Origin of the sequence: Legionella clemsonensis, from assembly GCF_002240035.1 — a bacterium.
GTDB classification, from domain to species: Bacteria; Pseudomonadota; Gammaproteobacteria; order Legionellales; family Legionellaceae; genus Tatlockia; species Tatlockia clemsonensis.
Genome location: NZ_CP016397.1, coordinates 1,347,400 through 1,405,070 on the forward strand (window position 1 = coordinate 1,347,400; position 57,671 = coordinate 1,405,070).

Here is a 57,671-nt window from a genome sequence, read left to right on the forward strand (position 1 = left end):
GATAAATAACTCGCCCGGTCAAAATTTGGCGTAGGGCGGTCATAAGGATGCTGTTTGGTAAACAACTGCGTTTGCTCGTTTGCCTCTTCCGATAAATGAGAAAGAAGTGTACTTCTTAAGCGTGGGTTTTTTAGTTGCTCTATTGCCTTTTTAGTTTCACTGACAATGCTCATAAAAATAATCCTTATTATTAGGCAGCCTTTCAATCCTTTAGGCAAAGATCATTTTATCTAAACCATGGGTACAGACAAGATAAAACTAAAAAGATTACAGGCGCATACGTTAAATGCCTATTATACCTAATGCTATGGTCTTTTCAGCGGGGAAAAAGGATGGTCTGATTCCTCAGGGTGAAATTCAGGTTTATTTTGCCATAGAGCGTTATAACTGTTCTGTAATGGATTAGGAGATGGAGAAGGTGGGAGTGATTGCTCGATTTCCAGAGAGTTTGTGAGCAGCTGATAACTGTCTGACTCAGACCTGAATTCTCTACCGAGTGTATAATCCAGCCAACAGTAGAGCGATAATGAACCCAGACTTATTCCTAATGTGGTAGAGATTATAAAGGTAAAAAGGGCTGCGGGAGGGAAGAAAAGCGAAATAGTGGCGCCTATTGCAGGAACCAGCGTCATTACTGTACTTAGGACGGTATACTGCATATAAGCTGTTTCAGCATGTGAGGTATTTTGGGTAATATTGTGTTTATGGTATTCGGCGATGCACCAAACCAAATTGCTGGCAAAGAACAGCCAGCTTGCCGGTACCAGCATAGCGGGCATAAAAATACCTGCAACACAACAAATAATGGCTATTGCACCAAGTATGGCAGCAATTCGGTGTTGATTTTTGACCTCAACAAATCCATACCAGTGCGTTTTTTGCCGTGGATAATCAGGATAGAGTTGGCAGGCTGCCAACCATAATGCATAGCCTATTGAGTAAAAAAACAAAGCACCCAGGTTCGACAATGCAGCTAAAAATACAAAAGGTGAGTGTTGTAGTTGAGAAACTACAAAACCTAAGAAGAAAAAAACACCACTTGCAGTATCAAGTCTTTCCGCAATCCTCACCAGAGCACCTTTTTTGCTTAATGCCTGGTATATTAATGAATTGAACGGAAAAACTAAAGTCTAAGCGGTTGTTTTTAGAACATTGACTTACATGCATGTTCGCAAATGGTTATGTTCAAGAATCGGAGGCAGGTGTGTAAAACTAGGGTGGTTGATTTGCTGCGATCGGAAGACTTATCCTGACTAAAAGCCCTCCATCCTTGCGATTCATCGCATGAATACTCCCTTGATGCAATTTTATAGCTTGTTGTGCTATTGATAAGCCTAGTCCATAACCGCCCGTTTTCTTTTCTCTTGAAGTATCTACACGATAAAAAGGATTAAAGATTCGCTGCAATTGTTCTTCAGGAACGCCAGGGCCATTGTCAGCTATATCAATATAAACCTGCGAATGGTTTTCATCATAATGCAAAGCCACATCTACCTTGGGATTGGGTGCTGAATAGCGTAATGCATTGCGAATAATGTTTTCAATGGCGCGGTGAATTAGTCGTCCATCCAAGAATAATTGGCAATCTTGAGTTTCTTGTAAAAAAACGCCAGGTTGATTGGCTCCCAACTCGAAATTAGCGTCGGCAATAATTTGTTTGAGCAACACGGGTACATCAATAATAGTTCGGTTAAGAGGAGTAGAAGATTTCTCAAGTCTTGCAAATTCCAAAATTTCACCAATTAAGGTATTCAGGCGTGAGCATTCCACTTCCATGCGGGCAAATTCAACATCAGCCAAATTAGTTGCTTTTTTTCTGCCTAATTCAATGGCAATTTGTAAGCGGGCAAGAGGGGAACGTAATTCATGAGAGATATCTTGTAGCAAGCGTTCTTTTGAATTCATAATTGCTTCGAGTTGTTCTGCCATCCTGTCGAATTCACCGCTTAACTCAGCGATTTCATCACGATGATGCCCCTTGATGCGACCCACACGTGTGCTTAATCGACCTGTGGCAATGGATTTGGCGGCCATTCTTAAAGAGCGTAAAGGTTGTGTTAAGTAGATAGACAACAAATAACAAATAAGTCCGCTTATAAAAATAGCGATCATTAAGCGAATCGTGAGTCCTGCCCAGGGGATTTCCACAAAATGCGCCAAAGGTTTCTCACTGACCGCGACAAGACGATAAGCTCTGCCTGAAGTAGATAGTATTTCATGGCTGACGATGATGTCACCAAATTTTAGTAAACCATCATCAAGTTCTTCATCAACTAAATTATTAGAGATATGCTTAACAACTTCCGGAGGAATTTGATTCCCAATAATTTCACCTGTACTACTGAGTAAATAAAGCGTCATTTTTCTGGACATGCCAATTTGATTAAGCCATTTTTTTAAAGCACTATGTTGTCCTGATTCAAACGTGGCGACTGCTGCATTGGCATAACTATCCATAAAAACGCGTTCACGCGCAGGAATTGAGGATTTTTGGGCTATTTCACTCGTCACCCAGGCTGTGGTGATGATAATAAGGATAGTGGCTAACCAAAACGATAGAAAAATTTTCCAATACAAACTACGCATTAAACATATATCCGAAACCACGTACGGTTTTAACCAGAGGTTCTCCTTCAGGATTATCGCCCAATTTATTGCGTAGATTACTAATGTGAACATCAATACTGCGATCATAAGCAGTATATTTTCTACCTAAGGCATATTCTGTTAACTCTTCTTTAGAAAAAGCCTGACCTGGTGATTTAATGAGCATTTCAAGAATATTAAATTCTGCATTGGTTAACTCCATAGGCTGACCATGGTGCGTTGCCAGACGTTTAGAGCAATCCACTACAATGTCATGATGTTCTATAATTGGGCGTTGAGTGGGTATTTTTTGAGTGCGTCTTAAAATAGCGCGTAATCTGGCCACTAATTCACGTGGATTGCAAGGTTTGGGTAAATAATCATCAGCCCCAATTTCCAAACCTACAATACGGTCAATATCATCCCCACGGGCAGTTAACATTAATACCGGTGTTTCCAGGTGTTCACGAATAGCTTTTAGTACTTCAAAGCCATTTAATTTGGGAAGCATGACATCTAAAATGATGGCATCAAATACTTGGTTAAGTGCTTTTTTAACGGCACTTTCACCATCATGAACACAGACGACATTAAAGCCTTCTGGTTCCAGATATTGCACCAGAAGGTCCGTAAGTTCAGTATCGTCATCTACAATCAAGATGCTATTATTCATTTCTCAATTGCCCTCGATTTTATCAGTTGGTTGAATGATCTCTATCATTAAAGAAAGACGCATTAAGTAGCTATCAGTTTATCTTTTGCAGGCCGCTTATCAAGACAACCTAATAATTTAATGCGTCGAGCATCAGCATTGATAACCTTGAATTCAAACTGATCAATTGTAATTGTTTCTCCACGCTGTGGTAAATGTCCAAAATTTGTCATCACAATTCCACCGATGGTGTCATAGCTTTCATCACTAAAATTAGCATGCAGTTGCTCATTGAATTCTTCTATTGGTGTATGGGCTTTAACGATGTAATAAAAATCCCCATGTGCTTTTATGTAAGCTTCCTCATCAATATCAAATTCATCTTCGATATCACCAATTATTTGCTCAATAATATCCTCTATGGTTACAAAACCACTCACTGCGCCATATTCATCAACAACAATTGCCATATGATTTCGATTATTACGAAACTCACTTAATAATAAATCAAGGCGTTTACTTTCAGGTACAAAGGTGGCTTGACGAATAATATCGTGCAAGTCAAATTCCTTTTTTTTCTCAAGTTGAAAACCTAATAAATCTTTAGCATGCAAAATGCCAATTATTTCATCTTTATGATCGCCTGTAACCGGAAAGCGAGAGTGTCCCGAACTACTAACAATATCAATTATTTTTTCCAGTTCAAGGTCCTGGGCAATAGAAGTCATTTGCTTTTTGGGAAGCATAATGTCACGAACGCGCATCTGGGAAAATTGAATAACACCTTCCATCATATTGAGGGTTTCAGAGTCTATCAATGCGCGAATATGAGCATCACGCAATAAGTTAATTAATTCCTCTTTATTTTGCGGTTCAACTTGTAAAAACTGCCTTATCCTCATTAATAAAGAACCGTTATCATCCTCTCTGCTCAAAGTATTTATCCTCTGTAGTATGATAGGGATTAAAAAAACCTAGTTTTGCCAGGAATTTTATTTCTTGTTCCTGCATAACTTTCGCATCGCTCTCTTCAATATGATCATAGCCTAACAAATGCAAGACTCCATGGATGACGATGTGTGCCCAATGTGCTACTAGCGGTTTACCAAGTTTAATACTTTCAGTCTGTAAAACGGCAGGACAAATGATTACATCTCCTAGTAAGGGATATTCAAGTGCAATATTATCAGGAATAGCACTGGGAAAAGCGAGCACATTCGTTGCCTTATCCTGTTTTCTGTAGACTCTATTGAGTTCCCTGATTTCTTCTTTGTCCACTACACGTAATGTTAACTCAGCGGAGTCCATCGATTCAATCAAGGGCAATTGTGCCCAGGTAACAAGCGAATTTTCATCGACTGGGAGTTTATCATTGCTGACGAGTTGTAAGTCTATATGGTAGCTCATTCTTTATTATCCTTGTTTACACGTTCATAAGAATCAATAATACGTGAAACCAAAGGATGGCGTACTACTTCTCGGCTTGTAAAGTAATGAATGCTAATCTCGGAAATATCACGCAGAACTTTAACGGCATGACTTAATCCTGATTCTGTTCCTTTAGGCAAATCCATCTGAGTAATATCTCCAGTAATCACTGTTTTTGAACCAAATCCCATACGTGTAAGAAACATTTTCATTTGAGATACGGTGGTATTTTGTGCTTCGTCAAGAATGATAAACGCTTCGTTCAATGTTCGACCGCGCATGAATGCCAAAGGTAGCACTTCAATTACATCCGTTTGAATGAGTTTTTGTGCTTCTTTGAAGCCAATCATTTCATACAGAGCATCATAAATAGGCCGTAAATAAGGAAGAACTTTTTCAACCAAATCTCCGGGTAAAAATCCTAATTTTTCACCTGCTTCAACGGCAGGCCTTACAAATACCAGCCGTTGGACCTCCCCTTTTTCAAACGCTTCTATTGCCTTCGATACAGCCAGATAAGTTTTTCCTGTACCTGCAGGACCAACAGCAAAAGTAATATCGTACTTGCTAATGCTGTTCAAATAATCCGCTTGCTTGGCATTACGAGGCAAAATGGTTTTGCGGCTTAATTTAATAGATTGAGACATCACAGTTTTTGGATCCTTATTTTTAAGAAATGAATTAACAGTTTCTGCCTGAATGGGTTTGTCAGCTAATTGATGTAGTTGTTTTATCACTTGTTTTGCTTTTAGTAATCCTGGATGAGAATAACCAAATAATCTCACTTCATCATGGCCAACCTTGATGTTAATGTCAAAAAATAGCTCAATCAATTTAATATTTTCGTGAAAAACTCCACACAGATTTGCCAGTTGCTGTGAATTTAGATGAGGGTAATTCAGCGTTTCGTTTTGTAGTTTACTGCTCAATGTCAATTAAAAATAAGTTAGTAAGTTCTATGTAAAGAATAGTTCATAATTCTGTGACTACGCAAGATTTGTTATAGTGTAAAGGCTCTTGCTCTGGGTGAACTTTCAAGGTTATTTGAAGTGGTGGCAAAGGAAGCTAATACCTCTTTAATATTTAAAAAGGTAGGCGGTTTTTTTAGCGTAGGCAGAATCCCTTTTTCATATAAATCAAACACTTTCTGAAAGCGGTTTAGCATTTCAGTATCATCTGTCCAGGCAATGATCGGGATATTTCTATTAATCCGCAAAAGCTCTTTAGCAATATCGGGTCCATTTTTGGGTGCTTTATCAGCTGACAAAAAGAACGTTGGTGCCAAATTGCCATCCAAAATCACAAGATCATAAGAAGATGTCTCCTCTTTAAAATAAGCCAGTGCATCGTCGGCTGCACTAAATGCTTTGACTGAATAAGATAATTTAGTGAGCATCATCTGCATGGTCTTCTGAAGTGATGGATTATCCTCTACTAAAACAATTTTCATAAATTTTGCGCACTAAAAGTAAATATAGTGCCTACGATAAGTTTAACTAAATAAAAAATCAACCAATAATTTTCCCTGGCTCTTTTTGGTATTGTTAAGTTAAATGCTTGCCTGGTTCAGGGCAATATCATACTATTTAAATTAATTTTCTGGTTAATTTTTAATACAATTCTATAAAGTAATCGAGTATACTATACACAAAGCGTTATTGTGTTTAATTGCTGTTCTTAACTGTTCCTGCCTATGATTGATCTACATTGTCACAGTAATTTTTCTGATGGTTTATTAAGTCCTGCTGAACTATTAGATAAAGCCATTCAGTCTAATATTAAAATTCTTGCCTTAACCGACCACGATACGACAGCAGGTCTTAAAACACTTCACGATAGAGCCAAAGCACTCCCTATTCAAATTATTAGTGGAATTGAATTGAGTGTGAGCTGGAAAAAATATGATATTCATGTTCTTGGTTTGAATATCAATATTGACAATCAGGTGCTTCAGTCATTAATAGAGCGCCAAAGCCAAAACAGGATCAATCGTGCCTTGCAAATTGGGGAGCGAATGCAAGCTTGTGGGATAAGTGATGCTTATGCGAAAGCGTGTGAAATTGCTGGACATCATCAAATTGGAAGGCCACATTTTGCGCAATTAGTTGTTAAGGAGGGCTTGGCGACCGATTTGCAAGCTGCGTTTAAGCGATTTTTAGGCAGGGGGAAACCCGCTTATGTACGCACATCCTGGTTGATGCTTAAAGAGGCAGTTGAGGGAATTAGACAAGCAGGTGGGCATGCCGTTTTAGCGCATCCTTTAAAATATTCATTAACACGTACGCGATTGCAGGAATTAATTAGCGCTTTTAAAGACGCCGGTGGAAATGCACTTGAGGTTGTTTCCGGTGATATTAACCCCGCACAAATTCAAGAGATGGCCGGCCTATGTCAACGTTATCAACTTTTAGCCTCAACCGGTTCTGATTATCATGGTGCTCCACTGTCGCGTATTTCTCTTGGAAGACAGCAGCAACTCCCGGTAAACTGTAGGCCAATATGGCATCAATGGAACATTAACAGGGGACTTTTATGAGTCAGTTCTTCGCAATTCATCCAGACAATCCTCAGGCAAGACTGTTAAGAAAAGCCGCTACTATTATTCAAGAAGGTGGATTGATAGTTTATCCTACGGATTCAGGCTATGCGTTGGGGTGTAAATTAGGTAATAAACCGGCTCTTGAACGAATCAGGCGCTTACGTCAATTGGATAAAAATCATAATATGACGTTGGTTTGCCGTGATTTATCGCAACTAGGTACCTATGCTCGCGTTACAAATTCAATTTTTCGTTTGTTAAAGGCATTTACACCCGGTTCCTATACTTTTATCTTAACTGCTACTCATGAAGTTCCACGATTGATGCTCCATCCACGGCGAAAGACGCTTGGCTTAAGGGTTCCTGACAATAGCATTACCTTAGCCTTACTGGATTGTCTGGACGAACCTTTAATGAGTACGACATTAATTTTACCAGGGGCAACAGCGCCTTTGAGTGAACCTGAGGCAATTAAAGATTTATTAGGTAATCAAATTGATTTAATTATTGATGGTGGAAACTGCAGTCATGAACCGACGACTGTCGTTGATTTAACAGGTGATTATCCTGTGATTCTCCGTGAAGGTAAGGGAGATCCCGACCCTTTTAAATAGAATACTATCAAAGCATGTAATAGACTATGTCCTGCGGCATGCAAGGTTTTAAATTATAATCCATGGGTTTTCCTGGAATATGAAAAAGTACAAGTAAAGTTTTAACAACGGGTAAGGATTTTGATGTCAGCGATATTTAGTGCAAGTAAACGTGTCGTATCAGGAATGCGGGCCAGTGGTCGCTTGCATTTAGGCCACTACCATGGTGTGCTTAAAAACTGGCTTAAATTACAGCATCAGTATGATTGCTACTTTTTTGTGGCCGATTGGCATGGCTTAACCACTCGCTATGATGAGCCAGGTTTCATCGAAAAAATTTTGTGGGATATGGTGATTGATTGGCTTGCTTGCGGGATTAATCCTAGTTTGTCTAAGGTATTCATTCAGTCCTGGGTGCCTGAGCATGCAGAATTACATCTTTTGCTGTCCATGATAACTCCTTTAGGTTGGTTAGAACGTGTACCCACTTATAAAGATCAACAGGATAAGTTACACGATAAAGATTTATCCACTTATGGATTTTTAGGATATCCACTCTTGCAAAGTGCTGATGTTTTACTTTACAAAGCAGATTATGTTCCGGTGGGGGAAGATCAAGTTCCGCACATTGAATTAACGCGTGAAATAGCGCGCCGATTTAATTTTATTTATGGGCGTGAGCCTAATTTTGAATTATTGGCGCATGAAGCGATTAAAAAAATGGGTAAGAAAAATGGCAAATTGTACAGTGAGTTACGTCGTCAGTTCCAACAGGATGGCTGTCATGAATCATTAAATACAGCCAAGGCTTTACTGGCTAATCAGCACAATCTTTCCATCGGAGATAAAGAACGATTATTAGGGTTTCTTGATGGTTCCGGAAAAATAATACTCCCTGAACCTCAACCTTTGTTAACAGAAACATCTAAAATGCCAGGTATTGATGGACAAAAGATGTCGAAATCTTACAATAATACCATCAGCCTTAGAGAAGAGCCTGAGCAAATAGAAAAGAAGATTTTGACAATGCCCACCGATCCTGCAAGAGTAAAACGAACTGATCCAGGTGAGCCGGAAAAATGTCCTGTATGGCAATTGCATAAAATTTATTCCTCTGAATCGGTTAAAGAGTGGGTGCAGACAGGTTGTCGTAGTGCAGGTATTGGTTGTATTGATTGTAAACGTCCTGTTGTTGATGCAATTCAACAGGAATTAAAGCCAATACAGGCTGCTATTAAAGAGTATGAAGCAGATCTTGGCTCAGTAAAACGTATCGTGGCGGAAGGAAGTGAAGCGGCGCGAGAAGAAGCAAATAAAACATTAGGCGATGTTCGCGAAGTCATGGGCCTGGACTACTAATGAATGTTGAGGTCTCCGACTCTTCGGCATCCGTAATAGCAATTGTTGCCGGGCAACCATTAGCTGAGATGCCTGGTGATTTGTTTATTCCTCCCGATGCACTTGAGGTCTTACTTGACTCTTTCTCAGGTCCGCTTGATTTGCTGCTTTATCTGATTCGTCGTCAGAATATTGATATTCTGGATATCCCCATTGCGCTTATTACCAGACAGTACATGCAATATATTCAGCTTATGGAACAACATCGTCTGGAGTTGGCTGCTGAATATTTGGTAATGGCTGCAATGCTTGCTGAGATAAAATCTCGCCTGTTATTACCACCTGCACCGCAATCCAAAGAAGACATGGAAGAAGATCCACGTGCAGTGTTAGTAAGAAAATTACAAGCTTATGAACAAATGAAGCATGCCGCAGTCTCATTAGATTCTTTGCCTCGTTGTGAACGAGATGTATTCTGGTTCTCTATTACTGCAGCAAAAATAGAACGAACAGTACTTTATCCTGATGTTGATTTGATGGTGTTAACAACAGCAATGCGTGATTTGATAAAGCGTCAGAGTCATTTAACCAATCATCAAATTACTCGTGAACCCTTATCAGTTAGAGAACGTATGGCGACTGTGCTGGAGCGTTTGAACCAAGAAAAAACAATTGTTTTTGATCAGTTGTTTAAACGTGAAGAAGGGCGTATGGGATTGGCTGTTACTCTGCTGGCAATTTTGGAGTTAGCCAGACAGTCTCTATTACTGATTACTCAGGCCGGTGCTTTTACAGCAATTCATTTACAGGTTGCAAACCATGAATAACAATGAGCTCAAACGAATTGTGGAAGCTTTACTCATGCATGCCAATGACCCCTTAAGTGTTGAGAAACTGCAAGCCGTTTTTGAGGAATGGGAAAGGCCAAGTACTGAGCAACTAAAAATAGTACTTTCAGAGTTGGCAAATGAGTATGAAAATAGTGCTATCGAATTAAAACTGTTGGCAAGTGGCTATTGTCTTCAAACAAAGGCTAAATACTGTACGTGGGTTAGTCGTTTATATACCGAAAAACCGGCTAAATATTCTCGTGCTTTATTAGAAACCTTGGCAATCATTGCTTACAGACAGCCTGTTACTCGTGCTGATATTGAGGATATTCGAGGGGTCGCTGTTAGCAGCTCAATTTTGAAAACGCTACTTGAAAGAGAATGGATTCGAGTTGCTGGATATCGTGATGTTCCGGGTAAGCCAGCAGTTTATGTGACTACTAAAACGTTTTTAGATTATTTTAATTTGCAAAGCCTTAATGAATTGCCGCCATTGCGAGAAATTAGTGATTCTTTAATAGTGCCGAAGGAAAGGGCGCCTGCTGAGCAACATACAGAAGAGTGCATAGAAGAATGAAAGAACGCTTACAAAAACTATTAAGTCAAGCAGGATTCGGTTCCCGCCGGGAAATGGAACGTTGGATAGAGCAAGGATTTGTGCAAGTTAACGGATTTGTCGCTAAATTGGGTGACGTAGCAGGCCCTGATGATAAAATTAGCGTCAAAGGACGATTAATACAAAATCCATTAAAATTACCCGGGAAAACCCGAATTTTAATGTATCACAAACCAATCGGCGAAATCTCCAGCAGACAGGATCCAAAACATAGCAAAACGGTATTTGATAATTTACCCTATATCAAACATGGACGATGGATTCAGGTTGGCCGACTTGATATCAACACTTCAGGCTTATTAATTTTCACCAATAATGGCGAACTGGCGAATCGTTTAATGCATCCAAGATTTGGCTTGGAGAGGGAGTATGCAGTGCGAGTTCATGGACAAGTTTCCCCGGAAGCCATTAATGCGATGTTAAAAGGTGTTGAATTAGATGATGGCCTCGCTCAATTTAAAAAAATTGAATTTCGAGGTGGGGAGGGTGCTAATTCCTGGTATCATGTTACCCTAACAGAGGGAAGAAATAGAGAAGTAAGACGTTTATGGCAATCTCAGGGAGTCGAAGTGAGTCGTTTAATTCGTATTCGCTATGGTAATCTTACCATGCCTCGTTCTTTGGCAAGAGGTCAGTATATGGAATTATCTTCTAAAGAAGTTGAACAATTTCTGAATTCGCCAGGTGTTTCAAATCAAGCAGGGAAACAAGCAAAATTTGACCGTTGAACCCAATTTCCCAAACTAAAAAGTTGTTCTCGATTTATTAAGTTAGTGTATTCTGAAAGCAGCGCTTGCACAGTGCCGCTGTCTTTCAGCTAAGGAATAGATTAATGATAGGAATTATTGCACTAATATTTCTAATGTCTCTTTTGTCACCCTTTATAATTCGTATGTTTTCATTTCGTGGTGCTTGGGTATTGCCCTTGCCGCCCTTGGCGGGATTTCTCTATTTTCTTTATTGTACCTATTGGACAACAGAACTTCCTGTGACCTTAAGCATCCCCTGGTTTGATGCGTTTGGTGTTGCACTGACCTTTTATTTAGATGGATTAAGTCTGCTGTTTGCCTATCTTATTACTGGTATTGGCTCAATAGTTGTATTTTACAGTGTAACCTATCTTAGAAATCACCCGCTCTTTAATCGCTTTTATGCTTATTTATTTCTTTTTATGGGCTCCATGCTTGGGTTGGTTTTAGCCAGTAATTTAATAACTCTTTTTATTTTTTGGGAATTAACCTCTGTAAGCTCATACCTGTTAATCGGCTTTGATAACAAGCGTCAGGCAGCTCGAGAAGCAGCTTTGAACGCCTTATTAGTGACAAGTGCTGGAGGATTGGCATTGCTGACAGGGTTTTTATTAATAGGTTCAGTTACTCATACTTTTGAGTTAACTGAGCTATTACAGCACCCTGCGATTCTACGTCAAAATTCATTGTATGGATGGATTCTTGTTTTAATTCTAATTGGTGCATTCACCAAGTCTGCACAATTCCCTTTTCACTTCTGGTTGCCTGGGGCGATGAAAGCGCCAACACCGGTTAGCGCCTATCTCCATTCCGCTACCATGGTTCAGGCAGGAGTATATTTATTGGCACGCTTTTATACATTATTAAGCGGTACCCCACTCTGGTTTGGGTTTCTCACTGCATTTGGTGGTATTACAATGATAGGTGGACTACTTTTGGCATTGCGTGAGAAGGATATAAAATTAGTACTTGCTTATACTACTGTCTCTGCTTTAGGTTCGCTAATTTATATGCTGGCCTCTGATCAAGAGGAGGTCATTATAGCCTGCGTTGCTTTTATTTTCGCTCATGCATTATACAAGGCTTCCTTATTTTTGGCGGCTGGAAATATTCAGTATCAAACAGGAACACGTCAATTATCTCGGATGCATGGTTTATTACATGCTATGCCTGCCACTTATGCCACAGTTTTAATCGCAGCCTCTTCGATGGCTGGTTTGCCCCCCTTATTAGGATTTTACGTTAAAGAATTAATTTATGAAGCAGAACAGGTCATCCCATTTTTTTCACAGATCCTTATAACCATTGTTATATTAACAAATATGGGGCTAGTGATGCTGGCATGCGTTTTTGTCATTAAACCTGCTCTAGGCAGGAAGCCAAGAAAAAACTCGAGCGAGTCGTATTTTAGTATGTGGTTTAGTGGGTTAACTCTGGCTTTAATGACGCTTTTTTTTAGCGTATTCCCTTCTTTTATCGATCAAAGTCTCTTAGCACCAGCGGCAAGTTCAATACTGCATCATCCCATTCATCTCAAATTGGAACTGTGGCATGGAGTAACCCCTTCTTTTGTGTTGAGCCTTATTACTTTACTTGGCGGATTCCTGCTTTATCTGCAAAGATCTAAGGTGTTGAAATGGATTGGTTATTTCAAATTTATGGTATACTATGGACCTGAGTTTGCCTATTCCCGCATTATAAACTTTATTCTATGGTTTTCTAACTATCAAACCAGGTTAATTCAAAATGGCCGCCTCACAATTTATTTAATGATTACTCTCCTCACCGTTGCTATTATATTAGGAAGTGCCTTGATGAGCACAAGGATAAATTTCTCATTGGCAATTATTTCGGTGCCGTGGTTTTCAGTGTTTCTGCTTTTCTGGGTCTTAGTTTCTGCAATAGCTGTTGCCGTAGCAACTCAATTAATCATTGCTGTCATTTTTTTAGGCGCATTTGGAATGGGTGTCGCTTTATTTTTCCTTGTGAATGCGGCTCCGGATGTAGCAATGACACAAGTATTGGTGGAAACCTTGTTTGTGATTATATTTGCATTAACATTATACAAATCTCAGAAAATACCTTCATTAGAAACACAAACGGAGAGTCAATTATTTAAGATTTTAAGATTGGGTATTGCTATCAGTATGGGGTTAATCTTCACTATTTTACTAATGGCTGTTATAAGTAGCCCAATAAATAATAAATTAAACCAGTATTTTATTAATAATAGTGTTACGCTAGGGCATGGTCGCAATATCGTCAATGTAATACTTATTGATTTTCGTGCTTTGGATACCATGGGCGAAGTGATTGTACTGGTCATCGCCGCATTGGGAATACATGGATTGTTAAAACGTAAGTTGTTGGGAATATGGTTATGAATTCTCTAATCCTGCAAACGGCTGCACGCTTTTTATTAATACTGATGTTACTGTTTTCATTTTGGGTATTACTGCGCGGCCATAACTCTCCTGGTGGTGGTTTTATTGGGGGATTAATCGCAGCAAGTGCTTTTGCTCTTTATCTAATCGCTTACGGGGTTAGACAATTTAAAATACTACTGATTATTGAGCTACCAATTATTTTAGGTCTTGGATTAATGTGCATTTTAGTGAGCGGATTAATTCCTCTATTGCATGGCAAACTTTTTTTAACGGGTATCTGGTATTCCTTTCTGTCAGTGAATATTGGCAGTCCTTTGCTGTTTGACCTTGGGATTTATTTTGTGGTAGTAAGTAGTATCTTAATTATCCTGTACGCACTAGAGAAGGAGTCATGACGGCTACATTTTTTTGCTCCGTTATCGGGATTTTGTTTGCAATTAGTATTTACTTATTACTAAGCAGAAATTTATTACGGTGGCTGCTGGGCATTGCGATTTTAAGTTCCAGTGCAAATTTAATAATATTAATTGCAGGCCGTCTGACGTCAGACATTCCGCCATTTATAGAGAAGAATCAACTTAAACCCTTACTGAAAGTGGCGAATCCTCTTCCTCAAGCACTAATATTAACGGCAATTGTTATTGGTTTTGGACTTCTGGTATTTACCTTGGTATTGATTCGAAAAATTTGGCAACAGACAGGTTGTGTCGATTCTGCGATGTTGCAGTTTGCTGAACCCAGGCATCACAAACCTGTAAAGCGTCATGAATAATGCCTGGATAGCACTTTATCCTGTGTTGATCTGCTTGGTCATCGCGATTCTTTGCTGTATTACCTGGCCGTGGCAAATTTTACAAAAAATAGTTCATATCGTTGGTGCATTACTGCTAATTGTTGTAACGAGCATCGTATTTTATGCCGTTAGAGATAGTAATTTTCTTGTTGTACAAGTGGGCAATTATCCTGCTCCTTTTGGCATCTCTATTGTTATTGATCATCTTAGTGCCATTATGCTGCTCCTTACTGGGATTATTGGCTTTTCAGTCGCCATTTATGCAATCGCTGACATTACTCGTTACAAGCAAATTTATGGTTTTTTCCCTATGTTTTGGCTTCTTATGACAGGAATTTGTGGCGCATTTTCCACGGGGGATTTATTTAATCTTTATGTATGGTTTGAAGTGATGTTAATTGCTTCATTCGTATTAATGGTGATTGGCAGCAGTAAAGCACAACTTGAAGGAACCATAAAATATGTGGCGCTTAATTTGGTCGCCACTGTTTTATTGTTAGTCGCTATTGCAATGCTATATGGAATAACCGGAGCTCTTAACATGGCAGCCATAGGAAATGGAATAAGTCAATTGCAGAAGGCCCATTTTGTTTGGGTTATAGTGCTTATGCTTGCATTAGCGTTTGCCATTAAATCGGCTCTTTTTCCGTTGTTTTTTTGGCTACCCGCTTCTTATCATACAACGAGTGTTTCTGCATCGGCTGTTTTTGCAGGGATGTTAACTAAAGTAGGTGTTTATGCGTTAATACGACTTTTTACATTAATTTATATTCCTGAAGACAACAGTGGACTTTTATATTTGCTACTTGCCTGTGCTGGAATGACAATGTTGACAGGTGTTTTGGGGGCTGCAGCGCAATTTAATTTTCGTCGGATTCTTTCCTTCCATATTATTAGTCAGGTCGGATATATGGTCGCAGGTCTTGCAATTTATAAACCTTCCGCTCTGATAGCATCAATTTTTTATATTGTTCATCATGTCATTGTAAAAACGAACTTATTTTTAGTCAGTGGTGTTGTAAAAAAAATACAGGGAAGCTTTAATCTTAGAAGACTGGGAAATTTTTATGAAATGAATCCTTTTCTAGCTATTCTATTTCTTATTCCTGCATTTTCATTGGCGGGAATCCCTCCTTTATCGGGATTTTGGGCGAAATTGCTGATTTTACATTCCGCTTTGATAAATCATCATCTGATTCTACTGGTAGTAGCTCTAATAGTAAGTTTTTTAACCCTCTATTCCATGCTAAAAATCTGGACTTATGTGTTTTGGAGCGATAGAAAAGAAGAGGGGCCCAGACAGTATCTTTCTTTTTCTGAGAAATGCTGGTTAATGATACCTATTTTATTTTTAGTTAGTCTTACTTTACTAATTAGTATTTTTCCAGGCTTTCTCTACCAGGAGGCCAGACTTACTATAACCCAGCTGGTTAATCCGCAGTATTATATTCGTGCCGTATTATGGGGTAGCTGATGAATTATTTTCTTAAGCCTTTATTCAAACCAATTAAGCTGACACGTTTCATTTTTTATGTTTTATGGGAAATTCTAATTGCTAACTTGCGCGTGGCTTATCATGTGATTACACCTGGTTTATCGGCCAGACCAGGAGTTATTGCTATTCCGCTTGATTGTAAAACTGCTTTGGAAATTACCTGGTTTGCTAACATTATTTCTTTAACACCAGGAACATTAGTGTTAGACATTTCTGCCGAAAAGAAAGAAATCTATGTGCATGCCATGTTTGTTGATGATAGAGATTATTTGAAAAAATCAATTAAGTATCGATTTGAACAACCAATATTGGAGCTATTTCAATGAGGGCAAATATTTTTAGTATTTTAACTCAAATTCCATTTTTGCTGTTGTCCGCAGCAATGATTACCTGCTTTTTTAGATTAATTTTAGGACCTACACTGCCTGATAGAGTTGTAGCACTGGATTTGTTGGCTAATTTATTAATATCTGCTACTGTGCTTTATAGCATTATAACTAACCAGGCTGTGTATATCGATGTGGTAATCGCATTAGCATTAATCATTTTTCTGGGAACGGTCGCTTTTGCTAAACTTATTGGCTGGAGAAAAGATAAGCCACCTTTGTAGGGAATAGTATGAATCAAATAATTGCCTTGTTTGCTGTTTCTATAGGGAGTTTTTTTATTTTTATTGCTGCTGTTGGTATTTTAAAAATGCCAGATATATTCATACGCATGCATGCTGCAACTAAAGCAGGGACATTAGGCTGCGGTCTTATTTTAATTGGTGCTACAATTTACTTCCTGCAGATACAGGTTGCTATTGAATCATTTCTTACTCTAATTTTTATTTATATAACTGCGCCAATCGCATCACATTTAATTGCGCGCTCTGCTTATGCGCAGAATGTAAAACTTAGTCCATCAACCACTATTGATGAACTAAGCCATTATTATCAATTAGCCTCAAAAAACGATAACGATAATAAATCCCGTTAACGTATAAAAAAACTTAAATTTAAGGGGTCACCTAGGGCTTTCTATAATGAGACTACCTTAAATCAAGCCCTATGACGGGAATTACATCTTGGAATTTGTTTAATGTTCTTGCTTATCGTTAACCCCTCCAATAATCACACGCGTCCCTTTTATACCACCACCGGGAATATCTACAAATTCTTCATTGAGCCAGCGTGCGTCTTCAGTAAAAAGCCGTATGCAGCCATGGCTGGCACGATAGCCTGGTACTTCTTCACTGCCATGAAGTGCATAACCCCGGAAAAAATGCATACAAAATGGCATTTCAGCACCACCATGATTGCCATCAGAACGTCTGGGAAAAGCAGTAGATACACAATCTATATCTTGTTTACGAATAATTCGATAGGAACCGGTGGGAGTAGAACAGCCTCCTACGACGCGGCATTTATCAATTCCTGAGGAAATTGGTCCCCACCATAGCAGTTCTCCATCTTCATCATAGGCTCCCCAAGCCAGTTTCTCCTGGCTAACATAAATTGTTTTTTCACCATCGGACTCAATGTAGCGCGGAAAAGGGGAAACATCATAAATGGTAATCCGATCCAGATTCTTGGGAACTGCTATAATCATTCCCGAGCGAAGGCGAACATTCATGCGGTTGATACGTTTTACAATATCTCTGGCTTCACTATTAGGGAACAGATTTCCCCAGGTTTGGCCAGATTTAATCTGAATACAGAAAAAATCGGGATGATTGCATAAGGTTTCTCCATATCGTGTATAAGACCAGGCAGTTATAACTGTCGTCATCATTATTATTAGAATTAAGCTTCTCATGATGATTCCAATTTTATTACTGGTGATCTTTTTAACGGCACATTAAGGAAAAACTTTATTTCTTTTAATTGTGTAGTCATGAAAAAACTTGTATTGCATTGTAGATTTAGTTTTAGATAGAAAGATAGACTCTATACAAAAATGCATAGAGTCTGGTTAGAAATTAAATTAAACTGGAGGAGGTGGTCCTCTGCCCACTAATCCCATTATCAACAGAACAACGAAGATAATTAAGAATATGAAAAACAACACTTTTGCTATACCGGCTGCTGCTGAAGCTATGCCACCAAATCCAAAAGCAGCTGCAATGAGTGCAATAATTAAGAAAGTTAATGCCCATCCTAACATGCTACCCTCCTTACGCTATCCCTAAACGATTAATGTATCCATACTTTCTTTGAGTAAAATTACTCAAATACCAAGAGCGTTTAATCTCCTTCTACTTTAAAAGCTTTAAAAATGAACCCTTCTTTTTTTAATTTTAGACCTTTGAACAGTTTTTTGACAAATAAAGGCATGCTTGATTTGCATTTATACTGGAAAAAATGAAAGAGAAAATATTTTATTTTCAACGGGATAATTAAGCCATCAATAGAATTACCTGGGGTTATAAATTATCCTGATTTACCTTTTCTTTTATGTCCTGCCATGCTTGATGAATTTCAGCCAATAAAGTATTGGCCTGAGTTAGTAAATTGAGGTCATTATCAAGATTGGCTTTGAGTAAAATTCTTTGAATATATTCATAAAGCCTATCAAGGTTTGCAGCAATTTCGCCACCATTTTTATGATCCAGACTACTTCGAAGACCTTCGATAATACTGATGGATTTACTGATATGCTCACCTTTTTCACTAATCTGGTTACGTTGAATATTGCCTTGTGCGGTTGCAATATGAGAACGGGCACCCTGAAGCAATAAGTGAATCAATTCGTGCGGATTTGCCGTATCAATGCGAGTTTGGAGTTCTATGGACTTATATTGCTCAAGTGCTTGTTGGTAAGGTATTTTCATCGTGATTTCCTATTTAATTGGGGTAAATTAGCAAGTTGCTGGCTTAAAAAGTCACTGGCGCCTTGCATTTTTACTAAAAGCACGTCCAGCGCTACGAATTGTTTGGTATAACGTTTAGTGAGTATTTCTGCTCTGACTTCCAGTTGCTCACGCTCTTTTGCAATTTCCTCGACTCGCTTATCCAGTTGCGTGGTACGAGTAGCAAATTCACCATTCTTCTCATCGAGATAGATTTTCAATAAGTCATTAAATTTTGCTGCTAAACCGTCGGTGACAGTAATCTTTCCTCGAGAACCTGTGCCTCCGGCAAGAATATCCACTGAAAGACCTTTAAAATCCCCTGTTCCTGATAAGGTTAGACCATCGCTTGATGAAGCATGTACCCCTCCAATTGTTCCCAGCAATTCCACGCCTGGAGTAAAACTGTCTACGATTAAATCATAATTGCCTGCTTTAACGGTGGTACCTACTGACTTTATGCGAACATTACTATCAGTTACTGTGGCAGTTTTGGCAAAAAGAGTTCCAATCTCCATATAGTGATTATCAAGCGCTTCGGTAAACTTGGTTTCATCCATGACAAGAAGCCCTTTTTCATTTGTTTTGATGCCGGTGTCTTTCAGGGTGCGAATGGGGTTATTGAGATCTCCTACAGGTTCACTAACCAACTTGCTAAGGTTTAATTTCAAATTGCGAATACCCGCATCACTTTGCATCGGGCCGCCTTTCTTGGTTGTTGAATTATAAGAAGTTAATGAATTAATAGTGGTCATCGTATCGTTATATTGTTTAATAAATTCATTGACCATTGCTTTTAATTGATTTTTATCATTTTCAATTTTTAAATCAACCAGTGTCCCTGGTTGAGCTTTTTTCAGATTAAGAGTGATGCCTGCAATTGCATCTTTAAGCTGATTACTACTCTGAGTTAATAAAAGTCCATTGACCATAACCTCACTGTTTTTGGCCTCTACTGTTTGTGTTAATGAATTAACGCCTGTAGTGGGGTCATAAGCCAGGGCAGAGAGTCCTGCTGTATCACTATGGGTGCCATCATCATCAACAACAGTAATTTTCATTGCCGTTGCCTGACCTGTTTCTGGGCTTAATAAGGTCAAACGTGCACCTTGACTGTCTTGAATAATACTTGCTTGTACACCTGAATTCCTATTATTTATTGCATCTCTAATCCCTGCTAAAGTAGTGGCACCCGGAGCGATGTTAATTGTTACGGATGCTTTGTCAGGATTAGCTGTAAAGCTGCTGTAATCTGCACTGTAGGTCCCAAAGTCAATTGTAATACTGCCACTGCCTATCACTGTGGACGAGTTGACAAAGGCAGCTGACGCTAAATTTTGTTTCGTAGCAAGTTGCTTTACTTCAATTTGATAAGTGCCGGAGGATGCTTCTCCATTCACGGTGGCAGAAATGATGCTTTCATCACTGATTGTGCTTTTCAAGGAATAGGCTTGAGAGAGATCAGTTAATTTGGCCATGGTTGTTTGCATTTTGGCAAGACTGCTTTTTATTAGACCCAATGCTGAGAGTTGCGTGGAAAAATTAACTTCTCTTTGATTTAATCTATTTTGTGCAGGGGTTAGATCGGCCTTTACTAGCGCATCCACAATGGCTTTAATATCAAGGCCTGAACCGACTGAAGAAACTGGCACGATAATTTCCTTATTCTGTTGTACCGTAAGGATGTATCCAACTCCTTTGGGGAGTTACTGTTCCATCCATTCCTAACTAGACTCCGGGCAATAATTTGCTGGAGTGATTTTAAACATGTTTATCAATAGAACCACTAATCATTTCATCAATCAATGACAATAATTGCAAGTACTCGTCTGCCGGGATTTTACGAATTATTTCATCAGATAATTTATCGGTAATAATTGCTTGCAAAATACCAGTCACTTCATCAACTGAATATTTAGTATCAGCAGCTGTTGTTGTGGTAGAGGTAGCTTCTTTACTGAACTCAAGTTTTTCGCTGCTTACTTTATTAGATTCAAACGAGATTGCGTTTGGCTTCTGTAGTTCAATATTCATAACAACAAACCTCCTCTATGCCACGGAAATTTTTTGAGGCATCAGTATAAAGATACACCATGCAGGTGTAGCCTGCATGGTGTTATTTGCTATCCTAGCAAAGACAACACTGATTGTGGCAAGCTATTCGCCTGAGCAAGCATTGCAGTTCCAGCTTGTTGCAGAATTTGCCCCTTAGTCAGATTGGCTGTTTCTGCTGCAAAGTCAGCATCCTGAATCCGGCTTCGCGCAGCAGAAAGGTTTTCTGATACGTTTTGCAGGTTTGCAATCGTGGACTCAAAGCGGTTTTGCAGAGCACCCATTGCGGCACGGTTAGAGCTTACTGAGCTTAAAGCAGAGTCCAGACGTAGAATAGCTTCGTTAGCACCACCAACAGTGCTGACATCCAGTGTATCAATACCACTGGTATCTTTGGCAATTGAAGCAGATAAACCTAAGGTTGCCACAGTACCACCAATACTGATGCTATTAGTAGCACTGATTGATAGGACGCCGCGCAACACGCCGTCAAAATCACCACCAGTAACTGTTAAACCGTCTGTACCAGCAGTAAAACCAGTACCACTTTCAGAAATGTCAATATTACGACCATCACTTGCTGTTAAAGTTAGATCACCGCCGTTTAAACTGGCAATGACACCTGTCTGATTACTGACAGAGTTAATAGCATCTCGAAGTTGAGTATTGGTTAAAGCAGTAGCGACGTCTTCGTTGGTGAAGATAGCTACGCCATTAATTGATAAGTTATAAGTATCACCTGCAGTACCACCGATAGGCCCTACAGTTTGTGTACCGGAAGTAGAGGCCGTTACTGAAAGTCCTGCAATACCAGCATCGTTGATAGCAGCTGCTTTTGCATAAGCAGAGCTAGCATCCTGATAAGCATTGCCTGTAAATCCCGCACTGGAATTAATTGTGGTAGCAGCACCACCACCTACGGCGATTGTGATATCAGTTGCCGCAGCAGCAGATACTTCAGTTCCGGTTTCCTGAGCAATTCCCCCGATAGAAGACGCTTTAATACTGCCAACCGAGAAAGTAATGGTTTGGTTAGCATTAGCTCCCACCTGGAAACTGGCACTTGAGAAAGAACCGTCCAGGATACGTTGGCCGTTAAACTCTGTATTTAAAGCAATTCTATCAAGCTCGCTCTTTAATTGGTCAATCTCCTCCTGAATTGCTTGTCGATCGCCTGAGTTGTTCGTTGAGTTGGCTGATTGCAAGGCCAATTCACGCATACGTTGCAGGATATTTGTCGTTTCCTGCATAGCACCTTCAGCAGTTTGCGACAATGAAATACCATCATTGGCATTACGGATGGCCTGATTCATACCGCGAACTTGTGCAGTCATGCGTTCAGAAATAGAGAGACCGGCTGCATCGTCCTTTGCACTATTAATGCGCAATCCTGATGAAAGACGTTGGATCGCTAATTGCATGGTTTTTTGTGAGCCGTTTAAATTACGTTGAGCATTAAGCGACATCACGTTTGTATTAATTACTTGAGCCATGACTAAAATCTCCTCGAACCTGAATCCCTGGATGTGGGATTTACCGTATTATCGATAAATTGTGTGTAAGCATTTATCGAACCCATCGTTTTTATCGGAAATAAAGAAAAAAACTTTAGTGTTTAAATCGATTTTTTACGCAAAAAAAGAGAGAAAAAGTGAGATAAATTAAGGTGTTAATAAAATAATCATTTTTGCATTATTTTGAAGACAGTGCTCATGCGCAAATTACCATCATACTGAGCAAAGCGAGGGATTCCGGCAGATAACATCCTGCTCTTTCAACGAGATCCTTCAAGCGACGATATCGCTTTCAGGATGAGGTGGGCCGGAGCATTTTTGTTTATATTTACATTTCGTCATCCAGGATGCGGCAAAGCCGCATGAAGAATCCTTCTGCAAATAGAACCCATTTCATATTGAGAAGTTCCTTCGCTTTCTTCAAGATGATGCTTTGTTTTTTATACAGAATAATAAAAAACAAGCGCTTAAAGTAAATTCAGGTTATACTATTGCGCTTAAAAACCGGGTGGATTTCTGTTATGAGTTGGCTAAAAAAATTATTACCTTCGAAAATTAGAACTGAAACCTCTCAAAAAAAGGGTGTTCCTGAGGGGCTTTGGGTTAAATGTTTGGGTTGTAACTCAGTACTTTATCGCAGTGAGCTAGTAAAAAATCTTTCTGTTTGTCCTAATTGCAATCATCACCATCGTCTAACAGCACGTGAACGCATCGCCCAGTTTCTCGACGAGGCAGGTCAGGAGGAGATTGCTGCTCATTTAGAACCTGTCGATCGTTTGAAATTCAAAGATTCTAAAAAATATAAAGATAGAATCAGTCAGGCTCAAAAGACAACAGGTGAAAAAGAGGCTTTGATAGTAGTAAAAGGCGCTTTAAAGCAACAGCCTGTTGTAGTAAGTGCGTTTGAATTTAATTTTATGGGTGGTTCCATGGGGGCTACTGTGGGTGAAAAATTTGTCAGGGCGGTTGATGCTGCTACAGCTGAAAGATGTCCTTATATCTGTTTCACGGCAAGCGGCGGTGCGCGTATGCAAGAGGGCCTCTTCTCATTAATGCAGATGGCCAAGAGTTCGGCTGCTCTTGCGCGATTCCAGGACACAAGGTTACCGTTTATTGTCGTTTTGACAGATCCCACAATGGGTGGTGTTTCTGCCAGTTTTGCCAGTCTTGGTGATATTATTATTGCCGAACCCAATGCGCTTATTGGCTTTGCCGGCCCTAGAGTGATTGAACAAACGGTAAGACAAACTCTGCCGGAAGGGTTTCAGCGCAGTGAATTTTTACTGGAACATGGCCACATTGATATGATTGTAGAGCGTAAAAATTTACGCGACACAGTTGCTGAGTTGGTGGCAAAACTTTCTCATCGAGATTCAGTTAATACTTTAGATGAAGCACTATAAGCATTTTACCATTGCAGAATGGTTACATTATCTTGAGACGCGTCATCAGCAAGAAATTCAGCTGGGATTGACGCGTATTAAGCAGGTTGCTGAATCTCTTGATTTGCTTCGATTACCAAGCAAAGTAGTGTCAATCGCAGGTACTAATGGTAAAGGCTCTGTTGTTGCTGCCCTTGAAGCGATTTACAGCGCTGCTGGTTTTCAGGTTGCCAGTTATACGTCTCCTCATTTAGTTTCATTTAATGAGCGTATAAAGATCAATCAAAAACCTATTGCGGATACTGACTTAAAAGAAGCCTTTTGTGCCATAGAAGAAGGACGGGGTTCAGTCTTTTTAACCTACTTTGAGATGGCGACGCTTGCGGCATTGTGGTATTTCAAAAAACATTCCATCGATATTTTGCTCTTAGAGGTAGGTCTTGGAGGGCGCCTTGACGCTACCAATATTATCGATGCTGATTTAGCAATTATTACAACGATTGATTTGGATCATGAGGAATATTTAGGTAACAACAAAGAATCTATAGGTTATGAAAAAGCTGGCATTTTGCGGTATGGGAAACCAGCTATTTACGCCGACAAAGATCCCCCCCATAGTATCGTTGAAGCAGTTTCCTCTATGAGTTGCCCTTTATACAGGTTAGGTATTGCTTATGATTACAAGCTGAATGATACGACTCTTGAAGTCAGTGCTTGCGAGCATGTAATTACGTTAGAGCGTCCTGTACTTCATGCAAATTCAATCGCAGCGGCAGTGATGGCTACTCTCTGCCTGCAAACGGTATTGCCGGTCAGTTTCTCCTGTATTGCGGAAGGTTTGCGTAATTTAGTTTTACCAGGGCGATTGCAGCATATAAAGGGCAAAATGACTACGTTGCTCGACGTTTCCCATAATCCGCAAGCAGTAAATTATCTGGCAAGCTATATTAAAAATTTACATTGGAAAGGTTCTATTCATGCTGTCTTTTCGGCATTAAAAGACAAAGATATCCCGGCTTTGATAAAACCTTTAATAGAAATAGTTGATCATTGGTATCCTGCTCTTTTATCAGGAAAACGGGCAGCTAGTGAGGAACAATTTGGCGCAGCCTTTCGTATTTATGGTATAGTACCTTTTTGCTATGCTGATCCTTTGTTGGCTTATCAGGCTGCTTGCAATGTAGCTAGCACAGGTGATTTAATCGTAGTTTATGGTTCATTTGTTACTGTAGGGCAAGTACTGCCTGCTGTATGTAATACCAACCGGAGCTGAGGAGAGATGATGAAACTAGTGATGGATGAGCGTGTAAAGCATCGGCTTATAGGCCTTGCTGTTATTTTATCTATAGCTGCTATTTTTGCTCCCGCAATCATTAAAAAATCCAATCAACGAATTGATGATAATGTCAGCATTTCTGTGAAATTGCCACCTAAACCAATTCCGCCAAAGGTTGCAATGCCTGATGAACAGGAAATGTTTAAAACAGTTAAAGTCGCCCATGTAGAACTTCCGGATGTTCCTAGAGAGTCAGCGGGACCTGCACTTGCAAAAGCAGAGTCTCTTAGTCAGTTAAATGATATTAAAGAAGCAGTTGGACCTATGGTAGCGAAAGCAAAAGTAGAGCCGACCAGGGTGGCAAAACATAAACCCACTATTGTTGTGGCAGCGACCAATAAACTGACAACTTCAACTGCTGCGCCTAAACCGACTTCTGTCGTTGCAAAAAATAAAGCTGCTGCCAAACCTGTTCAAATGGCCAAAATAAAACCACAGACCTCTACAGCAAAAGGTTTATATGCTGTTCAACTGGCTACTTTTTCCAAACAAAAAAATGCAGATGCACTGGTTTCAAGATTAAGGGCCAAAGGATATAAAGCGAGCTATAACAGAGTCAATATGCCTCAAGGAACAGTGTATAAAGTGATTGTTGGACAAGGTCGTCCTAAAGAACAAGCCAAAATATTACAGCAACAACTCGCCAGTGTGATGCAAATTAAAGGATTTATTGTGACCACAGGGGTTAGCTAAGTATGCAATGGTATTGGATTGATTTGCTAATTGTTGCAGTTATTGGCTTATCGGTTTTAACCGGCCTCATTCGTGGTTTTATTAAAGAGTTAATTGCGCTTGCTGTGTGGGTTTTGGCAATTTGGCTGGCTTTTAGTTACTCACAAACCCTGGATCCTTGGTTGCAACAATATATTCAGGATAAGACAGCAAGAACAGTTACCGCATTTATTTTAATATTAATAGCTACATTAATAGCTGGTGGTATAGTGAATGCAATTTTAAGTTTTATTTTAAAGCGCTCGGGATTGAGCGGCACCGACCGAATCCTTGGTATGGGATTCGGATTTGTTCGAGGTATTTTTATTATTGCGTTGATCATGTTGGTTGTTAGAATGACATCCTTGCCTTACCAACAATATGCGAGTAATTCAACCTTTTATGCGAAGTTTGAACCTGTCGTTAACTGGCTATATGACTTAATGCCAGAATTTATAAAACAGATCAAGGTTTTTGACCATCCGCTACAGTTACCTTCAACGGGTTCAGGCATCCAATTACCTGCTAACACAACACCTCAACCTGGTGGACAAATTTATTTACAGCAGGGGCAACCAAATAAAGAGGGTCTACTCACAAATTCTGATGCCTTTGAGCTCTCTGATGCTTAAATTTATCACTCAGCTAGCTTCAGGCATTGATGAGGTAAAAGATTTATTAGAGGTTACCAGAACCCTGATGGCAGGGCTCACGCGATATTCGAAGGTGCAAAGCCAAGAGTTAGTCTGCTCATGAATGCAGAAGTACGTACAGATTGAGCACTACTTGCTTTATCTTAAGCTATCAGTGCCAGACTTATATAAATTATTTTTTTGAATGTAATTTAAAACACTTTCAGGAATATAATCAGAGACATCTTCATTTCTCTCTAATTGCTGTCTCAACCAGGTTGAAGAAATATTAAAATCTCCTGCATCATAGCGATAAATCAAGCCATAAGGATGGGTTTTAATCGCGTTATTGTGAGGTACTTCATGAGTAAGTAACAGTTGGATTAATTCTTCTGAAAGGTTAATGTCACTGAGTCCGGGACGTTTTACAATCAATAAGTTAGCAAGCGATAGCAATTTTTCCCATTGATACCATTGAGGAAGTTGCCGAAAGGTATCGAGTCCCATCAGCAGTGTTATTGCTACATTTTCTCCGAATCTTCGGCGAAAATGTGTTAAAGTCGATACCATGTAAGAGGGAGAGCCTCGATTGATTTCTGATAAATCGAGGGTAAAGCTTTTGTTATGATTTTTTAGGGCGAGCGTTAACATTTCAACGCGTTGAGTGGCAGTTGCCATTGCTTTGTCTTTGAGTACTGGAGTTTTACAAGGTAAAAATATAAATTGATCAAAATGAAAATGATGCTGAATATTTTCTGCAATATTTAAATGTCCTTTATGAACAGGATCAAAAGTGCCACCATAAATAATCAAATTATCCAAAATAACCTACCTGCTTACCTAAACAGAGAGAAAGGGCTACGTTTTCTAAACCAGGCCAAATTTGGTTCCTTTGGTTTGATTTTATCTGCTCATCAAGCATCTTACAAAATTGTAATAGCTGGACAAGAATATTTTTTGGCAAACGCTTCAAAGCAGACTGATATAATTTTCCTTTTTGTGCCCAGATTTTTAACTGGGTGCAGGCTGTTGAAAAAGAGATGGATTGCTGAGTCATTTCTAGCAATTGCAATAAATTGCGTATGTCTTGTGCTAATAACCATAAGATAAGGGTGGGTTCTACATCACTATTATTCGCATAACGAAGATGCTGAATGACTTTATGAGCATCTTGTAATAAACAGGCGTCACTTAACTCATATAACTGATAATTACACTGATCAACAAGTTGTTCCTTGGCCTTGGCAAGCGTGAACACAGAGTCATCTGCAACGAGCTGAATTTTATCTAGAGCCTGCGCACAGGCCAACATATTGCCTTGAGTATATTGAGAAATAACTGCCGGAAGCTCGGCCTCAAAGTTTATTCCTCGTTTTACCAATTGTTCTTTAATCCACTGTTGCATAGCAATGCTATCTAGAGGATAAACTTGGACAATATGAATAGCTTTATTATTAGTGAAACTTTGTAATTGTTTGCTTGTTAAATTGGGGGAGCGAATAAGAAGCAAACATGAGTGGTTAATGTGTTGAAGATAGTTGGAGATAAAATTTTTACCTGTTGCGTCCAAGGTTTGCTTTTCGTAACGAATATCCAGCAATATAAAGGGAGAAAATAGTGAATAGCTAGTTGCTTTTTCCTCGACAAAAGCCCAATCTGACGAGCCATTGATGGAAATAATTGATTCTTCAGTTTCTGGGCTTTGCTGTTGCCAGCGCTGTTTAATTGCTGTAGCAGCTTCAGTTAATAAAAAATGATCCTGTCCTAAAAGAACATAAACCGCAGCGAGTGGATGGCGAGTAAGATAAGCATCTAAAGCCTGATGTTTAATAAGCATAATAATTAGCTATTTTTGCTTTCCTTAATAGAATAATTGTTTTTTGCCTGACTTAAGCGATTAACAATTTGCATAGCGGCATCGGCTCGCATTTCATTTTTCAATAATGCTTCTTCTGCGTCAGAACCTAAGATTCTGTCATTATTAATGGTGATTTGTCGAGTTACAAAAACACGCTTTGAGGAAATTATAGGTTTACCTTTTACCTGCACCAAGGAAAATTGTGCCTCATAAGTTAATAGATACTGCCGGGGTGCAGTGCTCGCACTGACGTTGGTAATTTCCTGTCTATAGCTATCTTTTTCAATGATCAGTAGATAATTTGCTTGTGCTGGGTCATCAACTACAGAAATATTATATCCCTCCAATTGATTTTTAATTAAAGTTTGCAGATCTTCATGGGCATCTTTAATAACAATTGCAATATTGTTAAGCCAGGCCGGTAAATCTGCCATTCCCCGCAGATGAAAACCACAACTGGCTAAAAAGCTAATGAATAAAAAGAGGAAAAAACGCTTCATCATCGCTAGATAACCAAATTAATTAATTGACGATGAGCGACTACTACTGCTTTTTTTATTGGTTTTCCGTCCAGAAAATTATTAACATGCTCTTTAGCCAGGTCGATCAATTCATTTTCACTCGTATCACTGCCTGCCGTAAATTGTGCACGTAATTTTCCATTAACCTGAACTACAAAATCCAGCTCATCAGTTTTTAAGGCACTTTTATCTACTTTGGGCCATGGAGCATCAATAATAGCTTTCTCGAAGCCAAGTTGCTGCCATAAATGGTGGCAAATATGGGGAGTAATGGGGGCCAGTAAACGAAGCAATATACTCATTCCTGAATGTAAAAAATATTTATCTTCTTCAGTTTCAATCTCATAAGAAGAGAGCTCATTAAAAAGTTTCATACATCCAGAAACGACCGTGTTAAATTGATGGCGTTCATAATCCATGCTGGCTTGTGCCAAAATTTGGTGAGCCGCCAGACGTGATTTCTTAAGACGTGAGGAGGTTTGTTGCCAATCAATATGGCCATTACCGCATAAAATTGTATCATTAATCTCTATGAATAGTTGTTGGTGTTGGTAAGCAAATGCCCAAATGCGTTTAAGAAAACGGTGGGCCCCCTCAACTGCTGTATCAGACCATTCCAGCGATTGTTCAGGTGGTGCTGCGAACATCACAAACAGGCGGGCAGTATCAGCACCATAAGTGTCAATCAAATGGTTAGGATCAACCACATTCCCTAAAGATTTCGACATCTTATGACCATCTTTAAGAACCATACCTTGAGTTAATAAGGCTTTAAAGGGTTCATCTGAGTTTACCAGACCTTCATCACGCATAAGTTTGTGAAAAAAGCGGGCATAAAGCAGGTGCATCACAGCATGTTCAATACCACCAATATATTGATCAACAGGTGTCCAATATTTGGCTCGGTCATCCAGCATGGCATTCTCCTGACCTTTGCAGGCGAAGCGAGCATAGTACCAGGAAGATTCTACAAATGTATCGAAAGTATCTGTTTCACGAGTTGCATCCTGTCCGCATTTTGGACAAGTTGTTTGAACAAACTCACTGCATTGAGCAAGAGGAGAGCCACTGCCGGTTAATTGGACGTCGTAAGGTAGTGTAACGGGTAAATCCTCTTCAGGAACAGGCACTATCCCGCACTCTTCACAAATAATCATTGGAATAGGCGTTCCCCAATAGCGTTGACGAGAGACTCCCCAGTCGCGCAAACGGTAGTTAATGGTCATTTTACCTGCATCGTGATGCTCGAGGTAATGGGCTATTTCTTTCGTTGCTTCAGCAGAAGTAAGGCCATCAAATTGATCTGAATGAATTAATCTTCCTTCCTGGGTAAAGGCTGATTGGGTATAATCATGTTTACTGCCATCTATGGGGGTAATTACTTCTTTAAGAGGCAAATTGTATTTTTGAGCAAATTCCCAATCACGTTGGTCATGAGCGGGAACTGCCATAACAGCTCCAGAACCGTATTGCATCAACACGAAATTGGCGATCCACACAGGTACTTCTTCTCCTGTTACTGGATGAATTGCTGACATTCCTGTTGCAATGCCTCGTTTTTCCATCGTTGCAATGTCTGCTTCAGCCATACGAACGCCCTGACAGCTGGCAATAAAGGCTTGAACATCAGCATTGTGTACAGCGACTTCCTTGGCAATAGGATGATCAGGAGCTACGGCAAGGTAAGTGACACCCATTAAGGTATCGGGGCGAGTGGTATAAATTTTGAGGCGCTTGGGGAAGTTAACTACTTTAAAGCTAATTTCACAGCCTTCAGAACGCCCAATCCAGTTTCTTTGCATTTGCTTAACTTGAGTAGGCCACTCATCGAGGGTGTCAAGATCATTTAACAATTCATCAGCATAGGCGGTAATTTTAATAAACCATTGAGAGATTTCACGTCGCTCAACCAAAGCACCCGAACGCCAACCGCGACCATCGACAACCTGTTCATTAGCTAGAACTGTTTTATCAACTGGATCCCAGTTCACGACAGCATTTTTCTTGTAAACGAGCCCTTTTTCAAATAGCTGAATAAAAAACCATTGTTCCCAACGATAATAATCAGGATCACAGGTAGCAATTTCACGTTTCCAATCATAGGCATTTCCCAAACGTAGAAACTGTTCTTTCATTGATGCGATATTTTTTTGAGTCCATTCTGCAGGATGTATTCCGTGTTTAATGGCTGCATTTTCAGCGGGCAGACCAAACGCATCCCAGCCAATGGGCTGCAGAACATTTTTTCCTAAAGCGCGTTGATAGCGAGCTATCACATCGCCCAGGGTATAGTTTCTAACATGCCCCATATGCAATGTACCACTAGGGTAGGGGAACATGGATAAGCAGTAAAATTTTTCCTTATTTAAGTCTTCAGAAACATTAAATGATTGTTTTTTTTGCCAATATTGCTGGGCTTGTTCTTCAACTTTACGCGGTTTATAGCTGTTATCCATAGTTACTTAATTAATCTTACAGTAGGGCTGGTAAGGATAGCGCCTCTTGTGCTCTGCAGCAATAGTTAATGTTTTAGTTTAGGTTTAAATATACCATAAAGCCCAAAAGATAGGACAATTATTAAGCAAAAAAGAAGCGTGGGCTTATCGCCAAAGGCAACCCAAAAGGTAGTTCCACTCATCGGTGTTAAAGTAGCTTTAAGAGTACCCGCGCTAAAGGCAGGTAAAGAAGCAATTAATTCCCCTTGATTATCAATGATTGAGGATAGTCCATCATTATTGGCCACGACCTGATAACGTCCTGTTTCAAGCGAGCGTACTTGAGCCATTTGTAATTGCTGGTACATGGCTAATGAATGCCCAAACCAGCCATCATCACTTATAGAAACAATCCATTCTGCTTTAGGTAACTGTTGACGAAGTAAATCGCCGTAGGCAAGTTCGTAGCAAATTAAAGTGGCAATGGGATGTTTCTGCACTTTTACCAGGGGTTGATTTTTCTTACCCGGCACCAGATTGGCATCAGGTATAGCTAACCATTCACTGATAGTTTGTAGTGCTGAAGGAATATACTCACCAAAGGGTACAAGGTGTTGCTTGAGATAAGAACCTTTTGCTCTACCTAAACTGATTAAAGCATTGTAATAAGAATGCTCATCCACCATGGTGGGTTTAGGGATACCTAACAAAATGGCGCTTCCAGCATCCCTGGTTTTCTGATGCAGGCTTTCAAGAAAATCTTCCACATAGCTTGGCGGGAGTGGAATGGCTGATTCTGGCATAACAATTAATGGTGTGCCTAACAATGTCTCAGTTTCAGTTTGGTATCGTTGCAGCAATTGCCAAAATAAATTCTCATCCCATTTGTCGCGCATGGACAAATTGGCTTGAATAACGCTAACTGAAAGAGGGGGGGAGATTGGTGAAGACCAGTTTATAAATTTAAACAGATAAGGGAAGAGAAGCAATCCTACAAAAATGCCTTGTAGAAGATACCGCTTGACTCCCTTAAATTGCATACTTACGACAAGTAAAGACGCAGCAAGACAGGTTAAAAATCCGACACCCAATACGCCCAAAACAGGAAGAAGAAATTTGCTTGGGGCATCAAATTGGCCAAAACCTAACAGAAGCCATGGAAACCCACTGAAGAGTGTGGCGCGGAAATATTCAAATAAAATCCACAATGCACTAAATAAAAAGCAAGAATAAACAGGCAAATGTGGATTGGCTAATTTCTTAAAAGCACCCACCATAAGCGCGGGAAACAGGGACAGATAAAGTAGAAAAAATAGGGTAATCAGTGCTGATATCAGACTGTTAAGGTGGCCGTATTCATGAATGCTGATATAAATCCAGGAAATACCCAGACCAAAATAACCCAAACCATAGAAAAGCCCATTTAGAAGAGGGTGAGGCGTTTGAGGATTGATAAGTTGTGCATAAAAAAAAGCGATACTTAAAATAGCTGCTCCAGGGATATGGAAGGGTGCAAATCCCAGGGGAAGCATTAAACCAAATAAAAAGGCGCGCAAAAGATAGGCATAATTAATTGTTTTTGCCGAAATTAACGACAGTTTTTGAACTGAAGCAATTTGATTCATAAATTTCATGCGCTCTAACCTAAACGAAGCGACGATAGAACACTAATGGGTAAAGGTCAAGATTTCTACAAGTAATTCATCCCATTAAATCAACAGCATATTGCCTATATCCAAGTACCATTTTTTTAGTGTACGATGACGACTCGTTTTACAAAGGAGAAGGATGTAATATGTACAACGTTATGATTACCGGCGCTGGAAAAATAGGAAGTTTAATCACTTGTTTGTTAGCAGATAGCGGTGATTATCAAATTCATTTAGCCGATTTGGAATTTTCCGGTACAGATGTTAATCGTTTATTGCAGGCGATGCCGGAAATAAAAACAGTTGCTCTGGATGTTAAAGATCAAGAGGCAATGCAAAGTTACCTGGAAAAAAATAACATTATCGCAGTTATTTCAAGCCTTCCTTATTTCCTGAATACTTATGTAGCAAAAGCTGCGAAAGCTGCGAAAGCACATTATTTCGACCTTACCGAAGATACTTCTGTCACTGAGGCAGTGAAAGCTATAGCTGAAGGAGCCAATACAGCATTTGTTCCTCAATGTGGCTTAGCCCCTGGATTTATCAGTATTGCAGCAAATAGTTTGATGAAAGAATTTGAACAGTGTCATCATGCAAAATTGCGTGTTGGTGCTTTACCCCAACGCGCCAGCAATGCGCTACACTATTCTTTAACATGGTCTACGGATGGGGTTATCAACGAATATGGTAATCCTTGTTATGGAATCGAAGCAGGTAAGCCTATTGTCCTAAAACCTTTAGAAGGTCTTGAGTCCATTCAGATTGATGGTTGTGAATATGAAGCCTTCAACACGTCAGGTGGTTTGGGAAGTTTGGCTGAGCTTTATGAGGATAAAATACAAAGCTTGAATTACAAAACAATGCGTTATCCTGGCCATTGCGAAAAAATGCGTTTATTGATGAATGATCTGAAGCTTAATGAAGATCGAGGAACACTAAAGCGTATTTTAGAAAGGGCTATCCCCAAAACTTATCAAGATATCGTTATCGTTTATGTTACGGTCGAAGGTATAAAGCAAGGTGAGCTCACTGAAAAAAGTTATGTAAAAAAAGTTTATCCTCAGGAAATTCATGGCTTGGAGTGGTCAGCCATTCAAGTTAGTACTGCATCCGGTGTCTGCGCTGTGGTTGATTTAGTCTTAGGCCAGGCCAATGAATACCGTGGCTTGGTGCTCCAGGAAAATTTCCGATTAACCGATGTATTGGCTAACCGCTTTGGTCAGCATTACGCTTAGGAGGAATCAATGGATTTATTGAAACGTCTGAATATTGATGAAGTTAACCCTGGTGCTTTTAGCGGCCAGGGATGGCAAAGCGAAATTGGCTCAAGCCGCTTACCCTCGTTTAATCCAGCGACGGGTAGTGCGCTTGCTGAAGTGGCGACTTGTTCTATGCAGGATTATGAACAAGTCATGGTGCGTGCCCAAAAAGCTGCCTTGGCATGGCGTGAAGTGCCTGCTCCCCAACGAGGGGAAATTATACGGCAAATAGGGCAGGCCTTGCGGGAGCATAAAGATGCACTAGGTAGTCTCGTTTCGCTGGAAATGGGTAAATCAAAACAAGAAGGGGATGGAGAAGTACAGGAAATGATTGATATCGCTGACTTTGCAGTGGGTCAATCCAGAATGTTATACGGTAAAACCATGCATTCAGAGCGTCCACAACATCGAATGTATGAGCAATGGCATCCTTATGGTATTGTGGGTGTAATTTCAGCATTTAACTTCCCTGTTGCAGTCTGGTCTTGGAATGCCTTTATAGCGGCAATTTGTGGTAACGTGACACTGTGGAAACCTTCTGCAAAAACCCCTCTTTGTGCCATTGCTGTCCATCACATTTGCAATAAAGTGCTGCAGAAAAATAATTGCCCTGAAATTTTTGGATTAATTATTCCAGAGTCTCATGATGTGGCAGAGGCTATGGTCAATGATACACGCATACCTTTAGTCTCATTTACGGGTTCAACTGCTGTTGGCAGACAGGTTGCAGCCAATGTGGCCAAACGCCTCGGTAAAACTATTTTGGAATTAGGCGGTAATAATGCCATTATTCTTGATGAGTCAGCCGACTTAAATCTGGCAATTCCTGCCATTGTCTTTGGAGCCGTTGGTACTGCCGGGCAACGCTGTACTTCCACTCGTCGTTTATTTGTGCATCAATCGATGTTTAGTGAAGTCGTTAAACGCCTACAGCATGCTTATGAGCAAATTACCATTGGTGATCCATTGGATAGTAAAAATTTAATGGGGCCTTTGATTGATGAGCAGGCGGTAAAACAGTTCAAGCAAGCAATTGCTCGTATTACCGCTTCAGGCGGACAAATTATTTTTGGTGGAGAAGCACTCAATAGACCAGGTTCTTTCGTGCAACCTACATTAGTTACTGACGTTGAAAATCAGTGGGATATTGTTCAGGAAGAAACGTTTGCACCTATTCTTTATGTAATGCCTTACAGGACCATCGAGGAAGCAATTGCATTACAAAATGGTGTTCCTCAGGGGCTATCGTCAGCAATGTTTACTCAGAATTTAAAACATGCTGAAGTTTTTCTTAGTGCTTTGGGTAGTGATTGTGGCATTGCCAATATTAATATTGGTACCTCGGGGGCTGAAATTGGTGGCGCCTTTGGTGGTGAAAAAGATACTGGTGGAGGTAGGGAGTCAGGTTCTGATGCCTGGAAAGCTTACATGCGTCGCCAAACCAATACAATTAACTGGGGAGATGCATTGCCTTTGGCACAAGGTATTCGCTTTAATATTTAGCAGTTGAACCTTAGAGAAGGATGGTAAATGTTGGTGACGCTCCTTTATTTGTCATTTTGACCTTTGTCGTCATTTTGACCTTTATCGTCATTTTGACCTTTATCGTCATCTTGACCTTTATCGTCATCTTGAGCGAAGCGAAAGATCTCCTGGAGATAACTTCGACGTTTAAGCGAAGAGATTCTTCGCTTCGCTCAGAATGACGGAGGTTCGCTCAGAATGACGGGGCTTCGCTCAGAATGACGGAGGTTCGCTTTGAATGACGGAGGTTCGCTTTGAATGATGAAACTTATTTAGGATACCAAGGTCCGTAGGTGTGCTAATACGGACTCGGTTGAATACCTTTTAGCATTAATTTTAAGGTTTAGGATTAGAAACTACTGCACTTGTTACAAGTGCTCACATTAATAGAGGACAGGATCATGCAAGAACCTTTTTTCATTAAGAAAGTCGCGGTTCTCGGTGCCGGCGTTATGGGTGCTCAAATTGCAGCCCACTGTGTGAATGCAGGAATTGAAACATTATTATTTGATTTGGCAACCAAAGAGGGAAATAGTAATGCTTTAGTGGATAAAGCAATTACTAATTTAAGCAAGTTGAAACCTTCACCATTGGCCACAAATCAGACAGCAGCCTTACTGCAAGCTCGAAATTATCAAGATGATGTAAAAGAGTTAAACGATTGTGATCTAATTGTTGAAGCTATTGCAGAGCGACTAGACTGGAAGGAAGAGCTGTACCGTAAAATTGCCCCTTATGTAAGTAAACAGGCTATCTTGGTTAGTAATACTTCAGGTTTAAGTATTAACACCCTTTGTAATGTATTGCCTGAGGCACTGCGTCAGCGTTTTTGCGGTGTTCATTTTTTTAATCCTCCTCGCTATATGCATCTTGCTGAATTAATTCCAGCTGATTCGACTGATCCTAAATTATTAGATCAACTTGAAACCTGGTTGACCAGCCGTCTTGGCAAAGGCGTAATTCGTGCGAAGGATACTCCTAATTTCATTGCTAATCGGATTGGGGTTTTTTCTCTGTTAGCGACTTTACATCATGCCGAAGCAATGAATCTTGGCTTGGATGAAGTGGATGCACTTACTGGAGCCTTATTGGGTCGACCAAAATCCGCGACCTTCAGAACGATGGATGTCGTGGGTTTGGACACTATGGCTCATGTAGTCAATACCATGAAAGAGCAGTTAACTAATGATCCATGGCATGCACATTTTAAACTGCCTGAATGGTTAATGACTCTAATAAAGCAGGGCCATTTGGGTCAGAAAACTGGACAAGGAATTTATAGAAAAAATGGTAAAATCATTGAAGTATTTGATCCGCCTTCTCAGTCATATCGCCCCGCTAAAGGAGAAGTCAGCGAAGAATTAAAAGCCATTATGAAAACACCTGATGCGTCAAAACGGATGCAACATTTAATCGCATCCAGTGACAAGCAAGCACAATTTATCATTGCCTGTTATCGTGATTTATTTCACTACTGTGCTTACCATCTGGAAGAAATTGCTAACAGTGTTCGAGATGTTGATTTGGCCATTCGCTGGGGCTTTGGCTGGCAGCAAGGCCCATTTGAGACTTGGCAAGCAGCTGGTTTGGCTGCGATGGCAGATAGTATTGAAGAAGCGAAAGCAGCCAATGAAGCATTAAGTCAGGCTAAACTACCCGATTGGCTTAAGAAAATTAATGAATTCTATAAGGAAGAGGGTGCTTATTCACCACAACAAGGAGACTATGTTCCCCGCAGTGAACTTCCTGTTTACCAGCGTCAGTTTTTCCCTGACAGGGTTCTAAAGGAAAAGAGTATTTATGCACCTACACTATTTGAAAATGATGGTGTGCGGTTATGGCTTCTTAAAGAGGATGTTGTTGTACTTAATTTTAAGAGTAAAGCCAATACCATAGGTCAGGCCGTGCTCGATGGCATGGAGCAAGCGCTAGATAAAGCTGAAAAAGAATATCAAGGCTTAATTATTTACCAATCCGATGCCAGTAATTTTAGCTCAGGCGCGGACTTAAAAGGGGTGGCATCACTTATTCAAGCCAATAAATTAGATGCTCTGGAAGCCATGATAACGCAATTTCAGCATGTGGCAATGCGTTTAAAGTATTCGATAATTCCCACTATTGCAGCATTGCGTGGTCGCGCCTTAGGCGGTGGTTGCGAATTAATGATGCATTGCAGTGCAGTTGTTGCGGCTTTTGAATCTTACCCTGGTTTGGTTGAAGCGGGTGTCGGTTTAATTCCGGCTGGCGGTGGCTGTAAAGAAATGGCCATGCGAGCAGCCTGTAAGGCAGGTGATGCTGATTTATTGTTGTTTTTACAACCTTATTTCCAGCAAATTGCTACGGCCTTCGTGGCGGGTAGTGCACCTGAGGCGCGTCAAAAAGGTTATTTACGTAACAAAGACTATTGGGTGATGCACCCTAATGAAGTGCTGTATGCAGCGTTAGCTCAAGTTAAACAAATGCAGGCGATGAATTATCAGCCTCCACTTAAAACTCGTTTTAAAGTGGCTGGTCGTGAGGGTCATGCCCGCTTGCAGGCGGGGCTCGTTAATTGGCTTGAGGGTGGATTTATTTCTCAGCATGATTATTTTTTAGCGAATGAATTAGCTGCTGTGCTGTGTGGTGGTGAGGTTAATCAGGGTGAACTGGTGGATGAAAGATGGTTGCTCCATCTCGAGAAAAAAGCCTTTATGACACTGGCAGAAACCTCATTATCACAAGCTCGTATCAGCCATTTATTAGAAACTGGCAAGCCGTTGCGCAATTAAGGAGGCTTAACAATGACAAATGTATATGTAGTTGATGTATTGCGTACTCCTGTTGGAAAAGCACCCAGAGGGGTTTTCAGGCATACGCTGCCGGATGATTTGCTGGCACATACTATGCGCGCTTTGAAAAAGCGTAATCAATCCGTGGATTGGCAAGCTATTGGTGATGTAGTGATTGGTTGTGCAATGCCTGAAGCTGAACAAGGAATGAATGTGGCTCGTATTGCTTCATTACTGGCAGATTTGCCTCAATGTGTGCCTGCGATGACAATTAACCGCTTTTGTTCTTCTGGCGTACAAAGTATCGTTACTGCCGCTGCCTCCATCAGTAATGGCGATATTTCTCTCGCCCTGGCAGGTGGTGTGGAAAGTATGTCAATGGTTCCATTGGGAGGTAATAAGTACACGGCAAACCCAGCCATTTTCAACGATGAGCATGTAGCTATTGCCTATGGTATGGGAATTACCGCAGAAAATGTAGCCAAACGCTGGGAAATCACGCGTGAACAGCAAGATGAATTCGCCGCAGAAAGCCATCGTCGAGCAGTCGCTGCACAACAGCGGGGTGATTTTAAAGACGAGATCACGCCGATGGAAATTACTATGCGCCATGCTGATCTGGCAACTTCTGAAGTAATATGTAAAAAGAAAGTAATTAGCGATGATGAAGGGCCTCGCGCTGATACCTCCTATGAAGCAATTTCTCGTCTTAAGCCAGTATTCGCGGCAAAAGGAACTGTAACGGCAGGTAATAGCTCGCAAACAAGTGATGGCGCTGGTATCGCCTTATTGGCCAGTGAAGAAGCATTAAAACGATATGACTTACAACCCATGGGACGTTTACGTGGTTATGCTGTGGCAGGTGTTGCTCCGGAGGTTATGGGAATCGGTCCTATTAATGCTGTGCCTCTGGCACTGAAACGAGCAGGATTAACCCTGGAGCAAATGGATTGGATTGAACTCAATGAGGCATTTGCTGCCCAGGCGCTCGCAGTGATTAACACACTCGATCTGCCTCGTGATAAGGTGAATCCCTTAGGTGGTGCTATTGCATTAGGTCATCCTTTAGGTGCAACAGGAACAGTTCGTACAGCAACGTTATTGCATGGCCTGCGTCGTACAAAAGGAAAATATGGGATGGTAACCATGTGTATAGGTACAGGTATGGGTGCTGCAGCTGTATTTGAGGCCATCTAAATCAATATTTATCCTCCTAAGGCATCTGGCTCTTAGTCAGATGTTTTATATATAAATTTGTATGACAAGGAACTGTCATGAATGTCATGCTGCTGGAGAAGTTAGGTACACAGTTAAAGCTAACAACGCTAAATCGTCCAAAGCCCAAGCCTGAGCAAATTTTAATAAAAGTAAACGCATGCGGTATTTGTCGCACCGATCTTCATGTTGTAGACGGTGAGCTCCACCATGCTAAACTTCCTGTTATTCCTGGCCATCAAATCGTTGGTGTGGTAGAGAAGTTAGGCGGTCATGTAAAACGATTTACTGTTGGTCAGCGTGTAGGAGTACCCTGGCTTGGTAATAGTTGCGGGCACTGTGAATTTTGTTTAAGCGCTCGTGAAAATCTATGTGATGATGCTCAATTCACTGGTTATCAGATTGATGGGGGTTTTGCAGAATATTGTGTTGCTAATGCGCGATTCTGTTTTCCAATCCCGGAAGGTTATCCCGATGAGCAAGCTGCTCCCTTATTTTGTGCGGGTTTAATAGGGTATCGCGCTTTATTAAAAACGGGTACAGCAAAATATCTAGGTTTTTATGGTTTTGGTGCTGCAGCTCATATTCTCATTCAAGTTGCAAAGTATCAACACCGCAAGGTGTATGCATTTACTAGTCCTGGAGATAAAGCCGCTCAGAATTTTGCGTATAAACTGGGTGCTACCTGGGCTGGTGGTTCAGATGAAGCTGCACCTCGTTTGCTTGATGCTGTCATTATTTTTGCACCTGTCGGTGAATTAGTTCCCGTGGCGTTAAGAGCAGTAAAGAAAGGAGGTATGGTCGTTTGTGCCGGAATTCATATGAGTGATATTCCAGCTTTTCCTTATGAAATTATTTGGGGAGAGCGCACATTATGTTCCATTGCAAATTTGACAAGAAAGGATGGTGAAGAATTTCTTGCATTGGCGCCTAAGATTCCCATTAAAACGGAGGTACATACTTACTCGTTGGCCCAAACCAACCAGGCATTGGATGATTTGAGACATGGCAGATTTACTGGGGCTGCAGTCATTGTTCTGGATAGATAACCTGTGACTACCATTGCTAATGGCTTGGTAGCACAGAATCTTTAATTAGACTTTCCCTTCATCAGGGAATAATTAGTAATCCACGAAGATGTGCCACCACGCAGGCACCTAAATCATTTAAATAATAACCTCCTTCCAGAGCCGAAAGCATACGTCCCTGGCAATGTTTGTCGGCGATCTGTTTAATTTTTTGGGTAATCCACTGATAATCTTCTGTTCTTAGCATTAAATTAGCCATGTCATCTTGATAGTAGGCATCAAAACCCGCGGAAAAAAATATCATGTCTGGTGCAAACTGCTCAATTTGTTGCAACCAAAATTCTTCAACTTTCTCACGAAAGAGTTCTCCGGTGGCGCCAGCTGGAAGTGGAATGTTAAGAATGTGCTGGCTATAAGTCGCTGCGCCGCTGTAAGGGTAAAAAGGATGTTGAAAAGTTGAGCAGTATAGGACACGCTCCTCTTTTTGAAAAATATCTTCCGTGCCATTGCCATGATGAACATCAAAATCAATGATGGCGATACGCTTAAGGTTATATTGCTCTAACGCATGTGCTACACCGATAGCAATATTATTAAACAGGCAAAATCCCATGGCTCTATTATGTTCAGCGTGGTGCCCAGGAGGACGAACATTACAAAAAACAGCGTCTACCGCTTCATTCATGATTAATTCTACGCCATAAATCACAGCCCCTGCAGCTCTTAACGCGGCAGTAAGTGAATGGGGATTCATCATGACGTCGGGATCCAGAGAAACCATGCCTTCTGCGGGTGATATTCTAAAAATATAATCCACATAATCTTTGTCATGGACCCGTAGCAAATGCTCACGCTCAGCCAAGGGCGCTTGATAATAACGCAATTGATGGTGTAAATCAGAATTGGAAACAGCTTCTTCAATGACCTTAAGTCTGGCTGGCTGTTCTGGGTGAAACGCTCCCATTTGATGAAGTAGGCAATCTTGGTGTGAAATAAATCCTATTGTCATTATTCCTTCCTTAATTTTGTACTTATATTAATTGTAGTTCTGAGAGAGAGAATCTCTAGGTACGGACTTATTAATTCAGACGAAGAAGGTTATCTCCATTTGGCTTTGTTGCTTGGATATCCTACGCTTTTAATAAGAGGATAATTTGGGGGTCAGCATGCGAAGTAAGCTTGTTATCGCTGCCTGTCTTTTTGCCAACTCAGTTTTCGCTGATGTAATTGTTGGTTTTTCTGCCTATGAAAATGGGGATTACACAACGGCCTATTCCCATTTGGTTCAAGCCGCTAATGAGGGTAATGAAGAGGCAATGTACTTACTGGGTCGCATGTATCAATATGGCTTGGGAGTGATTAAGGATGATGTAAAAGCCAGAGACTGGTATGAAAAATCAGCAAAAAAAAATAATGCACTCGCACAGCTGAGCTTGGGCTTTCTTTATGACAATGGTAAAGGTGTCAAACAAAATTTTCAGCAAGCCTTTTACTGGTATATGAAAGCAGCTGAACAAGGTAATCCAATTGCTCAGCGTAATATTGGGTTAATGTATGCTGTGGGAGATGGTGTTGAAGCAAATGAAACGAAGGCATTTGAATGGTTTAAAAAATCAGCTGAACAAGGTTATGCTCGTGCCCAGGTTAATTTAGGCTATCAATATATGATGGGACAAGGTGCCCCGAAAGATGTAGAGAAAGCGTTATATTGGTATGAAAAGGCTGCCGAACAAGGGGATGCAAAGGGCCAATATAGTCTTGGTCTTTTATATACGGGTAAATATGGCATTGCACAAAACCCACGGGCTGCCGCTTATTGGTTTTCTAATGCTGCCAATCAAGGCCATAAAAATGCACAAGCTTATTTGGCTTATCAATATTTAAAAGGGCTAGGTGTGGAACAGGATGCTGAAAAGGCTGCTTACTGGTACCATGCTTCTGCAGAGCAAGGGAATGCTCAGGCACAAGCCGAGTTAGGTCAACTTTTACTGAGCGGCACTGGCATTGATAAAGATTATCAGCAAGCAGCTTATTGGTTTAGTAAGGCGGCCAGTCAAGGTAATGCCATGGCTCAAGGAAAGCTTGGCTATCTTTATTTGGCAGGATTGGGTGTGAATAAAGATCTTAGCAAGGCCTACGCCTGGTTAAAACTTGCTGCTGCGAATAAAAATGAACAGGCTGCCAAAGAGCTGTCTCGTTTAGAGCCGGCACTTTCTCCGCAAGAGAAACAAGTAGGTGATCAACTCTTTCAGCAAATGCAAAAGAAAAATTAATTGTTCTCACAGCGTATCGAATCCTCTGTAGTCCTTCCAGGCAAGATCTTCACGTATATAATTGGTAACTTCAGCAAGTGGAGGCCCATTCTTCAACCATTTATCAAACTCTTCAAGCTGCTCTTGATTACCACAAGCAAAAATTTCGACCCGGCCATCCGCCAAATTTCGCGCCCAGCCATTGATTCCCAGTCTTTTGGCCTCTTCCTGTGCTGAAGCTCGAAACCATACTCCTTGAACTTTTCCCGAAATATAACAGTGCATACATAGTTGTTTATTCATAGCTTCCTCTATTTCAATTGATGATGCTTGGTTTGAGGTTGATTCTAAAAGCATAGGATAAATTATTATCTACATCCTGCCTACAACTCTCTTTGCTGATCGGTCGTAATGCTTGGTATCCTTAGTTTGTTCAGGTTATTATCGGCTTCAAGTTGATTGGTTAGTAATCAATCAAGTATAATACCGCTATTTTCAACTCATACATTCCTATGAAATATTTTGCTTCTCTTCTACTTCTGGCATGTCATGTCATTTATGCACAGACTTTTCCTGTTAAATTGGGTGATAATACAAGAGTTGACATTATTAAACAGTCAGGCCGTGGCAAAACCCTTGTTCATTTGCATGAAAATGAAGTTACTGCTTTGCAGGCTGCGAAAATATATGTGAAACGTAATGGCGGTACATTAATAACGTTGAAGCATTCTGGAAAGCGTAATATTGTTTTTTATTTGCACGGGGTGCGTTATGAATTTGATCCCAATCGCATTTTTACCAATAAAGGAATTACCAAAACTCTAAAACAGTTTGGGCCATACTCCCGCGAAGCTCATCATGAAGTAAGAAAGCTGGCAAGAAAAATTATTTGTCTAATCCCTGCAGGGAAAGTCATTGCTGTTCATAATAATCGGGGATACTCCATTAAAGAATATTTTCCTCACCATCCACTGGCCGCAGATGCAAGGGCTTTAAATTACATTCCTAAGTCAAGTTACCGTAATTTTTATTTTGTGACCCAGGGGCGAGATTTCAGTCGATTGAAAAATTCCCATTTTAATGTCGCTTTACAAGCTAATGGAGCAACAGATGATGGCTCTTTATCTTATTATTTAAGTAATAAAGTCTACATTAATATTGAAACGGCTTATGGAGCGTTGAAGGAACAGCTAAAAATGCTTGATGTTGCTTGAGTTCCAGTCACGGTTTGGTTTTATATTTAAGGCGAATTTAAACTTTCTCGTATTACAGTGACTGAAATATTTCCTTTTTTATCTTTGCTTCGTTTAATGACGGTGTAGACCGTCAAACTTAATTCCTGGCTTGTAACAAAAGCAACACTTAGAAAATATTGACTCTCAATGGTTACTTGCTCACTTCGAATATTCAGCTTTTGTAAGAGAGAGCCCAGATTTTTGGTATCCTGAAATCCTTTATCGCCACGAGCTTCAATGATTTCATTCACCTGCGATTGATTTAAGCCATTACCCAGGCTTGCCAAAATTTCCTGAGGCGCCGTGTTAATATTAACGGGGGTTACTTCTGGCAAAACAGTAAGAAAATTAGCTAACGTTAAATAAAGTTGCGCCGTCACGTCTTTTATTAACCGCAATTCCGATAAATGCTGTAATAATTGTTGGGCTGGATAATAAGGTGGTTTTTGATGTAAATAATAATGCAGAAATTCATCCTGACCTCTCCCAGGTTGATAAGGGGTTATCCAGTGGTAAATTGCCAAAACCAGTTGTCCTCTTTGTGCAGGGTTGAGTTTGGTTGGAATTTTCTCTAATAACTTTAAGAAGGTAGAGGCATATTTTTTATCGGTCAAATTGTTTACGTTAAAACGCGATTGCAAATCATACAAGGCGCCTTTTACAACGAACTCTGGATAAATAGCTTGTAATTGTCGCGGAAAATCTAGAATTTTTCCTGCATTATCACTGAGGGTATAGTTTTTTTTTGTACTTAATTGATTAAGTGACCAGAAAGAAACTGCCTGAGATGCCAGGTAGAGTTTATCGCTAAGGATACCTAAACGGATTCGATAAATATCCAGCTGCAGACGAGTACTCATCGCTGTGGCGGCAATGGCGACCATCGTCATAATAAATAATGCCGAGATAAGAGCACTTCCAGTCTGATTAAGTTTATTGCACAGCATACAAAGCCTCTGGAATGATAAAGAGTAAACTGATTTTGTCCCAATCTTTTAGCGTCAGATTAATTTGAATTGCTTTGGGCAAGGGTTCGGCTTTTTGATTTTGTTGCACAGCATTTTCACGCCATTCTGGCAGAACCTGTAAATTATGATTTAAATAGGCAAATCGACACGTCACAAGATTGTCCAAAACAATTCTGTCTTCATATCTATCTCTATTGGTGGAATCAAGCGTTGACCAAATACGACGTAAAAGTTGGTTATTGTTGCAAATATAAGCAATACGTTGCAGGTTACTTCTTTTTTCAAGACTATGAGGATTTTCAAAACCCAGTTTTGTAAGCTCAAAATACTGAGGCTGCCCAATAAAAGCAGGAAATAAATGCATTTCATTACCGAAAACAGCACGAGGAATTGCCTGTGTCGTATCTCTTTCTATTAGCAGTAAGGCAAGTTGGATATTATTAAGCCGATCAGCTTGTTGATTTACCCTTGCTCTGGTGTTGAACGCATAATACATCACGGAAGAGGTAACTGTAGCCAGGATAGCAAACACTGCCAAAGCGATTAAAATTTCAATTAATGTAAAACCTGCTTTCTTATTCATGATGATACCGAAAGGCTATCAGGGGAGTTGTAAAAGGGCCGGCCTGATTCTTACTGACGGTTATTGTAATTTGCTGGACAGATTTTATCGCTGTCGCACTACTTTTGACACGAAAAAACCAGCGCTGTCCGAGCATCATGGTCGATTCAGTGAGTTCCTGACTGGATGAGGGGGTTAATAAACCCAGTTGTACCATTGACACGCCCTGCATAGCTACCCAATGACTGATTGCTTTCTCTTGAATTCGTTGTGTACTTGCTACATTTTGTGCAGTAGCTTTAAGAAGAGCCGTTAGCGCAATAGCGATAATGGCTAAAGCCAGGAGCACTTCAATAAGTGTAAACCCTGAATTGTTTAGGGATGGGAGCTTTTTCATGAGACTTGAGGCAACACAAGGGCAATCTGTCCGTTATGATTACCAACCAAAGTAGCCAGTTTAGGTTTCTGGGTGGTCCCAAAATATAAAGTAAACGCGGTCATGTCGCCGGAAGCACTGATAATAATATCTGGAGATTGACGATTATTTTTTGGATTTTGAAATTTCATAACAAGATTATTTGGAAAAGTTTGTGTGTGAAAGATTGATCTTTCAGACATGGGTTTCCAGATGTCGTGTTCAAAACGGAAGGTTTGATATCGATCCTGGTTTACACTAACTCCAAATGGTTTCATTTCAATAATAGCACGGTGCTGCAGCAGTTTAATGTAATTGGCGAATTGCTCTGCCGTAATAATAACACGGCGGGACGCACCAAAATCTCCAAAAGCTAACAATGCAAAACTAATGGTGATGCCGATAATAATCAGCACCACCAGGATTTCAATGAGAGTAAAGCCTTTAGCGTGCATTCCAATTACCTATTTCGGCATTAACACCGGTTCCGCCGGGTTGTCCATCTGCACCAAGAGTAAAGACATCAACTTCACCGTGTTCACCGGGATTTAAATAGAGGTAATCACGGCCCCAAGGATCCTTGGGCAAAGAATGTAAGTATTGTTTCCAGTCCCGCGGTGCAGGATTAGAAGTAGGTTTCTCAACCAGAGCAATTAAGCCTTGATCAGTGCTTGGATAGATACCATTATCCAATTTATAAAGGTCAAGTGCGTTCTGAATCGCCAAGACATCTTGTTTTGCCTTAACAACTCTGGCTTCGTCAGGGCGACTAATAATTTTAGGCACCACAATAGAGGCCAGAATACCAAGAATGACTACAACCACCATAATTTCAATTAAGGAAAAGCCACTTTCTTTGCTCATTAAAAACTCCTAAATAATTGCTAAATCTAAAATTAAGTTACTAATTGTTCCATCGAAAAGATAGGTAACAGGGTTGCCAGCACGATAAACAACACAACAGCCCCCATCAATAAAATGACTAAGGGCTCTAACAGCGTTAATGCAGTATCAATGAGTCGCTTCACTTCGCTATCCAGATGGGACGCCGCACGCTCCATCATCGTTGCAATTTGTCCACTTTTTTCACCACTGGCAATTAAATGAATCGCCATTGGATTTAAAAAACCTGTTTCTTTAAGAGCCTGACTTATAGCAGTCCCCTCCCGTACACGAACAGTTGCCTGATCAAAGGCATTGCGCATGACAAGATTGCTAATCAGACTTGCTGAAACACGCATGGTTTCAAGTACACTTACCCCTGCGGCAAACAATATACCAAAGGTATGAATATAGCGGGCTACATTCACTGACCTCGTTAAATAAGACGTTACAGGTAACTTCAATAGAAGCCTATGCCAGGCTGTTCGAATATTAACATTGCTGAGGCTTTTTTTGAAAGCAATCAAGAACAAAGTGAGTAATAATAAAACAATCAGGCCATAGGATTTGAGAAAGTCACTAATAGTAATTAAAACTTGAGTCATTCCAGGTAATGATTGACCACTACTGGTGAAAACTTCAATAATTTTAGGCACTACAAAGGCTAACAGAAAGCTGATAATGGCAGTTGACACAATAACCATCAAAGAGGGATAAATAAGGGCTTGCTGGATCTTTTGCCGTGTTTCCTGCTGATTTTCCGTATAATCAGCAAGTTTTTCCAACACCAAGTCCAGGCGTCCTGTTTGTTCTCCAGCGCCCACTGTTGCCCGATATAACTCGGGAAAGGCATTGGGATATTCTCCCATAGCCTGCGCCAAGGCATAGCCTTCTACGACTTTCGCACGAACGCCTATAATTAATTCACGTACTTTATCTTTTTCAGTTTGTTCACTTACACCTCGTAAGGATTCTTCAACAGGAATACCTGCAGCAAGTAAAGTGGCCAATTGTCGCGTGAAGAGAGCAAGATCTTGTGAGGATAACTTATCTTTGCGACGAACTCGCTGTTGTTTGGCTAAAGTGCGAATTTGGGTGGGAATCATACCTCGTTCACGTAATAATTGCCGTGCATGACGTTCAGAATCAGCTTCAATTACGCCTTTTGTGGTATTTCCTGTTTTACTTAGCGCTTGATAATGATAGGCGCCCATGGGTTGGTTCATAAATAGTTGAAGATTAATCAGTTTAATCTATTGGGTTTAGTAAGTCACTTAAGGTAGACTAGCTGTGGCCAATCTTGGAGGAAAAAATGAGTAAAGATATAGTACTTGCGGCAATAAAAGAACATGATGCCAAATTTATTGACTTGCGATTTACCGATACTCGAGGAAAGGAGCAACATATCACCATTCCAGTATCTGCGGTTGATGAGGATTTTATTGAAAATGGAAAAATGATAGATGGATCGTCAATTAAAGGTTGGCAAAAAATTCATCAATCTGATCTGGCTCTAGTTCCAGATCTGGATACCATTCTGCCAGATCCTTTTTATCAAGATAGTACCTTGATTATTCGCTGTAATGTCGTTGATCCCCAAACCATGCTAGGGTATGACAGAGATCCCCGCTCTATTGCAAAACGTGCTGAAGCCTATTTACAATCCACTGGAATTGCGGACACAGCCTACTTTGGCCCAGAACCTGAGTTTTTCCTGTTTGATAGTGTGCGTTGGGGCACTAATATACGCGGCTCCTTTTACGAAATAGACTCTGATGAAGGCCAATGGAACTCAGAAAAAGTTTTTGAGGGTGGAAATATTGGCCACAGACCAAGTGTTAAAGGTGGCTATTTTCCCGTGCCACCAGTTGATTCGTCACAAGATATTCGTTCCGCTATTTGCTTGACGCTTGAAGCATTAGGTTTGGTTGTTGAAGCCCATCATCACGAAGTCGCTACGGCGAATCAGTGTGAAGTAGCAATGCGCTTTAATACGTTGATGAAAAAAGCAGATGAACTGCAATTATTGAAATATGTTATTCATAATGTTGCCCATAATTATGGAAAAACAGCCACCTTTATGCCCAAACCTTTAGTAGGCGACAATGGAAATGGAATGCATTGCCACCAGTCTTTAGTCAAAGATGGGGTGAATTTGTTTGCTGGGGATCAATATGCTGGTTTATCTGAAACAGCCCTTTATTACATTGGTGGAATTATCAAGCATGCCCGTGCATTAAATGCATTAACCAATCCCGCAACAAACAGTTACAAACGATTGGTACCGGGTTTTGAAGCGCCTGTTCTTTTGGCTTATTCAGCGCGCAATCGTTCAGCCGCCATTCGCATTCCTCATGTAAGTAATCCCAAGGCTCGTCGTATTGAAGTACGTTTCCCCGATCCGATGGCCAATCCTTATCTTGCTTTTGCAGCAATGATGATGGCAGGACTTGATGGCATTCAGAAGAAGCTTCATCCGGGTCAACCCATGGATAAAGACTTGTATGACTTACCACCAGAAGAGTTAATTGATATACCCACTGTATGTAGTTCCCTTGAACAAGCAGTATATCATCTGCAAGAAGATCAAGAATTCTTGCTGCAAGGAGATGTATTTAGCAAAGATTTTATCAAAAGTTATATTGAGCTTCGCGAAGCAGAAATTTCAATGCTTAGAAGTATGGTACATCCACTTGAATTTGAATGGTATTACAGCCTCTAAATAGTGAGCAGGCTGTATTTTATTCTGTTGACTTTGGTTGTGAACCCCCTGTTTGCTGAAATTTATCAGTGGGTTGACAGCCAGGGTGTTACTCATTTTAGTGATACTTCTCATGAAAGTGCTAAAAAAATTGAGTTACCATTAATTTCATCGTTTTCTTCCCCTTCAACGGTAAAACCTCAAAAGAACACTCAGCAGCTGCAAAGCTCAACACTTTATGAGATAACCATTGTTCAACCTAAAAATGAGGCAACAATTCGTAATAATCTCGGAGAGCTGACCGTTGTTGTAAAAATAAATCGGCAACTAGAAGCAAAAGAGACGCTTATATTATTTTGTGATGGCAAAATAATCAGGAAAACGCATAAAAAATGGACCTTTCAACTAAAAGGAGTTGAGCGCGGAACTCATGAACTGCTTGTAAAAATTCTAGATGAGAAGGGCAAAGAACTGACAACAAGTAAGTCAATTGTTTTTTTTATGCACAGAGCCTATCGTAAAAAAATATAGTTGCGTACATTTACTTTAATTGGTTGTAGATAATTGATGGGATTAAATAGGAAATTTTACATGAATAATGATGAGAATGACGTCAATTGGTTGTCCCTTCCATTGGATACGTGGCGTGAGATATTCAGTTTTTTAACAGCTGAAGAGCTTGCAATTGCCAGCCTTAGTTGTAAGAAAATTCATGCCATTAGTATGGATGAACAAGTTCAGGCAAAATCCCCATGGCAGATTACAGATTATCGCCCGGGTAAAGCTGAATTAATTAAACGATATCAAATGTCATTTACTACTCCAAGCTATTTAAAAGATAGTCAATGGATTACTACCATAGCTAGTACGACTTCACAGGCTATTGTAGCAACTATAGCTGGTTGGGAATGGCTTGATCTTGTAAATGAAAAATACTCCGAAATTATAGAGGGTGGGGATCTTCAAGGAATGTTAGCTAAAAGCGCAAGCGGATTAATAGCGGCTGATAATGGAATTGGGTCGTATGCTCATGTATTTGATACTACTCAAGGTAATATAAGATGCACGATAGCATTTAAATATCCTCAGCAATCTGTCTTAGGTTTTTTAACGGATGACAGATTAATTACTGGAGAATGGGGAGGTTATCCTAAGGTAAAATCCATTTTCATATGGAATTCTTCAACAGCTAAGCTAATAAAGCAAATTTCTATCCAAATAATGGGTTTTCGTATTGCTGTTTTAGATAACCAACACGTAGCACTACTTGTTCGTGATTATCGAAAAAATGTTGATAGTCTCAACGTTTTGAATATTGATAGTGAACTATGGACAGCTACATTAGATGAACAACCTTTCGGAAGCTTCGTTGATTTCATTGCCTTAGGCAATCAATATATTGTTAGCGCCTTGGAGTACAATGGCCTGAAAATTTATGATGCATTTCAGGGAACTTGCCTAACGCATATTTCAGAGCAGCACTATAACAGTTGCAGTTTAGTCCCTTTGAATGCCAGACAGTTTATTAGCTACAGCACAGAGTCTTATTCCTCCTATTTTGAAAAAAATCAATTAACAACCATGCGTATATGGGATGCAGTGACTGGTAAATCAATGGCGATTGCAAATGAACTCCAGAAGACAAGTCCTTCCTGCATCAGTGTCCTCCCAGATGGTAAGCTATTGACTTATAAAGATAAAAAACTTACCTTGTGGTCTTTTCCCCTATTTAAGGGAAATAAAACAGTGAAAGAAGGGAGTCAGGAGCAAAACATCTTGAATAATATCTGCAATATTATTTAGAAAGCGCCTAAGGGTTGGAAAATCAGTCAGCGTTAAAATCAGACTTTTAAAACACGACGATAGATGCTGAGCCTTCAGGATGACTCTCATCAAAATCATGTAGTTTTTCAGTGGGTTTACAAGTGCCCGCCCTTTGTTGAAATACAGTATTGATATTAGGATAATTTTTGCGAATTTCTACTGGGATATTAGCTGATGGTGGGGGAGTGTTAGGCTTTCCCGTATTTCCAATATTCATTGCCAATAATTCTTCTCTTGTATATCTTATCTTCATGTCTGAGCTTTGCGGTAAAAAAGAGGAAAGAATGATATCAAAAAGAACTGAGAGTTGAAAAGATATCCAGGTAATTAGTAATTTTAGTCATCTGCATCAAGCAATTAAATAGGATCTCTTGGTAAAACTCTCCCTTGAAATTATTAATTTAAACCCATATATACCGGTCTAACCCAATTATTTTATTAAAAAATCTGGAGATTTATAAATGGTGAGTAAGCAGCAAACAATGGGCTTTCAAACTGAAGTAAAGCAAATGTTGCATTTAGTCGTTCATTCCCTGTATTCCAACAAAGAGATATTTTTACGTGAATTAATTTCAAATGCTTCGGATGCCTTGGACAAGCTACGCTTTCTTGCTCTCTCAGATTCTTCTTTATATGAAGGAAATTCTGATTTGCGTATCGTTGTTGATTTTAATGAAAAGAATCGCACTATTAGTATTAAAGATAACGGTATTGGTTTAAGTTGGGATGAAGCTGTTGAGAACTTAGGAACGATTGCAAAATCAGGTACCAAAGAATTCGTCAGTCATTTAACCGGAGAAAGTGCAAAAGATGCTCATCTAATTGGTCAATTTGGAGTGGGATTTTATTCGGCATTCATTGTCGCCGATAAAGTTACTGTAAAAAGTCGTCGAGCAGGACTTAAACCGGAAGAAGGTATTGTTTGGCAGTCCAAGGGTGAGGGCGAATTTACTATTGGCCAGGAAAAGAAAGCGGAACGGGGTACTGAAGTTATTCTTCATTTAAAGAAAGAGGAGGATGAGTTCTTAAGTGATTGGCGGTTGCGCAACATTATTACTAAGTACTCTGATCATATCTGTTGGCCAGTGGTCATGAAAAAAAGAGAGGATGAGAATAAGGAAACCAAGGAATTTGAAACTGTCAATAAAGCTACTGCACTGTGGACATTACAGAAGAATGAAATCAGTGATGAAGATTACAAAACACTTTACAAGCATATTTCTCATGATTTTCAGGATCCTTTAATCTGGTCACACAATCATGTCGAAGGAAAACAGGATTACATCAGTTTACTGTATATTCCTTCCCATGCACCTTTTGATTTGTGGCAACAAGAAATGAAGCACGGTTTAAAACTATATGTAAAACGTGTGTTCATTATGGATGATGCCTCCCAGTTTCTGCCAAGATATTTACGCTTTGTGAAGGGAATTGTTGACGCAAGTGATTTGCCATTAAATGTTTCGCGTGAAATTTTACAAGAAAACAAACAGGTTGAGGCAATTAAATCGGCTTGTACCAAACGGGTACTTTCCATGTTGGAAAAATTGAGTAATCAAGAGCCAGAAACCTATCAAAAATTTTGGGATGAATTTGGTTTGGTTCTTAAAGAAGGACCTATTGAAGAGTACAGTAACCGTGAAGCCGTTGCCAAATTATTACGCTTTGCTACTACCAAAAGTGACTCTGAGAAGCAGAATGTATCGTTAACGGATTATGTGTCGCGTATGAAGGAAGGGCAAGATAAAATCTACTATCTGACTGCATCCAGTTACAATGCTGCGAAGAATAGTCCACATCTTGAAATTTTTAAGAAAAAGGACATTGAAGTGTTACTCTTAACCGATCGCATTGATGAGTGGCTGGTAGGCTACATGAGTGAGTTTGATGGCAAGAAGTTACAATCAGTCAGCAAGGGTAAAATTGATTTGGATGTTGCCGATGCACCTGAAATTAAAAAGCAGGAAGAGACTCTTGCACCGATGCTTAAGCAAATTAAAGAGGTATTAGGTGATAGAGTGAAAGAGGTGCAATTAACCAATCGCTTGACTGAGTCGCCAGCTTGTATTGTTGCTGATGAGCAGGATATGGGATTAGAAATGCAACGCATCCTGCAAGCTGCAGGACAACAAGTGCCTCAGGCCAAACCTATTTTTGAAATCAATCCAGAACATACGCTAATCAAACGCCTGCATGGTATAGAAGACGACAGTCGTTTTGCCGAATGGGTGGTTATGTTGTTTGAGCAAGCTGTACTGGCCGAGGGAGGACAATTGGATAATCCTGCTGATTTTGTCAGTCGAGTTAACAAGCTTTTACTAGAGGCTTAACTATTGTTTTTTGACTATATCTGGTTCAGTTAAATTTATCCTGCATGCTTAGCCATGCAGGCTCCATCCTTTCTCCATGCAATCATGACAAATTTCTATCTACATGAAGTAACGAGTTAAATGATACGAAGAAATCAGGGATATTACCTGGAATGGGACGTAATGAGGCATTGAATAATAATTTGTTCATTTTTGTTCATGCTGTCTTAATGTTTATATAATATACTGTGTTGAATGCGTTAAGATGAGTTAGAACATGCCTAAAGTTAAAGTGATTACTGGTAATTATAGAGAAGTCTGTAATAAGTTATTCTCCAAAGTTGCTGCAGATGGTTTCTGTGCAGGATCCTCATTTCAAGAAGCGGGTGATGAAATTTTAAAGGATATTCCCCGAGGTTACTTTGTCAGTTCAAATGGTAGAACCCATAAAGATTTAATGTCTACCTGGATAAATCCCAAAGTATCTAAAGCTTATAGCCAGGGAAATATTAATGCTTCTTTTTTCTTGCTTCCGTTCCAGAACTTCCTAACAAGTGTAGAAAATGAGCCTTATTTGGAAGAAATAAAAAAAAGTAAACAGCTAAATATGGAGTCCTATTTCTTCATGGATAGAAAAAATTTAAAAGAGATAAATTTTGCTTTTTATGACGATGAGGGGATTCCGTGCGGAGTATTCTTTATCTATTCTACACTTGCTCCGCAGCTTTGGTCCGCAGCTATAATACGCAATACTCCTGCAGCACCTGAAGAAAGAGAAGTTCTCTTTATGTCTGCGGAGAAAATAATTAAACACCCCGGAGATAAAGTGGTCAATGGTGGTGAGGCAAACAAACTTTTTTTGAGTTTCTTACGTTCCAAAAAAATTAAAAATATATTCGCGGGAATTATTAATAACAATGGAGCAGTTAATAACGCTAATCCTGAGCTATTAAAAGACATCACTCACTTACATCTTTGTCAAGCAGATATTGATGAGAAAACGAGGCAGCTTCGCATCCTAAAGGATAAAAAATTATCGGCTAAACAATTTAAAGTATGTCGATTGTTATTGCAGGAAAAACAGAAAAAAAATATTGAAATAACTAACAATTGGGTTCACTCTTGGAAGGAAGAGCACTCATATCCAGAGCTCGATCAAGCAGCTTCTCAATCCTTTTGGCAAAGGAATATTGGTAAAATTACTGTTGGTGCAGTAGCTGTTTTGGCCACAATAGGGCTTATATTAACGTTGACAGGAGTTCTAGCGCCACTTGGAATAGCTCTGGGCGGAGTAGCTGCTATTTTAGGCATTGTCGGTGCATCTATTGCTGGTGTTACGGCTGTGACTAGTGCTATAAAAACAGTACTGGATGAAAAAAAATTAGCAGATTATCAAGCTGAAATAAAAAGCATTGAGTTTACAGGACAAAAAAAGATTCAAGAAGTCAGCGAAAAAATGGATTTTGCAAATAATTCTGAACAAATTGCCCATGCTATCTTATTTGCTGACTTTAGCGCAGAAGAATTTGATACGCTCATGCAACAGCTGGAAAAAGCAGAGACAGTATTGGAAGAGGATTTACCTTCCGATTTTCAAAAGCAAGTTCAGGAACTAGAAACGGTAGTAGGCTTTCCTGAAGTCGCTACCGTTGCTGAACAACTTATTAGCAGCATACCCTCATCTCCCAAGGACATCATGGAAAAATCACAACCCACTACTAATCTTAACGGTACTATTACTGAAGACGTAGTATCTACAGGACTTGAGAGTAAATAGCTGTTTAGAGGAGTGTAAAATGGTGAGTTCATTTTTTGACAAAGATGTCCACTCTTCTGCTTATACCAGGCTATTAACAGAAAATGAGAAAAAAATGCGCCGAGAGCGGATTTCTCAAGCAGAAAAGGCGTTGCAACAATTCAAGCAGGAAATAGATGAGCGGTCCAAAAAGCTAAATCAAATCTCTTATTTTATTAAGGCCAAACATAAACTTTATGATCAACTGGTAATAGAGTTCCAAAACTCTCCTTCATCACAATTAGCTGAAGAGTTGGCTACTTTAGAACAGGCAATTAAGGAGCTTGACACGATGCTTGAGCAGAGTCACCCAGAGCAGGTTATTGCCCGTTTAAGTTCTCGATACGAGGAGTTAAAGGCCGAGTTTGAACAAAAAAAATCGGCCACTTAATGGTATAGAAACAATTAATTATCAGAGAGTCTTTTCAGCATTTCTATAAAACCTCTCCTTACTTGAGAAATTGAGAAAAGGGAAAAGCTCGCCAGAGTTGTTGGAGGCAAATTTAATCGAGTTTCTATTATCACGCCCATGCAAAATTTATAACAAATATTTAATTGTTATTTGCAAAAATAGAATTTTATTCATAAGGTTAAAGCAGTAGGTTTAGTTTAGAATTTTATAGGATTAGCAATGCAGGGAGCTAATATGACAACATCCAACTTTGATCAAAATAAAGCAGAAAAGTTTGCTGAAAATTTACTAACGATGATGAATCAGGCAGCTTTAACATTGATGCTCTCAATTGGTCATCGCACCAAATTATTCGATATCATGAGCAAAATGCCCTTTTCTACTAGCACTGAGATTGCTAAAAAAGCTAATCTGCAAGAGCGTTACGTGCGAGAATGGTTAAATGCATTGGTTGCCGGAGGTATTATCAGCTATAACGCAGATAACAAAAGTTATGGATTACCAGCGGAGCATGCAGCATTCTTGACGCGAGACGCTTCTCCTAATAACTTCGCAGTGATCGCTCAATTTATTCCTGTACTTGCCTATGTTGAAGATTCATTGGTGAACGCGTTTATTCATGGGGGTGGTATTCCTTATGAAGCTTACCCGCGCTTCCACGAAGTAATGGCAGAAGAAAGTGGACAGACTATCTTATCGGCGCTTCTCGATGAAATTTTACCTTTAATAGAAGGGGTGCTCCAAAAACTGAAAGAGGGTATCAACGTGTTAGATATTGGTTGTGGTTATGGGAACGCTTTAACTCTTATGGCAAAAAATTTCCCTAATAGTCAATTTACTGGTTATGATTTATGCAAGGAAACAATAGAGCATGCACAAAAAATAGCCAATGAAAACGCATTAACCAATATACAATTTATTCAAAAGGATTTGTCTGATTGGCATGAAAAAGAAAACTATGATTTGATTACTGCCTTTGATGTTATTCATGATCAAGCAAAACCTGCCAAGGTATTAAAAGGAGTTTTTAATGCTTTGAAGCCTGATGGTGTTTTTCTTATGCAAGATATAAAATCCTCCAGTAGAGTGGAAAAAAACATTGGTAGTCCTATAGCACCTTTTATTTACGCAATTTCCTGTATGCATTGTATGACTGTTTCGCTCTCGCAAAATGGAGCTGGATTGGGTGCGGCGTGGGGAGAAGAATTAGCAGAACAAATGCTAAAAGAGGCTGGTTTCAATAACGTTGAAAAGCATTATTTAGAACACGACATTATGAATACTTATTATATTGCAAGAAAATAGTGTAGCTACAGCGTGATTTTTAGCCATAGAATGATGTTTAAGTAGTCAAATGAACGTGAGGGATGTGTAAAATTTGTAAGCATCGCTCAGAGCTTGTCCGCGGAGCCAGGATGGAAATTATGCTAAAATACTAGACCCCGCGGACAAGCCGCGGGGCGTAAGCAGAGATGTGATTAAGAGACAGATGTTAAGTTGGGCTGATTATTTTTTCCCACTAATAGATTTGATGATTACTCGTCCGTTAAACGAAAATATTTTGTGCCAAAGTAACGTTGTAATTTTTTTCGG

General features: G+C 39.9%; 59 protein-coding genes and 1 pseudogene (2 of these 60 only partly in view). 31 read left to right on the forward strand and 29 right to left on the reverse strand.

Annotated features, from left to right (window positions below; translation table 11 throughout):
* The 8 genes from clem_RS05785 to clem_RS05820 form a co-directional block, all read right to left on the reverse strand.
* Positions 1 to 173 carry the start of a hypothetical protein gene (locus clem_RS05785; RefSeq protein ID WP_094090762.1) on the reverse strand. 6,898 nt of this gene lie to the left of the window's left edge, so the window shows 173 of its 7,071 coding nt (coding positions 1-173); its start codon is at positions 171 to 173; the stop codon falls past the left edge of the window.
* 132 nt (positions 174 to 305) lie between these two features.
* A complete protein-coding gene (locus clem_RS05790) occupies positions 306 to 1,070 on the reverse strand; it encodes a hypothetical protein (RefSeq protein ID WP_094090763.1) in 765 nt (254 codons plus the stop codon).
* A gap of 142 nt (positions 1,071 to 1,212) precedes the next feature.
* A complete protein-coding gene (cpxA, locus tag clem_RS05795; protein ID WP_094090764.1) occupies positions 1,213 to 2,586 on the reverse strand; it encodes a two-component system sensor histidine kinase CpxA in 1,374 nt (457 codons plus the stop codon).
* Positions 2,579 to 3,259, reverse strand: coding sequence for a two-component system response regulator CpxR (cpxR, locus tag clem_RS05800; RefSeq protein WP_094090765.1), 681 nt, complete (start codon positions 3,257 to 3,259; stop codon positions 2,579 to 2,581). Before cpxR ends, cpxA begins: the two co-directional genes overlap by 8 nt.
* A gap of 62 nt (positions 3,260 to 3,321) precedes the next feature.
* Complete coding sequence (locus clem_RS05805) at positions 3,322 to 4,173, reverse strand: HlyC/CorC family transporter (RefSeq protein WP_094090766.1); 852 nt, start codon at positions 4,171 to 4,173, stop codon at positions 3,322 to 3,324.
* The gene (gene ybeY / locus clem_RS05810) at positions 4,157 to 4,645 is read right to left on the reverse strand and encodes an rRNA maturation RNase YbeY (protein WP_094090767.1); all 489 of its coding nucleotides are present in this window, start codon (positions 4,643 to 4,645) and stop codon (positions 4,157 to 4,159) included. Before ybeY ends, clem_RS05805 begins: the two co-directional genes overlap by 17 nt.
* Positions 4,642 to 5,595: a PhoH family protein gene (locus clem_RS05815; protein WP_094090768.1), complete on the reverse strand. Its 954-nt coding sequence runs from the start codon at positions 5,593 to 5,595 to the stop codon at positions 4,642 to 4,644. The genes ybeY and clem_RS05815 overlap by 4 nt, the downstream gene beginning before the upstream one ends.
* A gap of 71 nt (positions 5,596 to 5,666) precedes the next feature.
* On the reverse strand, positions 5,667 to 6,116 hold the full coding sequence (locus clem_RS05820; protein ID WP_094090769.1) for a response regulator: 450 nt from the start codon (positions 6,114 to 6,116) through the stop codon (positions 5,667 to 5,669).
* A 243-nt stretch (positions 6,117 to 6,359) separates the two neighbouring features.
* Here clem_RS05820 and clem_RS05825 point away from each other — a divergent pair, with 243 nt between their 5' ends.
* From clem_RS05825 to mnhG, 13 genes are all read left to right on the forward strand, one after another.
* Positions 6,360 to 7,202, forward strand: a complete 843-nt coding sequence (locus tag clem_RS05825; RefSeq protein WP_094090770.1) for a PHP domain-containing protein — start codon at positions 6,360 to 6,362, stop codon at positions 7,200 to 7,202.
* Positions 7,199 to 7,819: an L-threonylcarbamoyladenylate synthase gene (locus tag clem_RS05830; RefSeq protein WP_094090771.1), complete on the forward strand. Its 621-nt coding sequence runs from the start codon at positions 7,199 to 7,201 to the stop codon at positions 7,817 to 7,819. The genes clem_RS05825 and clem_RS05830 overlap by 4 nt, the downstream gene beginning before the upstream one ends.
* 123 nt (positions 7,820 to 7,942) lie before the next feature.
* Complete coding sequence (locus clem_RS05835) at positions 7,943 to 9,157, forward strand: tryptophan--tRNA ligase (RefSeq protein ID WP_094090772.1); 1,215 nt, start codon at positions 7,943 to 7,945, stop codon at positions 9,155 to 9,157.
* Positions 9,157 to 9,963, forward strand: coding sequence for a segregation and condensation protein A (locus clem_RS05840; RefSeq protein WP_094090773.1), 807 nt, complete (start codon positions 9,157 to 9,159; stop codon positions 9,961 to 9,963). The genes clem_RS05835 and clem_RS05840 overlap by 1 nt, the downstream gene beginning before the upstream one ends.
* Entirely contained in the window at positions 9,956 to 10,543 is a 588-nt protein-coding gene (gene scpB / locus clem_RS05845; protein ID WP_094090774.1) for an SMC-Scp complex subunit ScpB, read from the forward strand. The genes clem_RS05840 and scpB overlap by 8 nt, the downstream gene beginning before the upstream one ends.
* Entirely contained in the window at positions 10,540 to 11,310 is a 771-nt protein-coding gene (rluB, locus tag clem_RS05850; protein WP_094090775.1) for a 23S rRNA pseudouridine(2605) synthase RluB, read from the forward strand. The genes scpB and rluB overlap by 4 nt, the downstream gene beginning before the upstream one ends.
* Before the next feature lie 104 nt (positions 11,311 to 11,414).
* A complete protein-coding gene (mbhE, locus tag clem_RS05855) occupies positions 11,415 to 13,715 on the forward strand; it encodes a hydrogen gas-evolving membrane-bound hydrogenase subunit E (RefSeq protein ID WP_094090776.1) in 2,301 nt (766 codons plus the stop codon).
* On the forward strand, positions 13,712 to 14,113 hold the full coding sequence (locus tag clem_RS05860; protein ID WP_094090777.1) for a Na+/H+ antiporter subunit B: 402 nt from the start codon (positions 13,712 to 13,714) through the stop codon (positions 14,111 to 14,113). The genes mbhE and clem_RS05860 overlap by 4 nt, the downstream gene beginning before the upstream one ends.
* Entirely contained in the window at positions 14,110 to 14,490 is a 381-nt protein-coding gene (locus clem_RS05865) for an NADH-quinone oxidoreductase subunit K (protein WP_094090778.1), read from the forward strand. The genes clem_RS05860 and clem_RS05865 overlap by 4 nt, the downstream gene beginning before the upstream one ends.
* Entirely contained in the window at positions 14,483 to 15,985 is a 1,503-nt protein-coding gene (locus clem_RS05870; RefSeq protein ID WP_094090779.1) for a proton-conducting transporter transmembrane domain-containing protein, read from the forward strand. The genes clem_RS05865 and clem_RS05870 overlap by 8 nt, the downstream gene beginning before the upstream one ends.
* Positions 15,985 to 16,332, forward strand: a complete 348-nt coding sequence (locus clem_RS05875) for a Na+/H+ antiporter subunit E (RefSeq protein WP_094090780.1) — start codon at positions 15,985 to 15,987, stop codon at positions 16,330 to 16,332. Before clem_RS05870 ends, clem_RS05875 begins: the two co-directional genes overlap by 1 nt.
* A complete protein-coding gene (locus tag clem_RS05880; protein ID WP_094090781.1) occupies positions 16,329 to 16,616 on the forward strand; it encodes a monovalent cation/H+ antiporter complex subunit F in 288 nt (95 codons plus the stop codon). Before clem_RS05875 ends, clem_RS05880 begins: the two co-directional genes overlap by 4 nt.
* 8 nt (positions 16,617 to 16,624) lie before the next feature.
* Positions 16,625 to 16,987 carry a monovalent cation/H(+) antiporter subunit G gene (gene mnhG / locus clem_RS05885; protein ID WP_094090782.1) on the forward strand — a complete coding sequence of 121 codons (363 nt, stop codon included), beginning with the start codon at positions 16,625 to 16,627 and terminating at the stop codon, positions 16,985 to 16,987.
* A 99-nt stretch (positions 16,988 to 17,086) separates the two neighbouring features.
* Here mnhG and clem_RS05890 read toward each other — a convergent pair whose 3' ends face one another.
* The 6 genes from clem_RS05890 to clem_RS05915 all read right to left on the reverse strand — a co-directional run bounded on the left by clem_RS05890 (position 17,087) and on the right by clem_RS05915 (position 22,384).
* Positions 17,087 to 17,806 (reverse strand): L,D-transpeptidase, encoded by a 720-nt coding sequence (locus clem_RS05890; protein ID WP_094090783.1) that lies wholly within the window; start codon positions 17,804 to 17,806, stop codon positions 17,087 to 17,089.
* Positions 17,807 to 17,974: 168 nt separating this feature from the next.
* Positions 17,975 to 18,154, reverse strand: a complete 180-nt coding sequence (locus tag clem_RS05895) for a DUF1328 domain-containing protein (RefSeq protein ID WP_094090784.1) — start codon at positions 18,152 to 18,154, stop codon at positions 17,975 to 17,977.
* A gap of 259 nt (positions 18,155 to 18,413) precedes the next feature.
* Positions 18,414 to 18,821 carry a flagellar export chaperone FliS gene (fliS, locus tag clem_RS05900; RefSeq protein WP_094090785.1) on the reverse strand — a complete coding sequence of 136 codons (408 nt, stop codon included), beginning with the start codon at positions 18,819 to 18,821 and terminating at the stop codon, positions 18,414 to 18,416.
* The gene (fliD, locus tag clem_RS05905; protein ID WP_232505572.1) at positions 18,818 to 20,491 is read right to left on the reverse strand and encodes a flagellar filament capping protein FliD; all 1,674 of its coding nucleotides are present in this window, start codon (positions 20,489 to 20,491) and stop codon (positions 18,818 to 18,820) included. The genes fliS and fliD overlap by 4 nt, the downstream gene beginning before the upstream one ends.
* Positions 20,492 to 20,600: 109 nt before the next feature.
* On the reverse strand, positions 20,601 to 20,873 hold the full coding sequence (locus clem_RS05910; protein ID WP_094090787.1) for a flagellar protein FlaG: 273 nt from the start codon (positions 20,871 to 20,873) through the stop codon (positions 20,601 to 20,603).
* Between the two features lie 89 nt (positions 20,874 to 20,962).
* Positions 20,963 to 22,384, reverse strand: a complete 1,422-nt coding sequence (locus clem_RS05915; protein ID WP_094090788.1) for a flagellin N-terminal helical domain-containing protein — start codon at positions 22,382 to 22,384, stop codon at positions 20,963 to 20,965.
* A gap of 542 nt (positions 22,385 to 22,926) precedes the next feature.
* On the opposite strand from clem_RS05915, the gene accD reads away from it, so the two are divergent.
* The 4 genes and pseudogenes from accD to clem_RS05935 all read left to right on the forward strand — a co-directional run.
* Positions 22,927 to 23,808 (forward strand): acetyl-CoA carboxylase, carboxyltransferase subunit beta, encoded by an 882-nt coding sequence (gene accD / locus clem_RS05920; protein WP_094090789.1) that lies wholly within the window; start codon positions 22,927 to 22,929, stop codon positions 23,806 to 23,808.
* On the forward strand, positions 23,795 to 25,060 hold the full coding sequence (folC, locus tag clem_RS05925; protein ID WP_094090790.1) for a bifunctional tetrahydrofolate synthase/dihydrofolate synthase: 1,266 nt from the start codon (positions 23,795 to 23,797) through the stop codon (positions 25,058 to 25,060). Before accD ends, folC begins: the two co-directional genes overlap by 14 nt.
* A gap of 6 nt (positions 25,061 to 25,066) precedes the next feature.
* Positions 25,067 to 25,816 carry an SPOR domain-containing protein gene (locus clem_RS05930; RefSeq protein ID WP_232505573.1) on the forward strand — a complete coding sequence of 250 codons (750 nt, stop codon included), beginning with the start codon at positions 25,067 to 25,069 and terminating at the stop codon, positions 25,814 to 25,816.
* 2 nt (positions 25,817 to 25,818) lie between these two features.
* Positions 25,819 to 26,313 (forward strand): annotated as a pseudogene (locus tag clem_RS05935) (CvpA family protein); the annotation flags it as partial.
* A 312-nt stretch (positions 26,314 to 26,625) separates the two neighbouring features.
* Here the strand turns inward: clem_RS05935 and nadD are convergent.
* The 5 genes from nadD to lnt all read right to left on the reverse strand — a co-directional run bounded on the left by nadD (position 26,626) and on the right by lnt (position 32,914).
* Positions 26,626 to 27,288 (reverse strand): nicotinate-nucleotide adenylyltransferase, encoded by a 663-nt coding sequence (gene nadD / locus clem_RS05940; protein WP_157698187.1) that lies wholly within the window; start codon positions 27,286 to 27,288, stop codon positions 26,626 to 26,628.
* A complete protein-coding gene (holA, locus tag clem_RS05945; protein ID WP_094090794.1) occupies positions 27,281 to 28,303 on the reverse strand; it encodes a DNA polymerase III subunit delta in 1,023 nt (340 codons plus the stop codon). Before holA ends, nadD begins: the two co-directional genes overlap by 8 nt.
* A 5-nt stretch (positions 28,304 to 28,308) precedes the next feature.
* Positions 28,309 to 28,827, reverse strand: a complete 519-nt coding sequence (locus clem_RS05950; protein WP_094090795.1) for an LPS-assembly lipoprotein LptE — start codon at positions 28,825 to 28,827, stop codon at positions 28,309 to 28,311.
* Positions 28,828 to 28,829: 2 nt separating this feature from the next.
* Positions 28,830 to 31,301: a leucine--tRNA ligase gene (gene leuS, locus clem_RS05955; RefSeq protein ID WP_094090796.1), complete on the reverse strand. Its 2,472-nt coding sequence runs from the start codon at positions 31,299 to 31,301 to the stop codon at positions 28,830 to 28,832.
* A gap of 65 nt (positions 31,302 to 31,366) precedes the next feature.
* A complete protein-coding gene (gene lnt / locus clem_RS05960; protein ID WP_232505574.1) occupies positions 31,367 to 32,914 on the reverse strand; it encodes an apolipoprotein N-acyltransferase in 1,548 nt (515 codons plus the stop codon).
* 161 nt (positions 32,915 to 33,075) lie between these two features.
* Here lnt and clem_RS05965 point away from each other — a divergent pair, with 161 nt between their 5' ends.
* The 5 genes from clem_RS05965 to clem_RS05985 all read left to right on the forward strand — a co-directional run bounded on the left by clem_RS05965 (position 33,076) and on the right by clem_RS05985 (position 40,744).
* Positions 33,076 to 34,164, forward strand: a complete 1,089-nt coding sequence (locus clem_RS05965; RefSeq protein ID WP_094090797.1) for a saccharopine dehydrogenase family protein — start codon at positions 33,076 to 33,078, stop codon at positions 34,162 to 34,164.
* A 9-nt stretch (positions 34,165 to 34,173) separates the two neighbouring features.
* On the forward strand, positions 34,174 to 35,691 hold the full coding sequence (gene amaB, locus clem_RS05970) for an L-piperidine-6-carboxylate dehydrogenase (RefSeq protein ID WP_094090798.1): 1,518 nt from the start codon (positions 34,174 to 34,176) through the stop codon (positions 35,689 to 35,691).
* A 422-nt stretch (positions 35,692 to 36,113) separates the two neighbouring features.
* Complete coding sequence (locus tag clem_RS05975) at positions 36,114 to 38,480, forward strand: 3-hydroxyacyl-CoA dehydrogenase/enoyl-CoA hydratase family protein (RefSeq protein ID WP_094090799.1); 2,367 nt, start codon at positions 36,114 to 36,116, stop codon at positions 38,478 to 38,480.
* A gap of 12 nt (positions 38,481 to 38,492) precedes the next feature.
* A complete protein-coding gene (locus tag clem_RS05980) occupies positions 38,493 to 39,677 on the forward strand; it encodes an acetyl-CoA C-acyltransferase (protein WP_094090800.1) in 1,185 nt (394 codons plus the stop codon).
* A 77-nt stretch (positions 39,678 to 39,754) separates the two neighbouring features.
* Positions 39,755 to 40,744 (forward strand): zinc-dependent alcohol dehydrogenase family protein, encoded by a 990-nt coding sequence (locus clem_RS05985; RefSeq protein WP_094090801.1) that lies wholly within the window; start codon positions 39,755 to 39,757, stop codon positions 40,742 to 40,744.
* Between the two features lie 61 nt (positions 40,745 to 40,805).
* Here the strand turns inward: clem_RS05985 and clem_RS05990 are convergent, their stop codons facing one another.
* Positions 40,806 to 41,732 (reverse strand): histone deacetylase family protein, encoded by a 927-nt coding sequence (locus clem_RS05990; protein ID WP_094090802.1) that lies wholly within the window; start codon positions 41,730 to 41,732, stop codon positions 40,806 to 40,808.
* Between the two features lie 157 nt (positions 41,733 to 41,889).
* Between clem_RS05990 and clem_RS05995 the strand changes: the two genes are divergently transcribed.
* On the forward strand, positions 41,890 to 42,996 hold the full coding sequence (locus tag clem_RS05995; RefSeq protein WP_094090803.1) for a tetratricopeptide repeat protein: 1,107 nt from the start codon (positions 41,890 to 41,892) through the stop codon (positions 42,994 to 42,996).
* A gap of 6 nt (positions 42,997 to 43,002) precedes the next feature.
* Here clem_RS05995 and clem_RS06000 read toward each other — a convergent pair whose 3' ends face one another.
* Positions 43,003 to 43,278 carry an acylphosphatase gene (locus clem_RS06000; protein ID WP_094092284.1) on the reverse strand — a complete coding sequence of 92 codons (276 nt, stop codon included), beginning with the start codon at positions 43,276 to 43,278 and terminating at the stop codon, positions 43,003 to 43,005.
* A gap of 209 nt (positions 43,279 to 43,487) precedes the next feature.
* Here clem_RS06000 and clem_RS06005 point away from each other — a divergent pair, with 209 nt between their 5' ends.
* Positions 43,488 to 44,189 carry a Cof-type HAD-IIB family hydrolase gene (locus clem_RS06005; protein ID WP_094090804.1) on the forward strand — a complete coding sequence of 234 codons (702 nt, stop codon included), beginning with the start codon at positions 43,488 to 43,490 and terminating at the stop codon, positions 44,187 to 44,189.
* 26 nt (positions 44,190 to 44,215) lie between these two features.
* Here the strand turns inward: clem_RS06005 and gspK are convergent, their stop codons facing one another.
* From gspK to lspF, 6 genes are read right to left on the reverse strand one after another with little or no spacing between them, the layout of a single operon-like run.
* Positions 44,216 to 45,157 (reverse strand): type II secretion system minor pseudopilin GspK, encoded by a 942-nt coding sequence (gspK, locus tag clem_RS06010; protein WP_094090805.1) that lies wholly within the window; start codon positions 45,155 to 45,157, stop codon positions 44,216 to 44,218.
* Entirely contained in the window at positions 45,144 to 45,761 is a 618-nt protein-coding gene (gene lspJ, locus clem_RS06015; protein ID WP_094090806.1) for a GspJ family T2SS minor pseudopilin variant LspJ, read from the reverse strand. Before lspJ ends, gspK begins: the two co-directional genes overlap by 14 nt.
* On the reverse strand, positions 45,754 to 46,137 hold the full coding sequence (lspI, locus tag clem_RS06020; RefSeq protein ID WP_094090807.1) for a GspI family T2SS minor pseudopilin variant LspI: 384 nt from the start codon (positions 46,135 to 46,137) through the stop codon (positions 45,754 to 45,756). The genes lspJ and lspI overlap by 8 nt, the downstream gene beginning before the upstream one ends.
* Positions 46,134 to 46,610, reverse strand: coding sequence for a type II secretion system minor pseudopilin GspH (gene gspH / locus clem_RS06025; RefSeq protein ID WP_094090808.1), 477 nt, complete (start codon positions 46,608 to 46,610; stop codon positions 46,134 to 46,136). Before gspH ends, lspI begins: the two co-directional genes overlap by 4 nt.
* Positions 46,600 to 47,019, reverse strand: a complete 420-nt coding sequence (gene lspG / locus clem_RS06030) for a GspG family T2SS major pseudopilin variant LspG (RefSeq protein ID WP_094090809.1) — start codon at positions 47,017 to 47,019, stop codon at positions 46,600 to 46,602. Before lspG ends, gspH begins: the two co-directional genes overlap by 11 nt.
* Positions 47,020 to 47,051: 32 nt before the next feature.
* Positions 47,052 to 48,263 (reverse strand): GspF family T2SS innner membrane protein variant LspF, encoded by a 1,212-nt coding sequence (gene lspF, locus clem_RS06035; protein WP_269766812.1) that lies wholly within the window; start codon positions 48,261 to 48,263, stop codon positions 47,052 to 47,054.
* 86 nt (positions 48,264 to 48,349) lie between these two features.
* On the opposite strand from lspF, the gene glnA reads away from it, so the two are divergent.
* From glnA to clem_RS06050, 3 genes are read left to right on the forward strand one after another with little or no spacing between them, the layout of a single operon-like run.
* Positions 48,350 to 49,759: a glutamate--ammonia ligase gene (glnA, locus tag clem_RS06040; RefSeq protein WP_094090811.1), complete on the forward strand. Its 1,410-nt coding sequence runs from the start codon at positions 48,350 to 48,352 to the stop codon at positions 49,757 to 49,759.
* 39 nt (positions 49,760 to 49,798) lie between these two features.
* On the forward strand, positions 49,799 to 50,269 hold the full coding sequence (locus clem_RS06045; RefSeq protein ID WP_157698188.1) for a DUF4124 domain-containing protein: 471 nt from the start codon (positions 49,799 to 49,801) through the stop codon (positions 50,267 to 50,269).
* 60 nt (positions 50,270 to 50,329) lie between these two features.
* Positions 50,330 to 51,541, forward strand: coding sequence for an F-box protein (locus clem_RS06050; RefSeq protein ID WP_094090813.1), 1,212 nt, complete (start codon positions 50,330 to 50,332; stop codon positions 51,539 to 51,541).
* Between the two features lie 46 nt (positions 51,542 to 51,587).
* On the opposite strand, the gene clem_RS06055 is transcribed toward clem_RS06050, so the two are convergent.
* Positions 51,588 to 51,815, reverse strand: a complete 228-nt coding sequence (locus clem_RS06055; protein ID WP_157698189.1) for a hypothetical protein — start codon at positions 51,813 to 51,815, stop codon at positions 51,588 to 51,590.
* A 208-nt stretch (positions 51,816 to 52,023) separates the two neighbouring features.
* On the opposite strand from clem_RS06055, the gene htpG reads away from it, so the two are divergent.
* The 4 genes from htpG (at position 52,024) to clem_RS06075 (ending at position 57,383) form a co-directional block, all read left to right on the forward strand.
* Positions 52,024 to 53,892: a molecular chaperone HtpG gene (htpG, locus tag clem_RS06060; RefSeq protein ID WP_094090815.1), complete on the forward strand. Its 1,869-nt coding sequence runs from the start codon at positions 52,024 to 52,026 to the stop codon at positions 53,890 to 53,892.
* A 256-nt stretch (positions 53,893 to 54,148) separates the two neighbouring features.
* On the forward strand, positions 54,149 to 55,648 hold the full coding sequence (locus clem_RS06065; protein WP_094090816.1) for a hypothetical protein: 1,500 nt from the start codon (positions 54,149 to 54,151) through the stop codon (positions 55,646 to 55,648).
* 19 nt (positions 55,649 to 55,667) lie between these two features.
* Entirely contained in the window at positions 55,668 to 56,057 is a 390-nt protein-coding gene (locus tag clem_RS06070) for a hypothetical protein (protein WP_094090817.1), read from the forward strand.
* A 255-nt stretch (positions 56,058 to 56,312) separates the two neighbouring features.
* The gene (locus clem_RS06075; protein WP_094092285.1) at positions 56,313 to 57,383 is read left to right on the forward strand and encodes a class I SAM-dependent methyltransferase; all 1,071 of its coding nucleotides are present in this window, start codon (positions 56,313 to 56,315) and stop codon (positions 57,381 to 57,383) included.
* Positions 57,384 to 57,613: 230 nt separating this feature from the next.
* Here the strand turns inward: clem_RS06075 and clem_RS06080 are convergent, their stop codons facing one another.
* A protein-coding gene (locus clem_RS06080) for a helix-turn-helix domain-containing protein (protein ID WP_058448872.1) crosses the window boundary here: on the reverse strand, positions 57,614 to 57,671 show its end. Its footprint extends 242 nt past the window's final position; 58 of the gene's 300 nt are visible here — the last part of the coding sequence; its start codon lies beyond the right edge, outside the window — the gene reads right to left on this strand; it ends in the stop codon at positions 57,614 to 57,616.

Coding starts and splice junctions, on each gene's coding strand:
- mbhE (WP_094090776.1), top strand. CDS start 11,415: ATGATAGGAATTATTGCACTAATATTTCTAATGTCTCTTTTGTCACCC.
- clem_RS06000 (WP_094092284.1), bottom strand. CDS start 43,278: ATGAATAAACAACTATGTATGCACTGTTATATTTCGGGAAAAGTTCAA.
- clem_RS05975 (WP_094090799.1), top strand. CDS start 36,114: ATGCAAGAACCTTTTTTCATTAAGAAAGTCGCGGTTCTCGGTGCCGGC.
- clem_RS05870 (WP_094090779.1), top strand. CDS start 14,483: ATGAATAATGCCTGGATAGCACTTTATCCTGTGTTGATCTGCTTGGTC.
- clem_RS05915 (WP_094090788.1), bottom strand. CDS start 22,384: ATGGCTCAAGTAATTAATACAAACGTGATGTCGCTTAATGCTCAACGT.
- clem_RS05830 (WP_094090771.1), top strand. CDS start 7,199: ATGAGTCAGTTCTTCGCAATTCATCCAGACAATCCTCAGGCAAGACTG.
- lspG (WP_094090809.1), bottom strand. CDS start 47,019: ATGAGCAAAGAAAGTGGCTTTTCCTTAATTGAAATTATGGTGGTTGTA.
- accD (WP_094090789.1), top strand. CDS start 22,927: ATGAGTTGGCTAAAAAAATTATTACCTTCGAAAATTAGAACTGAAACC.
- holA (WP_094090794.1), bottom strand. CDS start 28,303: ATGCTTATTAAACATCAGGCTTTAGATGCTTATCTTACTCGCCATCCA.
- folC (WP_094090790.1), top strand. CDS start 23,795: ATGAAGCACTATAAGCATTTTACCATTGCAGAATGGTTACATTATCTT.
- clem_RS05875 (WP_094090780.1), top strand. CDS start 15,985: ATGAATTATTTTCTTAAGCCTTTATTCAAACCAATTAAGCTGACACGT.
- clem_RS05965 (WP_094090797.1), top strand. CDS start 33,076: ATGTACAACGTTATGATTACCGGCGCTGGAAAAATAGGAAGTTTAATC.
- gspK (WP_094090805.1), bottom strand. CDS start 45,157: ATGCTGTGCAATAAACTTAATCAGACTGGAAGTGCTCTTATCTCGGCA.
- lspI (WP_094090807.1), bottom strand. CDS start 46,137: ATGAAAAAGCTCCCATCCCTAAACAATTCAGGGTTTACACTTATTGAA.
- amaB (WP_094090798.1), top strand. CDS start 34,174: ATGGATTTATTGAAACGTCTGAATATTGATGAAGTTAACCCTGGTGCT.
- clem_RS05840 (WP_094090773.1), top strand. CDS start 9,157: ATGAATGTTGAGGTCTCCGACTCTTCGGCATCCGTAATAGCAATTGTT.
- clem_RS06065 (WP_094090816.1), top strand. CDS start 54,149: ATGCCTAAAGTTAAAGTGATTACTGGTAATTATAGAGAAGTCTGTAAT.
- clem_RS05930 (WP_232505573.1), top strand. CDS start 25,067: ATGATGAAACTAGTGATGGATGAGCGTGTAAAGCATCGGCTTATAGGC.
- clem_RS05835 (WP_094090772.1), top strand. CDS start 7,943: ATGTCAGCGATATTTAGTGCAAGTAAACGTGTCGTATCAGGAATGCGG.
- clem_RS05950 (WP_094090795.1), bottom strand. CDS start 28,827: ATGATGAAGCGTTTTTTCCTCTTTTTATTCATTAGCTTTTTAGCCAGT.
- clem_RS05995 (WP_094090803.1), top strand. CDS start 41,890: ATGCGAAGTAAGCTTGTTATCGCTGCCTGTCTTTTTGCCAACTCAGTT.
- clem_RS06075 (WP_094092285.1), top strand. CDS start 56,313: ATGACAACATCCAACTTTGATCAAAATAAAGCAGAAAAGTTTGCTGAA.
- lspF (WP_269766812.1), bottom strand. CDS start 48,263: ATGAACCAACCCATGGGCGCCTATCATTATCAAGCGCTAAGTAAAACA.
- clem_RS06050 (WP_094090813.1), top strand. CDS start 50,330: ATGAATAATGATGAGAATGACGTCAATTGGTTGTCCCTTCCATTGGAT.
- gspH (WP_094090808.1), bottom strand. CDS start 46,610: ATGCACGCTAAAGGCTTTACTCTCATTGAAATCCTGGTGGTGCTGATT.
- clem_RS06005 (WP_094090804.1), top strand. CDS start 43,488: ATGAAATATTTTGCTTCTCTTCTACTTCTGGCATGTCATGTCATTTAT.
- htpG (WP_094090815.1), top strand. CDS start 52,024: ATGGTGAGTAAGCAGCAAACAATGGGCTTTCAAACTGAAGTAAAGCAA.
- leuS (WP_094090796.1), bottom strand. CDS start 31,301: ATGGATAACAGCTATAAACCGCGTAAAGTTGAAGAACAAGCCCAGCAA.
- lnt (WP_232505574.1), bottom strand. CDS start 32,914: ATGAAATTTATGAATCAAATTGCTTCAGTTCAAAAACTGTCGTTAATT.
- cpxR (WP_094090765.1), bottom strand. CDS start 3,259: ATGAATAATAGCATCTTGATTGTAGATGACGATACTGAACTTACGGAC.
- rluB (WP_094090775.1), top strand. CDS start 10,540: ATGAAAGAACGCTTACAAAAACTATTAAGTCAAGCAGGATTCGGTTCC.
- clem_RS05990 (WP_094090802.1), bottom strand. CDS start 41,732: ATGACAATAGGATTTATTTCACACCAAGATTGCCTACTTCATCAAATG.
- clem_RS05820 (WP_094090769.1), bottom strand. CDS start 6,116: ATGAAAATTGTTTTAGTAGAGGATAATCCATCACTTCAGAAGACCATG.
- clem_RS05980 (WP_094090800.1), top strand. CDS start 38,493: ATGACAAATGTATATGTAGTTGATGTATTGCGTACTCCTGTTGGAAAA.
- scpB (WP_094090774.1), top strand. CDS start 9,956: ATGAATAACAATGAGCTCAAACGAATTGTGGAAGCTTTACTCATGCAT.
- clem_RS05860 (WP_094090777.1), top strand. CDS start 13,712: ATGAATTCTCTAATCCTGCAAACGGCTGCACGCTTTTTATTAATACTG.
- clem_RS05910 (WP_094090787.1), bottom strand. CDS start 20,873: ATGAATATTGAACTACAGAAGCCAAACGCAATCTCGTTTGAATCTAAT.
- fliS (WP_094090785.1), bottom strand. CDS start 18,821: ATGAAAATACCTTACCAACAAGCACTTGAGCAATATAAGTCCATAGAA.
- clem_RS06070 (WP_094090817.1), top strand. CDS start 55,668: ATGGTGAGTTCATTTTTTGACAAAGATGTCCACTCTTCTGCTTATACC.
- clem_RS05890 (WP_094090783.1), bottom strand. CDS start 17,806: ATGAGAAGCTTAATTCTAATAATAATGATGACGACAGTTATAACTGCC.
- cpxA (WP_094090764.1), bottom strand. CDS start 2,586: ATGCGTAGTTTGTATTGGAAAATTTTTCTATCGTTTTGGTTAGCCACT.
- clem_RS06055 (WP_157698189.1), bottom strand. CDS start 51,815: ATGAAGATAAGATATACAAGAGAAGAATTATTGGCAATGAATATTGGA.
- mnhG (WP_094090782.1), top strand. CDS start 16,625: ATGAATCAAATAATTGCCTTGTTTGCTGTTTCTATAGGGAGTTTTTTT.
- lspJ (WP_094090806.1), bottom strand. CDS start 45,761: ATGAATAAGAAAGCAGGTTTTACATTAATTGAAATTTTAATCGCTTTG.
- ybeY (WP_094090767.1), bottom strand. CDS start 4,645: ATGAGCTACCATATAGACTTACAACTCGTCAGCAATGATAAACTCCCA.
- clem_RS05825 (WP_094090770.1), top strand. CDS start 6,360: ATGATTGATCTACATTGTCACAGTAATTTTTCTGATGGTTTATTAAGT.
- clem_RS05985 (WP_094090801.1), top strand. CDS start 39,755: ATGAATGTCATGCTGCTGGAGAAGTTAGGTACACAGTTAAAGCTAACA.
- clem_RS05895 (WP_094090784.1), bottom strand. CDS start 18,154: ATGTTAGGATGGGCATTAACTTTCTTAATTATTGCACTCATTGCAGCT.
- clem_RS05865 (WP_094090778.1), top strand. CDS start 14,110: ATGACGGCTACATTTTTTTGCTCCGTTATCGGGATTTTGTTTGCAATT.
- clem_RS05880 (WP_094090781.1), top strand. CDS start 16,329: ATGAGGGCAAATATTTTTAGTATTTTAACTCAAATTCCATTTTTGCTG.
- glnA (WP_094090811.1), top strand. CDS start 48,350: ATGAGTAAAGATATAGTACTTGCGGCAATAAAAGAACATGATGCCAAA.